The sequence below is a fragment of the Nocardia harenae NBRC 108248 genome (assembly GCF_001612885.1).
Taxonomy (GTDB): Bacteria; Actinomycetota; Actinomycetes; order Mycobacteriales; family Mycobacteriaceae; genus Nocardia; species Nocardia harenae.
On the sequence record NZ_BDBH01000010.1, the window covers coordinates 57488 to 114431 of the forward strand.

Genomic DNA, 56944 nt, shown 5'->3' on the forward strand with positions numbered 1-56944 from the left:
GCACGCCGCGCAGACGCTCTCGGCCGCCGGGTACGAGACGGTGATGGTCAACTGCAACCCGGAGACCGTCTCCACCGACTACGACACCGCCGACCGGCTCTACTTCGAGCCGCTCACCTTCGAGGACGTGCTCGAGGTGTACGCCTCGGAGGCCGAGTCCGGCACCGTGGCCGGGGTGATCGTGCAGCTCGGCGGGCAGACCCCGCTCGGGCTGGCGCAGCGCCTCACCGACGCCGGGGTGCCGGTGGTCGGCACCAGCGCCGCCGCCATCGACCTGGCCGAGGATCGCGGCGAGTTCGGCGACGTGCTGGTCGCGGCCGGGCTGCCCGCGCCCAAGTACGGCACCGCCACCACCGTCGAGCAGGCCAAGAAGATCGCCGCCGGGATCGGCTACCCGGTGCTGGTGCGCCCCTCCTACGTGCTCGGCGGGCGCGGCATGGAGATCGTCTACGACGAGCAGGCGCTGGAGGGGTACATCTCCCGCGCCACCGAGCTGAACCCGGACCACCCGGTGCTCGTCGACCGCTTCCTCGAGGACGCCATCGAGATCGACGTGGACGCGCTCTGCGACGGCGAGGAGGTCTACCTCGGCGGCGTCATGGAGCACATCGAGGAGGCAGGCATCCACTCCGGCGACTCGGCCTGCGCGCTGCCCCCGATCACGCTCGGTCGCAGCGATATCGAGGCGGTGCGGCGCTCGACGGTCGCGCTGGCCAAGGGCATCGGGGTGCGCGGCCTGCTGAACGTGCAGTACGCGCTCAAGGACGACGTGCTCTACGTGCTGGAGGCCAATCCGCGCGCCAGCCGCACGGTGCCCTTCGTCTCCAAGGCCACCGCGGTGCCGCTGGCCAAGGCGGCGGCCAGGATCACCATGGGCGCCACCATCGCCGGGCTGCGCAAGGAGGGCATGCTGCCGCCGGAGGGCGACGGCGGGCACGTTCCGCTGGACGCGCCGGTCGCGGTGAAGGAGGCTGTACTGCCCTTCAACCGCTTCCGCCGCGCCGACGGCACCGGGGTGGACTCGCTGCTCTCGCCGGAGATGAAGTCCACCGGCGAGGTGATGGGGATCGACGCCGACTTCGGCACCGCCTTCGCCAAGAGCCAGACCGCCGCTTACGGCTCGCTGCCCACCGCGGGCACGGTCTTCGTCTCCATCGCCAACCGGGACAAGCGGGCCATGGTCTTCCCGGTCAAGCGGCTGCACGACCTGGGGTTCCGCATCCTCGCCACCGAGGGCACCGCGGAGATGCTGCGCCGCAACGGGATTCCCTGCGACCGGGTGCGCAAGCACTCGGAGAACACCGCCGACGCCACCGATTCGAGCCCCTCGGTCGTGGACCTGATCCGGGACGGCGAGGTCGACATGGTGTTCAACACCCCGTACGGCAATTCCGGGCCGCGGGTGGACGGCTACGAGATCCGCAGCGCGGCGGTCGGGGTGAACATCCCGTGCATCACCACCGTGCAGGGGGCCGCCGCGGCGGTGCAGGGCATCGAGGCCGCCATCAACGGCGGCATCGGGGTGCGCTCGCTGCAGGAGCTGCACTCGGTGCTGCGCGGATGACGGCGTTCGGCGAACGGCTCCGGCAGGCCACGCGGAAGTACGGCCCGGTCTGCGCGGGCATCGACCCGCACCCCGGCCTGCTCGGGGCGTGGGGGCTGACGCCGGACCCGGCCGGGCTCGCCGCCTTCACCGAGACCTGCGTCGAGGTGTACCGCGGGAACGTCGCGCTGGTGAAGCCGCAGGTCGCCTTCTTCGAGACCTACGGCTCGGCCGGGCTCGCGGTGCTGGAGCGCGCGATCGCCGAGCTCAGGGCGGCGGGCACGCTGGTGCTCGCCGACGCCAAGCGCGGCGACATCGGCTCCACCATGGCGGCCTACGCGCAGGCCTGGCTGGCCGACGGCCCGCTCGGCAGTGACGCGGTGACCCTCTCGCCCTACCTCGGCTTCGGCTCGCTGGAGCCCGCACTGGAGCTGGCGCTGGCCAACGATCGCGGCGTCTTCGTGCTGGCGGCCACCTCCAACCCGGAGGGGCCGCAGGTGCAGCGGGCCGTGACGGGGGAGCGGGCGGTCGCGCAGGCCATGGTGGACGAGGCGGCGGCGCGCAACGCAGGCGCCGCGGCGGGGTCGGTCGGTGTCGTCGTCGGCGCCACGCTGGAGCGCGCGCCCGATCTCACCGCGCTCGGCGGCCCGATCCTGATGCCGGGGATCGGCGCGCAGGGCGGCGGCCCCGAGTCGGTGCGCGCGCTGCTGGCCGCCGCCGTGCTGCCCGACGTCGTCCCCGCGGTCTCCAGGGAGCTGCTGCGCGCGGGGCCGTCGCCGCGGGCGCTGCGCAGCCGCCTGGCCGAGCTGCAGGACGCCTTCGGCTTCCTCGGCTGAGCCCCGCTGATCACCTCCCTCTCGCTGCCCGGGCGCGGATTCTCCGCGTCCGGGCACCACTTTTTCCACCGGCGGGTACGCGGTTCGCGGCCGGGAAGACCCGCGACACGCCGGAGTTCTTTGCTGGACACGCCGATATTTCTGAGAAAATTGCAGGTCGCGCGGGTGCCGTTTGCCCACTGCCGCGCTCCGGGTGTCGCTACCTCCACGCAAATTCCGGACATCGCCGCAAAGTCCCAGGTCGACGCGGGTTCGGCGAGGTCACGGCGGTGGCGGCGTACCCTCGGGGAGCGGCGCGCGACATTCTCCCGCGTCCGTTGGCGGACCCGCGGAATCATGCGCTGACCTGGGGGGCGGGTTCGCAATCGGCGGGCGTCGTGGGTACGGTCGCTTGGACTGTCGGGTTACCGGCAGTCGTTGTTGCAATGAACGATGAGACGGAGGAACCGTGGCCCTTCCCCAGCTGACCGATGAGCAGCGCGCCGCTGCTCTGGAGAAGGCGGCTGCCGCTCGCCGCGCTCGGGCAGAGCTCAAGGAGCGCCTGAAGCGTGGTGGGACCGACCTCAAGAAGGTCCTCGCGGACGCCGAGAACGACGAGATTCTCGGCAAGATGAAGGTGTCGGCGCTGCTGGAGGCCCTGCCCAAGGTCGGCAAGGTCAAGGCGGCGGAGATCATGAGCGAGCTGGAGATCGCCCCCACCCGCAGGCTCCGGGGTCTCGGCGACCGGCAGCGCAAGGCGCTGCTCGCTCGCTTCGACTTCGACGCCTGACGACGAGGGTGGTCGGACACACGCGGAAGGGTCGGCTGGTAGTACTGGTCGGCCCCTCGGCCGTCGGGAAGTCGACGGTCGTACGGTGCGTGCGGGAGCAGCTGCCGGAGCTGGTGTTCAGCGTCTCGGCGACGACCCGGGCCCCGCGGCCCGGTGAGGTCGACGGGCGCGACTACCGGTTCGTCGCCAGGGCGGAGTTCGACGCGATGATCGCGGCGGGCGACCTGCTCGAGTGGGCGGAGATCCACGGCGGGCTCCAACGTTCGGGCACCCCGGCCGGACCGGTGCGGGACGCACTGGCCGCCGGCCACCCGGTCCTGGTCGAGGTCGACCTGGAGGGCGCCCGCTCGGTGCGCCGGGCCATTCCGGACGCACTACTGGTGTTCCTCGCCCCGCCGAGCTGGGACGAGCTGGTCGCCCGGCTGCGGTCGCGCGGTACGGAATCCCCCGAGGTGATCGAGCGCAGGCTCGAGACCGCGCGGATCGAGCTCGCCGCTTGTGACGAGTTCGACATCGTGATCGTGAACGACGACCTGACCAGTGCTTGTGAGCAGTTGGTATCGTTGTTCGTCAGCACGAATTCCAGTTCGTGACCCGAGCCGGTCGGTGACCCGGTTCTCGCGCCGTACGGCGCGAGAACCCCGGTGGCCCGCCGACCCGCCGCTCCCCGTCCGGTTCCCGCGAATCGGACGCTTCCGCCCACCGAGAACGCAGGAGTCACCCGAGTGACCGACACCACCGCCGCGCCCGCCTACGACACCCCGGTCGGGCTGACCAACCCCCCCATCGACGAGCTGCTCGAGCGCACCTCGTCGAAGTACGCGCTGGTCATCTACGCGGCGAAGCGCGCGCGCCAGATCAACGACTACTACAACCAGCTCGGCGACGGCATCCTCGAGTACGTCGGCCCGCTGGTCGAGCCCGGGCTGCAGGAGAAGCCGCTCTCCGTGGCCATGCGCGAGATCCACTCCGACCTGCTCGAGCACTCCGAAGGCGAGTGAACCCGGCGGGAGCGGAGTAACCATGCGGATCGTCGTCGGCGTCGGCGGGGGAATCGCGGCCTACAAGGCCTGCGCACTCGTCCGGCGGTTCACCGAGACCGGCCATTCGGTGCGGGTCATCCCCACCGATTCGGCGCTGCAGTTCGTCGGGAAGGCCACCTTCGAGGCGCTCTCCGGCAACCCGGTGCACACCGGCGTCTTCGCCGACGTGCCCGAGGTGCCGCACGTCCGGCTCGGCCAAGAGGCCGAGCTGGTGGTGATCGCTCCCGCCACCGCCGACCTGATGGCGCGCACCGCCTCCGGCCGCGCCGACGACCTGCTCACCGCGACCCTGCTCACCGCCCGATGTCCGGTGCTGTTCGCGCCCGCCATGCACACCGAGATGTGGCAGCACCCGGCCACCGTCGCCAACGTGGCGACGCTGCGCAGCCGCGGCGCCGTCGTGATGGAGCCCGCCGCCGGTCGGCTCACCGGCACCGACACCGGCCCGGGCAGGCTGCCCGAGCCGGAGGAGATCTTCGGCCTCGCGACGCTGCTGCTGGAGCGCACCGACGCCGTCCCGCGCGACCTGGAGGGCCGCCGCCTGGTGATCACGGCGGGCGGCACGAGGGAGCCGCTGGACCCGGTGCGCTTCCTCGGCAACCGCAGCTCCGGCAAGCAGGGCTACGCGCTGGCCCGAGTCGCCGCGCAGCGCGGCGCGCAGGTCACGCTGATCGCGGGCAACACCATCGAGATGGCCCCGCCCGCCGCCGTCGACCTGGTCCACATCACCACCGCCGACCAGCTGAAGACCGCCGTCGAGAAGCACTCGGTCGGCGCCGACGCGGTGATCATGGCCGCCGCGGTCGCCGACTTCCGGCCGACCAGCGTCGCCACCGCGAAGATCAAGAAGGGCGCGGGCGAGCCGGACGTCATCCCGCTGACCAAGAACGAGGACATCCTGGCCGGGCTGGTGCAGTCCCGCCGCGACGGCCAGCTGGCGGGCACCGCGATCGTCGGCTTCGCCGCCGAGACCGGTGACGAGCACGGCGACGTGCTCACCCACGCCCGCGCCAAGCTCGCGCGCAAGGGCTGCGATCTGCTGGTCGTGAACGCCGTCGGCGAGGGTAAGGCCTTCGAGGTCGACACCAACGACGGCTGGCTGCTCGGCGCCGACGGTACCGAGCAGTCGCTCGACCACGGCTCCAAGGCGCTGCTGGCCAGCCGGGTGCTGGACGCGCTCGGCCCGCTGCTGCGCTGATCACGCACCGGAACGACTGCGGGCGCGGGAGCGGAACTCCGGGAAGTTTCCTGGCCGTTCCCGCCCCCGGTGGAGTGGTGCCGGTGCGGGGCCGGGCCGCCCCGCGGTGTCACCCCTTTGGAATAGTCTGAGTACAAGGCTTGCGCACCGGCGGGACACCGCTACTGTCGCAGACCGACCGAGCAACCCGCGAGGGGAAGGGAAGAACTGTGCCGACGTCTGGCAGCCGCCTGTTCACCAGTGAGTCCGTCACCGAGGGTCATCCGGACAAGATCTGTGACGCCATCAGCGATTCCATCCTCGACGCGCTGCTCACCGAGGATCCGCGCAGCCGGGTCGCCGTGGAGACCCTGGTCACCACCGGCCAGGTGCACGTGGCCGGTGAGGTGACCACCTCCGCGTACGCGGACATCCCGAAGATCGTGCGGGAGAAGGTCCTGGAGATCGGATACGACTCCTCCGCAAAGGGTTTCGACGGCAACTCGTGCGGCGTGAACATCGCCATCGGCGCGCAGTCGCCGGAGATCGCGCAGGGCGTCGACACCTCGCACGAGGTGCGCACCGGCGGCGGCGCGCAGGCCACCGAGGACGAGATCGCCAGGCAGGGCGCGGGTGACCAGGGGCTGATGTTCGGGTACGCGAACACCGACACCCCCGAGCTGCTGCCGCTTCCGATCGCGCTGGCGCACCGGCTCTCGCGCCGGCTCACCGAGGTCCGCAAGACCGGCGTGCTGCCCTACCTGCGCCCGGACGGCAAGACCCAGGTCACCATCGAGTACGAGGGCGACCGCGCGGTCCGGCTCGACACCGTGGTGGTCTCCACCCAGCACGCCGCCGACATCGACCTGGACAACCTGCTCGCACCGGATATCAGGGAGAAGGTCGTCGACACCGTGCTCGCCGACCTGGCGCTGCCCACGCTGGACATCTCCGATGTCCGGCTGCTGGTCAACCCCACCGGGCGCTTCGTGCTCGGCGGCCCGATGGGCGATGCCGGGCTCACCGGCCGCAAGATCATCGTCGATACCTACGGCGGCTTCGCCAGGCACGGCGGCGGCGCCTTCTCCGGCAAGGACCCGTCGAAGGTGGACCGCTCGGCCGCGTACGCCATGCGCTGGGTCGCCAAGAACGTCGTCGCCGCCGGGCTCGCCGACAAGGTCGAGGTCCAGGTCGCGTACGCGATCGGCAAGGCGGCCCCCGTCGGGCTCTTCGTGGAGACCTTCGGCACCGAGAAGACCGACCCGGCGAAGATCGCCTCGGCCATCACCGAGACCTTCGACCTGCGGCCGGGCGCCATCATCCGCGACCTCGACCTGCTGCGCCCGATCTACGCGCAGACCGCCGCGTACGGCCACTTCGGCCGCACCGACATCGATCTGCCCTGGGAGCACACCGACCGCGCGGACAAGCTGCGCTCCGCCGCCGGGCTGTAGGCCCGCCGAGCCGGCGTGGACGAACCCGACGCGGACCGTGCCGCCGCCACGGCGGACGGTCCGCGCCGGGGTCACCCCGGCGCGGGCCCGGTCGCGCGGGTGCTGCCCCTGCTCACCCCCGCCCACCTGGACCGCGACTTCGATTACCTGATCCCGCCCGAGCACGACGCCGCCGCGCGCCCCGGCGTCCGGGTGCGCATCCGCTTCGCCGGACGCCTGGTCGACGGTTACCTGCTCGCCCGCCTCGACCGCAGCGAGCACGAGGGAACCCTGCGCCCGCTCGAGCGCGTCGTCTCCCCCGAGCAGGTGCTCACCCCCGAGATCGAGCGCCTGGTCCGCGCCGTCGCCGCGCGCTACGCAGGTACCCGAGCCGACGTCCTCCGCCTCGCCATCCCGCCCCGGCACGCCCGCACCGAAGCGAAATCGGCTGCGCCCAAATCCGTTTCCGCCGTAGCCGTCCCCGACGAGGGCGATTCGCCTGCCGCACAAGGGGACTCCACGACGCAGGCGGGCTCCGCCACGGAGGCGACGGAATCCACCGAAATCACCTCGCCACCGCATGATTCGTCGCGAACCGCGCAATTCGCCGAGCGGGAACCGGGCGAGGCAGGCGGCGACGCCACCGGGACCGCACCCCGGAAACCACCGCCGATCGAGGAGGCGGCGTGGTCCAGGTACACCCACGGCCCCACCTTCCTCACCGCGATAACCGCGCACCGCAACCCCCGCGCCGCCTGGCAAGCCCTCCCGGGCGAGAACTGGCCGCGCCGCCTGGCGGAGCTCGCCGCACTCACGGATGCGCAGCACCGCGGCGCCCTCCTGCTGGTCCCCGACCAACGCGACCTCGACCGCGTCCTGGGAGAGTGCACGAAACTGGTCGGCGACCGAGTGGTCGGCCTGGCAGCCGGCCTCGGCCCCTCGGCCAGATACCGCCGCTGGCTGGCGGCCCTGCGCGGCACCGCGACGGTGGTGGTCGGCACCAGAAGCGCCGTCTTCGCCCCGGTCCGAAACCTCGGCCTGATAGCGATCTGGGACGACGGCGACGACACCTTCGCCGAGCCCCGCGCCCCCTACCCGCACGCCCGCGAGGTCGCCCTGCTCCGGGCCCACGAAACCGGCGCCGCCTTCGTCGCCGCCGGTTACGCGCGCACCGCGGAGATCCAGTCCGTCGTCGACTCCGGCTGGGCCCACGACCTGGTCGCCGACCGCACCGTGCTCCGTGCGCACACCCCGCACATCAGCGCACCCGGCGACAGCGATATCGCCCTGGAGCGCGACCCCGTGGCCAGGGCCGTCCGCATTCCCGGCGTCGCCTTCGCGGCCGCCCGCGCGGCGCTGAAGGAGGGCGCGCCGGTGCTGGTGCAGGTCCCGCGCCGCGGCTACGTCCCGGCGCTGGCCTGCGCCCGCTGCCGCACCCCGGCCCGCTGCCGCCGCTGCAACGGCCCGCTCGCGCTCCCCGAGCACGCGGGCGACGGCGCGCACAGCCCGGCCTGCCGCTGGTGCGGCGTCACCGAGGCGGCCTTCCGCTGCCCGGTCTGCGCCGCCCGCGCGCTGCGCGCGGTGGTGATCGGCGCGCAGCGCACCGCCGAGGAGCTGGGCCGTGCCTTCCCCGGCGTGCCGATCCGCGGCTCCGGCGGCGGAACGGTGCTGGACACCGTCGAGCCGGGCCCGCAGGTCGTGGTCGCCACGGTGGGCGCCGAGCCGCGGGTGCACGGCGGCTACGGCGTCGGGCTGCTGCTCGACGGCTGGGCCCTGCTCACCCGCGCCGACCTGCGCGCCACCGAGGACGCGCTGCGCCGCTGGACCGCCGCGGCCGCGCTGGTCCGCCCGCACGGCCGGGTGATCGTCATGGCCGACCCGGCCGTGCCGACGGTGCAGGCGCTGGTGCGCTGGGACCCGGTCGGGCACGCCCGCGCCGAGCTCGCGGCCCGCGCCGAGGTCGGCTTCCCGCCCGCCGTCCGGCTCGCCGCCGTCGACGGCACCGGCCCCTCGGTCGCCGAATTGCTCGCCGCGGCAACGCTTCCCGACGATGTCCAGGTACTCGGCCCGGTTCCGCTGCCGGAGAGCGCCCGCGCCCCGTTCGCCGCCGACGGCACCGCGCCGGTCGAGCGGCTGCTGCTCCGGGTGCCGCGCTCCGGCGGCGCCGCGCTGGCCCGCGCGCTCACCGCCGCCCAGGCCGTGCGCAGCACGCAGCGCTCGGACGCCCCGCTGCGCGTCCAGATCGACCCCGTCGACATCGGCTGACAGCCCCGGCGGACCCTGCCCGCGCGTCGCCCGCGCTACCGAGCCGATCCGTCGATTGCGCGCCACACCCCCGCCACCGTTCCGGGAAGAACCGGCTACTTCCTTGCGTTCGATCTATTGTCGATATATCGTCGATACTGTGAAACGAACACGAGATGCCGAGGAGGCAATCATGGAACACCCACAGCACGGAGAATTCGGCCCGCGTGGCCCCCGGCCCCCGTTCGAGCGGGGGCGCGGGCACTTCCGCCGCGGCGGCAGGCACGGCTTCGGCCCAGGGCCGGAGTTCGGCCCCGGCGGCCCCGGCGGTTTCGGCCCCGGCTTCGGCCCCGGTTTCGGCCGGGGTCGCGGCCGCGGCGGGCGGGGCAGGCGCGGTGACGTGCGCGCCGCGGTCCTGCTGCTGCTCACCGAGCGGCCCATGCACGGCTACGAGCTGATCCAGCGGATCCGCGAGCGCAGCGAGGACGTCTGGCGTCCCAGCCCCGGCTCGATCTACCCGGCGCTGGCGCAGCTCGAGGACGAGGGGCTGATCGTGATCGAGAAGGTCTCCGGCCGCAAGACCGCGAAGCTCTCCGAGGAGGGCGTGCGCTACGTCGAGGAGCACCGGGACGAGCTCGGCGACCCCTGGGCTGATGTCAGCGGCGACGTCGGGCCGCACGCGCGGGATCTGCGCGAGCTGATCGGCGCGCTCATGGGCGCGGTCGGCCAGGTCGCCGCCGCCGGCACCCCCGCGCAGGCGGCGAAGGCGGCCGACGTGCTCACCGAGGCCCGTCGCGCGCTGTACCGGATCCTCGCCGAGGACGACGAGCCCGGAGCGGCCGAGAGCGCGAAGTGACCGCGCGGGCGGGGCCGGACACGCTCCGGTATACCCGGGCCGCGGCCCCGCTCCCGGCACCCGAATTCGGGGCATGACAAACCGTCGGTGACCGGCGTCCCCGCCGCTGCGCAACGGTGCGGCGACCGCGCGGTAACGAAGGTGTGAAAGCGTACCGCTGCGCCCGCCAAAAGCGCTGAGGGGCGCGAGAATTGTTGCATGGAACAACCGTCATGGGTGTGGGGTAGGGGAGTATCACAATTGCGGCGCGGGGCCGCGGTGCTGGCGGTGGTCGCGAGCGCGGTGCTCGGGCTCGGCGGGGTGCACGGGGTGGCGTCGGCGCAGCCGGGCGATTTCCGGGCCGCCGAGGTGCCGATCGAGCAGGGCCCGCCGCAACCGGACCACCTGGCCGCGGCCTGGTACCAGAAGCAGCATCCGCGCGTCGTGCCGACCGGCACCAACGACTTCGGCTGCCGCCCGGACGCCGAGCGCCCGCGTCCGGTGATCCTGGCGCACGGCACCGACTCCTCCGCCTACTCCGACTACTCCGCCATCGCGCCCCGGCTCGCCGCCGCCGGCTTCTGCGTCTTCGCGCTGAACTACGGCGGCGCGCCGGGCGCGCTCAGCTACGGCACCGAGGACCTGCGCGCCAGCGGGTGGCAGCTCGCCGCCTTCGTGGACCAGGTGCTCGCCGCCACCGGCGCCGCGCAGGTCGACCTGGTCGGTTTCTCGCAGGGCGCCAACGTGACCCGCTACTACACCAACAAGCTCGGCGGCGCGCCGTACGTCGGGCGCTGGGTGGGGCTGGCCTCGCCCAGCTACGGCGGGGTCATGTACGGGCTGGTGCCGATCGCGCAGGCGATCCCCGGCGTGCTGCAGATCTTCGAGCGGGTCACCTCGGTGGCCGCGGTGCAGCAGGCGCAGGGCTCGCCGGTGATGACCGAGCTCAATGCGGGCGGCGACACCGTGCCCGGCCCGGAGTACATCACCATCGGCAGCCGGGTGGACGAGATGATCCAGCCCTTCGGCAATATCGCGCTGCACGGGCCGAACGCCCGCAATATCGCGCTGCAGGATCTCTGCCCGGCCGATCTGACCGGGCACTTCCACATGGTCTACGACCCGTTCGTGCAGGATCTGCTGATCGGGGTGCTCGATCCGGAGCACGCGCCGGAGCCGGTGTGCGCGCCGGTGCCGCTCGGCACCGGCATTCCACAGGTGCTGATCGCGGGCAACTCCTGACCGTCCCGGCGGGCTCTCTAGAATGGGACGACCGTTGTCTCGTCTTCCCGGGAGCCCGCCGTGACCGTCCAGCCCGTTCGCCTCTTCGGCGACCCGATCCTGCGCTCGCGGGCCGCCGAGGTGGCGGCCTTCGACGCCGAATTGCGCAGGCTGGTGGACGATCTCACCGACACCATGCACGACGACGGCGGGGTCGGAATGGCGGCGCCGCAGATCGGGGTCGGGCTGCGGGTCTTCGTCTACGACACCGGGGACGCGGCCGGGCACCTGGTCAACCCGAGCTACGAGGTGCTCGGCGAGGAGGAGCAGGTCGGGCCGGAGGGGTGTCTCTCCATTCCCGGCGTGCGCTACGACGTGCGGCGCGCGCTGCGGCTGCGGGCCACCGGGGTGGACCGCACCGGCGCGCCCGTGACCTTCGAGGCGGACGGGCTGCTCGCGCGGTGCGTGCAGCACGAGACCGATCACCTGGACGGGGTGCTCTTCCTGGACCGGCTGGACCCGGCCTCGCGCAAGGAGGCCATGCGGACCATCCGCGAGTCGGACTGGTTCGGGGCCGGGATCACGGTGCGGGAATCGCGCGGGCTGGGCACCGGGGGCGGTCGCTGATGCGGGTGCTCTTCGCGGGGACTCCCGACCCCGCCGTCCCGGCGCTGCGCGCGCTGCTCGAGTCGCCGCGGCACACCGTGATCGGGGTTCTGACCAGGCCAGATGCTGTGGCCGGGCGCGGGCGCAAGGTGAGCAGGTCGCCGGTGGCGCTGCTCGCCGACGAGCACGGGATCCCGGTCTTCACCCCGCGTAAGCCGGGGGAGCCCGAGTTCGTCGAGCAGCTCACCGAGCTCGCGCCGGAGTGCTGCCCGGTGGTCGCCTACGGTGCGCTGCTGCCGGAGCGGATTCTCGGCATTCCGCGGCACGGGTGGATCAATCTGCACTTCTCGCTGCTGCCCGCCTGGCGCGGGGCGGCGCCGGTGCAGGCCGCCGTCGACGCCGGGGACGAGATCACCGGCGCCTCCACCTTCCGCATCGAGGCCGGGCTGGACACCGGGCCGGTGTTCGGGGTGATCACCGAGAAGATCGAGGTCAGCGATACCGCGGGGACACTGCTGGAGAAGCTCGCGGTGAGCGGGGCGCATCTGCTCGCCACCACGCTCGACGGGATCGAGGACGGGACGCTGACGGCGGTGCCGCAGAGCGCCGACGGGGTCTCCTACGCGCCCAAGCTCGCGCCCGAGGCGGGGCGGGTGCGCTGGGATCAGCCCGCGCTCAATGTCGGGCGCCGGATCCGCGCCGTCACCCCCGCGCCAGGGGCCTGGACCCTGGTCGGCTCGGCCCGGGTGAAGCTCGGGCCGGTCGAGCTGGTCGAGGACGAGCTGCCGGTCGGCGCCGTCGAGGTCCGCAAGGACGGGGTCTACGTCGGTACCGCCACCACCGCCGTCCGCCTCGGCCAGGTGCAGCCCCAGGGCAAGCGCATGATGCCCGCCATCGACTGGGCCCGCGGAGCGCGTCTCGGCGCCGGAACGGTCGTCGAATGAGCGGCGACGATCGCCGCGCCGCCGGACGCGATCGCTCCGCCGGGGACTCCCGCCCGACCGGCGGCACCCGCCGGACCGCGCGCAGCTCGGCCGCACCTTCCGGCGATGACCGTCGCCGTCAGCGTCCCGACGACGGAGCTGCCGATCACCGCCGGGACGCGAGCGGTCGCCGCCTCCCCGAGCGCGACCGGCGGGGCGACGTTCGTCGCCCGAAGGCCGAGCGGGGCCGCGGGGATGAACGGCAGCCCGCTGCCAGGGGGAGCGGGAAACGTGCCGCCGCGGCGGAAGACGCTCCGCGCCGGGCCGCCAGAGACCTCCTGCGCGACGTCCGCGAACGCGACGCCTACGCGAACCTCGCGCTCCCGGCACTCCTGCGCCGCTACCGGCTCACCGGAAGGGACGCCGCCCTCGCGACCGAACTCGCGTACGGCGCGAGCCGCGCCCGCGGCCAGCTCGACGCGGTGATCGAGGCGGCGGCGGCCCGCCGGGTCGACGAGATCGACGGCGACCTGCTCGACGTCCTCCGTCTCGGCGTCTACCAGCTGCTGCGCACCAGGATCGGCGCGCACGCCGCCGTCGACACCTCGGTCGCCCTGGTCCGCGCCGAGCACGGCGCGGGCAAGGCGGGCTTCGTGAACGCGGTGCTGCGCAAGGCCGCGAGCCGCACCCTGGCGGAGTGGGTCGCGGAGCTGGCCCCGGCCGACCCGGTCGCCCACCTCGCCTTCGAACACGCCCACCCGCGCTGGATCGCCCAGTCCTTCGCCGACGCGCTCGGCGCCCGCGCGGGCGAGCTGGCCGCCGCGCTGGCGGCCGACGACGCCCGTCCGGCGGTGCACCTGGTGGCCCGCCCCGGCGATATCACCGCGGAGGAACTCGCCCTCGTCACCGGCGGCACCGAGGGCCGCTGGTCCCCGTACGCCGTCTACCTGGACGAGGGCGGCGACCCCGGCGACCTGGAGCCGATCCGCGCGGGCATGGCCGCGGTGCAGGACGAGGGCAGCCAGCTGGTGGCGCTCGCCCTCACCCGCGCCGAACTCGACGGCCCGGACACCGGCCGCTGGCTCGACCTGTGCGCGGGCCCCGGCGGCAAGGCGAACCTGCTCGGTGCGCTCGCCGCCATCGACGGCTACACCGTGGACGCGGTCGAGCGTTCCGAGCACCGCGCCGAACTGGTCCGCCGCGCCACTCACGACCTCCCGGTCCGGGTGCACGTCGCGGACGGCAGGGACAGCGGCCTCGCCCCCGGCTACGACCGCATCCTGGTCGACGCCCCCTGCACCGGCCTCGGCGCGCTGCGCCGCCGCCCCGAGGCCCGCTGGCGCCGCCGCCCGGACGACCTCGCCGAGCTCACCGCCCTGCAGCGCGAGCTGCTCACCGCCGCCTGCGAGCTGCTGCGCCCCGGCGGCGTCGTGCTCTACTCCACCTGCTCACCGCACCTGGCCGAGACCGTGGCCGTGGTCGGCGACGTGGTGCGCCGCACCGGCGCGCTGGAACTGGACACCCCCGCGCTGCTCCCCGGCGTCACCGACGTCGGCGGCGGCCCGGCCGCCCAGCTCTGGCCGCACCGGCACGGCACCGACGCCATGTTCCTCGCCGCACTGCGCAAACCCGCCTGACCCGCCGCGCAGGCGAGTCACCGCCCGGCAGCCCCGGCGCCGCCGGACGCGGGATTCCGGCCGGCGCGACGGCGTCCGGCCCGCGTTCCATTCGTCCAATCCGGCGCGCGCGGCACCGGGCACACTGAACCGCATGACCTGCACCTGGGAGGACGTCGTCGCGCTCGCCCGCGAGTTGCCCGGCGTCGAGGAGAGCACCTGGTACCGCACCCCCGCGCTGAAGGCGGGCGGCAAGGGCTTCGCGCGGCTGCGCACCGAGGCGGAGGGCGCGGTCATGCTGCGCTGCCCGATGGCGGAGAAGGAGGCGCTGCTCGCCTCGGGCGACCCGGCCTTCTTCACCACGCCGCACTACGACGGCTACGCGAGCATCCTGGTCGACCTGGCGAAGGTCGAGCGCACCCAGCTCGCGGAGCTGGTCGACGGCGCCTGGTGGCAGGCCGCCCCGCCGAAGCTGCGCACCCAGCGCGAGGCGTAGCTACTCCCGCGCGGTCTGCTCGCGCAGCCGGGCCAGCGTCTTGGCCAGGATCCGGGAGACGTGCATCTGCGAGATCCCCATGCGCTGCGCGATCTGGGTCTGCGTCATGGACTCGAAGAACCGCATGGTGAGGATGCGCCGCTCGCGCTCCGGCAGCCCGGCCAGCAGCGGCCGGATCGCCACGTACTCCTCGACCCGGTCGAACTGCGACTCCTCCTCGCCGAGTGTGTCCAGCAGCGAGGCGTCGGTGTCCCGGCCCAGCGAGGCGGCGTCGATCGAGCTCGGCTGGTAGGCATTGCCCGCGATCACCGCCTGGGTGACCTCGTCCGGGTCGACGCCGAGCTCTGCGGCGATCTCCTTGGCGGTGGGGGAGCGGCCCAGCGTCTGCGAGAGCGAGTCGATCGCCGCGCCGATCCGCAGGTGCGTCTCCTTGACCCGGCGCGGCACCCGCATGGCCCAGGTGTTGTCCCGGAAGTAGCGGCGGACCTCGCCCATGATGGTCGGCACCGCGAAGGAGAGGAAGTTCGAGCCGCGGGAGACGTCGAAGCGATCCACCGCGTGCACCAGCCCGACCCTGGCCACCTGGGTGAGGTCGTCGAAGGGCTCGCCGCGCCCGCTGAACTTGCGCGCGATGTGGTCGGCGAGCGGAATGCAGCGGTTGATCAGCTCCTCGCGCACCGCGGCGTGCCGCGCGGTGCCGGGCTCGGTCTCCGCCAGTTCGCCGAAGAGCGCGGCGACGTCGTCGTAGCCGGGGACCGAACCCTTGGCGCCGTACTCCTCGACGGCGTCGTCCTCGCCGCCGAGCTCGTCCTCCTCCGGATCGTCGACGGCGGCCTCGCCCGCGGTCGAGGCGGCCGGGGCCGGATCGGGCTGCCGCAGCGTGCCCCGATCCGGCTCGGCGTCCGCGCCGGACCCGTCGCGCGGCTCCAACCCGGGCCTTCCGTCCGTCACGCCTTGCCCCGGACCCGACGGAATTCCACCCACGTCGGGTATCCGGAGGCGGTCGCGTCGAACGGGCCCTGGTGTGCTTCCACGGAGTCGGCGAGGGTGCGCAGCACGTGCCAGCCGAAGCTGCGCTGATCGGGAAGCCCCTCGGTCGCCGCCAGCCCGCTCACGTGCACGAGCAGGTCGGTCTCGCCGACCACGAAGCGGCAGTTGAGGTAGCTGTCCGGCGCCGCGACCTCGATCAGGTTCGAGCACACCTCGTCCACCGCCAGCCGGACGTCGGCCACCTCGTCCAGCGTGAATTCGCTGAGCAGCACCAGGGTTTCGGCGAGCCCGCGCACGATGGGCAGCTGCGAGACCGCGGCTGCCACCCTGATCTCCACCGGGGTGCTGTATATCCCCTTCTCCGCCGAAATGTTGATCACGCCCAGAGGTTACCCACCCGCGGCGCGGCACAACCGCGCGGACCGCCGCCGCGCGCGGCCGATACACTCCGCGCTGTGTCCACTCCGACCTTCTCCCGCCCCGACCGGCCGATGATCGCGCCGTCCATCCTCTCCGCCGACTTCGCCAATCTGGCCGCCGAGACCAGGGCGGTGGCCGGCGCGGACTGGCTGCACGTGGACGTGATGGACGCGCACTTCGTCCCGAACCTGACGCTCGGCCTGCCGATCGTGCAGAGCCTGCTCAAGGCCACCGCCATCCCGCTCGACTGCCACCTGATGATCGAGGACCCGGGCCGCTGGGCGCCGCCGTACGCGGAGGCGGGGGCGCACAACGTCACCTTCCACGCCGAGGCCACCGACGACCCGATCGCGGTCGCCAGGGATATCCGCGCGGCGGGCGCCAAGGCCGGGCTCTCGGTCAAGCCGGGCACCCCGATCGAGCCGTACCTGGAGATCCTGCGCGATTTCGACACGCTGCTGGTGATGAGCGTCGAGCCCGGCTTCGGCGGCCAGTCCTTCATCCCCGAGGTGCTGGCCAAGGCGAAGGCGGTGCGGCGGCTGGTCGACTCCGGCGAGCTGCGGCTGCTGGTGGAGATCGACGGCGGGATCAACGCCGACACCATCGAGGCCGCCGCCGAGGCGGGCGTCGACTGCTTCGTCGCGGGCTCGGCGGTCTACGGCACCGCCGACCCGGCCGCCACCGTGGCCGCGCTGCGCGCCCGCGCGGCCACGGCGGCGGCCGCCGCCGCGAGCTGAGCGGCGGGAATGCGTACCCCGGTGCGGGACGTTCGCACCGGATGAACGCCGAGGAGGGGCGGCCCGCGATACTTGCCGCAGGCCGCTCGTCGCTCCGATCGGGTGCCGGTGTCCCGCAGGGACAGAGAGGGAGACACATGTTCACAGGGATCGTGGAGGAGCTCGGCGAGATCGTCGCGGTCGAGCGGCTCAGCGACGCCGCCCGGCTCACCATCCGCGGCAAGCTGGTGACCTCGGACGCCGCGCACGGCGATTCCATCGCGGTGAACGGCGTCTGCCTGACCGTCGTGGACGACGTGGTGATCGGCGACTCCTTCACCGTGGACGTGATGGCCGAGACGCTGAGCCGCTCCAGCATCGGTGCGCTGGATGTCGGCTCCCGGGTGAACCTGGAGCGCGCCGCCGCGCTGAACAGCAGGCTCGGCGGGCACCTGGTGCAGGGCCACGTGGACGGCACCGGCACCGTGCTCGCCCGCACCCCGTCGGAGAACTGGGAGGTCGTGCGGGTCTCGCTGCCCGCCGAGATCGCGAAGTACGTGGTGGAGAAGGGGTCGATCACCGTCGACGGCACCTCGCTCACCGTCTCCGCCCTCGGCGGCTCGGCCGCCGAGGGCGACTGGTTCGAGGTTTCGCTCATCCCCACCACGCTCGCGCTCACCACGCTCGGCGCCGCGCCCGCGGGCACCACCGTGAACCTCGAGGTGGATGTCATCGCCAAGTACGTCGAGCGGTTGCAGCAGCGCGGCTGAGCGGGCGGCGCGGAACGCCTCCCCGCGCAGGCCGTAGGGTGGTGAGGCAACGAGGCCCCGCGGGGCGAACACGATGGAGCGCAAAGACGTGACCAGGTTCGACACTATCGAGCGCGCCGTCGCCGACATGGCGGCGGGCAAGGCCGTCGTCGTGGTCGACGACGAGGACCGCGAGAACGAGGGCGACCTCATCTTCGCCGCGGAGAAGGCGACGCCCGAGCTGGTGGCGTTCATGATCCGCTACACCTCCGGCTACATCTGCGTCCCGCTCACCGGCGAGGACTGCGACCGGCTCGGGCTGCCGCCGATGTACGCGATGAACCAGGACAAGCACGGCACCGCCTACACCGTCTCGGTGGACGCCCGCGAGGGCATCACCACCGGCATCTCCGGCGCCGACCGGGCCACCACCATCCGGCTGCTCGCCGACCCGAACGCCAAGGCCGACGACCTGACCAGGCCCGGCCACGTGGTCCCGCTGCGCGCCAAGGAGGGCGGCGTGCTGCGCCGCCCCGGGCACACCGAGGCCGCGGTCGACCTGGCCCGGATGGCCGGGCTCCGCCCCGCGGGCGTGATCTGCGAGATCGTCAGCCAGAAGGACGAGGGCCACATGGCCCGCACCGAGGAGCTGCGGGTCTTCGCCGACGACCACGACCTCGCGCTGATCTCCATCGCCGAGATGATCGCCTGGCGGCGGCGGCACGAGCAGCAGGTCGTCCGGGTGGCCGAGGCGCGCATCCCGACCGCGCACGGGCCGTTCCAGGCCGTCGGCTACCAGAGCATCTACGACGAGGTCGAGCACGTCGCGCTGGTCCGCGGCGAGGTCGGCGACGGTGACGACGTGCTGGTGCGGGTGCACTCGGAGTGCCTCACCGGCGACGTCTTCGGCTCGCTGCGCTGCGACTGCGGCCCGCAGCTGGACGCCGCGCTGGAGATCGTCGCCACCGAGGGCCGCGGCGTCGTGCTCTACATGCGCGGCCACGAGGGCCGCGGCATCGGCCTCATGCACAAGCTGCAGGCCTACCAGCTGCAGGACTCCGGCCGCGACACGGTCGACGCCAATATCGAGCTCGGGCTGCCCGCCGACGCCCGCGACTACGGCATCGGCGCGCAGATCCTGGTCGACCTCGGGGTGCGCTCCATGCGGCTGCTCACCAACAACCCGGCCAAGCGGGTCGGGCTGGACGGCTACGGCCTGACCGTGAGCGAGCGGGTGCCGATGCCGGTGCGCGCGAACGCGGAGAACCTGCGGTACCTGCGCACCAAGCGCGACCGCATGGGGCACGACCTGGTCGGGCTGGACGACCTGGATCTCGGCGAGACCGCGCAGTAGGAAGGACACCCGCATGAGTGGCTCCGGCGTTCCGAGCTTCGAGCTGTCCGACTCCGCCGACCTCCGGCTCGGCATCGTGGCCTCGCGCTGGCACACGACCATCTGCGACACCCTGGTGGCGAATGCCGAGCAGGTGGCGAAGGAGGCCGGGGTGCGGCAGGTGACCGTGGTCCGCTGCGCGGGCGCCATGGAGCTGCCGGTGGTGGCGCAGGAGCTGGCCCGCACGCACGACGCGGTGGTCGCGCTCGGCGTGGTCATCCGCGGCGGCACCCCGCACTTCGAGTACGTCTGCGACGCGGTGACCGCCGGGCTCACCCGGGTCTCGCTGGACGCGGGCACCCCGGTGGCGAACGGCGTGCTCACCACCGATACCGAGGAGCAGGCGCTGGACCGCGCCGGGCTGCCCGGCTCCGCGGAGAACAAGGGCGAGCAGGCGGCGGCCGCCGCGCTCGACGCCGCGCTCACCCTGCGCACGCTGCGCGGATCGGGGTAGCCGTGCCGGTGGTGCGCATCCGCCGCCGGGCCGCGGCGGCGCCCGAGCCGGACTGGGATTTCGAGGTGCGGCCGCGCAAGGCGGTGCGCACCGCGCGGATCGTCGCGGTGGTGCTGCTGATCCTCTTCGTGATCGCTGGCACCGGCATGCGCAATGCCTTCACCGGGGTGAACTTCCGGGTGATCGATCAGATCGCCATGATCGCCATCGGCGTGCTCGCCGCGCTCACCACGCTGCTGCTCACCCGGCCCCGGGTGCGGGTCGGGCCGCACGGCGTGACCGTGCGGAACGTGCTCGGCGACAACCGCTTCGGCTGGGAGCACATTCGCGGCGTCTCCTTCCCCGACCGCAAGGCCTGGGCCCGGCTGGAACTCGAGCACGACGAGTACGTGCCCCTGCTCGCGGTACGCGCCAACGACGGGCAACACGCGGTGGAGGCGCTCGATCGCATCCGCGCGCTCGGCGCGAAGTACGCCGCCACCTGAGTCCGGCGCAGCGCAGACCGGCTCGGCGCCCCTTGGCCGCCCGACCCCGGCGCGGCCGCTCCCGGGCTCGGCGCCCCGGGCTCAGCGGGTGTCGCCGAGCACCACGCCCTCGCGGCGCGGGTCGGCGCCACCGGCCAGCCCATCCCCGTCCCGCACGATGGCGCTGAGCCCGCTGGTCTGCGGCGCCACCGACACCTGGTGCCCGAGCTCGCGCAGCCGGAGCACCAGCGGGTCGCGGTTCCCGTCGTCGGCGGCGTCGATCGCCGGATGCTCGCCGCCCACCCCGGTACTCGGGGTATTGGCCGCGCCGAACGAGACCGCGGAGACCGCCTGCTGCGGCTCCAGCCGCCAGTCCAGCACCCCGACGAGAGTCTTCACCACGAACTGAATGATCACCGAGCCGCCGGGCGAGCCGGTGACCAGCCGCAGGTCACCGAGCGCGCCTGCCGCGCCCGGCGCGAAGACCAGGGTCGGGCTCATGGAACTGCGCGGCCGCTTGCCCGGCTGCAGCCGGTTCGCCACCGGGGCGCCGTCGGTGCCGAGCGGGTCGGCGGCGAAGTCGGTGAGCTGGTTGTTCAGCAGGTAGCCGTCGACCATGTGGAACGAGCCGAAGGCCGACTCCACCGTCGTGGTCATGGCGGCGGCATTGCCGTCCCGGTCCACCACCGAGATGTGGCTGGTGCCGTGCTCGGCCGGCTGCGGGCCGGTGCCGAGCGGCACCGGGCCGAAATCGCCGGGCTGCGCGGTGCCCATGCTGCGCCCCGGGTCGATCAGCGCGGCGCGCTGCCGCAGGTACTCCGGGTTCAGCAGCGCTTGCGGCGAATTGCCGGGCAGCGGAATGAAATCGGTGTCGGCCACGTACTTGTTGCGGTCGGCGTAGGCGAGCCGCTCGGCCTCCGAGATGAGGTGCACCGCCTCCGCGCGGGGTTTGCCGCCGTTCGCGTCGCGGTTCTCCGGGCCGAGCGCCGCGAGATCGAAATTGGCCAGGATGCCGAGCGTGGCGGCGACCGCGATCCCGCCCGACGACGGCGCGGGCATGCCGCAGAGCCGGTGCCCGCGGTAGTCGGTGCAGAGCGGGTCGCGCTCGACGGCCCTGTAGTTCGCCAGGTCCTCGGTGCTGATCAGGCTCGGGGTGCGGCCGCCGGAGCCCGCGCGCGCCGCGTCGACCAGGTTCGCCGCGAGCGCGCCGGTGTAGAAGGCGTCGGCGCCGTCGGTGGCGACGGTGTTCAGCGTCTTGCTGTAGGCGGGGTTGGTGAGCACCGTTCCCTCGCGCTTGGGGGTGCCGTCCGGCTCCAGGAAGTAGCCGCGGGCGTTCGCGTCCCTGGCCAGCTGCGGCGCCGACTCGGCGATCTGCCCGGCCAGCCGGGCGCTGATCGGGAAGCCGCTGTCGGCCAGCGTGATCGCCGGGCCGAAGAGCTCGCGCCAGCCGGTGCTGCCGTGCGCCGCGTGCACCTGATCGAGCATGCGCAGCACGCCCGGGACACCGATCGAGCGGCCGCTCGCCCTCGCGTCCGGCGCGGGCTCGGTGCGCTCGGTGTCGCTGACCCAGCGCAGGTAGTTCTCGGTGGCCGCGGCGGGCGCCGTCTCCCTGCCGTCGTAGGCGCGCAGGCTGTTGCTCGCCCTGTCGTAGTAGAGCAGGAAGGCGCCGCCGCCGATGCCGGAGGCCTGCGGCTCCACCAGCCCGAGCACCGCCTGCGCCGCCACCAGGGCGTCGGCCGCGGTGCCGCCGTCGCGCAGCACCTCGCAGGCGGCCTCGGTGGCGACCGGGTTGGCGGTGGAGACGGCGTAGGTCGCGGTCCGCACCGTGCTCATACCGGAGCGGTAGCCGCTCGCGATCTCCGGGTTGATGGCGATATCGCCGCCGCCTCCGGCCGGCCCCGCCGCAGGCACCGGCGTCCCGTTCGGTCCCGCCACGCAGGTGCCGCCCGCGGCGTCGTCGCCGGACGAGCACCCGGCGGCCAGCCCCGCCGTGAGCAGCAGCGCCGCCGTGGCGCCGGACCAGGTTCCCCACACGCGCCTCATGCCTGGACTTTAGCCCGGAGCGGGTGCGCGCGGGCATCTTCCCGGTATCGGGAGGGGCGGCCCGATTCACTCCGCCAGGGGCCGATATCGCCGATCCGGTCCCCAACGCCGGACGGGCGCGATCATTCCCGATCGGTAACCTCGGGAGGGTGGCGATCGAGGCGGTGATGATCGACTTCTCCGGCACGCTGTTCCGGCTGGAGGAGGACGAATCCTGGTACGCGGACCTGGTGCACCCGGACGGTGCGCGATTCGACGTGCACGAGACGGCGGAGCTCATGCGCCGGATGACGGCCCCGGTGGGCCGCACGGTCGAGCTGGACGAGGCGGGCAGGCACGCCTGGGCGCACCGCGACCTCGATCCGGCGCTGCACCGCGCGGCGTACCTGGCGGTGCTGCTCGCCGGCGGCGTGCCCGACACCGAGCAGGCCACCCGGCTCTACGAGCGGCTCGTCGACCCGGCCGAGTGGGAGCCGTACCCCGACACCGGCGCCGCCCTCGAGCTGCTCGCGGCCCGTGCCGTCCCGGTCGCCGTGGTCAGCAATATCGCCTTCGACCTGCGCCCCGCCTTCGCCGCGCGGGGCTGGGACCGGCTGGTGCGCGCCTTCACGCTCTCCTACGAGGTCGGCGCGGTGAAGCCGGAGCCAGGCATCTTCGAGGCGGCGCTGAAGGAGCTCGGCGCGGCCCCGGAGCGCACGCTCATGATCGGCGACAGCGCCGAGGCGGACGGCGGCGCCACCGCGCTCGGCTGCGCCTTCGCCGAGGTGCCGCCGCTGCCGACGGCCGAGCGGCCGGACGCGCTGCTGGCCGCGCTCGCGGCGCACGGACTGCGGCACCCCTGAGCGGCGGTTCGACCTGTCGGGGGCCGTGGATAGGCTGGTTCCGTGGCAGATCCCGCGACGTACCGGCCCGCGCCGGGCACCATTCCGGTGGAACCCGGTGTCTACCGGTTCCGTGACGCGCACGGCCGGGTCGTCTACGTCGGCAAGGCCAAGAGCCTGCGCTCCCGGCTGAACTCGTATTTCGCCGATATCGCCTCGCTGCACCCGCGCACCAGGCAGCTGGTCACCACCGCCGCGAGCGTGGAGTGGACCGTCGTCTCCACCGAGGTGGAGGCGCTGCAGCTGGAGTACAACTGGATCAAGGAGTTCGACCCGCGCTTCAATGTCCGGTACCGGGACGACAAGTCCTACCCCGTGCTCGCGGTGACGCTGAACGAGGAGTTCCCCCGGCTCTTCGTCTACCGCGGCGCCCGGCGCCGGGGCGTCCGCTACTTCGGCCCGTACGCGCACGCCTGGGCCATCCGGGAAACGCTCGACCTGCTGCTCCGGGTCTTCCCGGCGCGCACCTGCTCGAACGGGGTCTTCAAGCGGCACAACCAGATCGGCCGCCCCTGTCTGCTCGGCTACATCGACAAGTGCTCCGCGCCCTGCGTCGGCCGGGTCACCCCCGGCAGGCACCGGGACATCGTGAACGATTTCTGCGACTTCCTGGCCGGCCGCACCGACAAGATGGTCAAGCAGCTCGAGCGCCGCATGCACGACGCCTCCGACGACCTGGACTTCGAGCTGGCGGCCCGGCTCCGCGACGACGTGCAGGCGCTGCGCCGGGCCATGGAGAAGCAGGCGGTGGTGCTCGGCAGCGGCACCGACGCCGACGTGATCGCCTTCGCCACCGACGAACTCGAGGTCGCGGTACAGATCTTCCACGTGCGCGACGGCCGGGTGCGCGGCCAGCGCGGCTGGGTGGTGGACAAGTCCGGCGACGCGGTGGATGTCGCGGGCGAGGGCGGCGAGCTGGCCGCCCTGGTCGAGCAGTTCCTCACCCAGTTCTATGGCGAGGAGGCCGCCGTCGCCGGGCAGACCGCGGCCGAGCAGTCCGGCTCCGCGGTGCCGCGCGAGGTGCTGGTCCCCGAGCTGCCCACCGACGTGGCCGAGGTCCAGGAGTGGCTCGGGCGGCTGCGCGGCGCCGCGGTGCGGGTCAGGGTGCCGCAGCGCGGCGACAAGAAGGCGCTGGCCGAGACGGTGCGGCGGAACGCCGCCGAGGCGCTGGCCCAGCACAAGCTCAAGCGCGCGGGCGACCTCACCTCCCGCTCGGCCGCGCTGCAGGACATCCAGGACGCGCTGGAGCTGGACTCCGCGCCGCTGCGCATCGAGTGCGTCGACATCAGCCACGTGCAGGGCACCGACGTGGTGGCCTCGCTGGTGGTGTTCGAGGACGGGCTGGCGCGCAAGTCCGAGTATCGGCACTTCGCGATCAAGGAGGCGGCGGGCGAGGGCCGCTCCGACGATGTCGGCAGTATCGCCGAGGTCACCCGCCGCCGCTTCTACCGGCTCCGCAAGGACCGCGAGGAGGCCAGGGAGTTCGACGGCGAGCCGGTGCCGGACGCCGACGCGCCGGATGCCGGAGCCTTCGACCGGAACAGCCTGCCCGCCGACGAGACGCCCAGCTCGCGGCCCGGGATCGACCCGAACACCGGCAAGCCGCGCCGCTTCGCGTACCCGCCCAACCTGTACGTCGTCGACGGCGGCGCCCCGCAGGTGGCGGCCGCCGCCGAGGTCCTCGACGACATGGGCATCACCGATGTCGCGGTGATCGGGCTGGCCAAGCGGCTGGAAGAGGTCTGGGTCCCGGGCGAGCCGGACCCGGTGATCCTGCCGCGCAACAGCGAGGCGCTCTTCCTGCTGCAGCGGGTGCGTGACGAGGCCCACCGCTTCGCCATCACCTTCCACCGGAGCAAGCGCTCCCGGCGGATGACGGCATCGGCGCTGGACTCGGTCCGCGGCCTCGGTGACGCCAGGCGCACCGCGCTGGTCACCCATTTCGGCTCGGTGGCCAAGCTCAGGGAGGCGACGGTGGAGCAGATCACCGAGGTGCCCGGCATCGGCGTCGCCACCGCGAAGGCGGTGCTCGCGGTGCTCAACGAGCAGGACGCGCGGTGACGGCCGTGCGCGGCGGGCGGCAATAGGTGCCCGCTTTCGCGTACGTTGTCCCTGTGCCCCTGGCCGGCTGCGGCCCGGGCGGATCGGAGAGGCCAAGCGAACCCGACCTCGCGCAGGTCGCGTCGGACACGAACCGGTAGGACATGACACGCGTCGACAACACCAATGCCGAGAATCCAGCGCCGGAGCGCGGCTCCGGCGCCACCCGTCCGCAGGTCGAGGTCGTGGTGGTGACCGGGCTCTCCGGCGCCGGCCGCGGCACCGCGGCCCGGGTCCTGGAGGACCTGGGGTGGTACGTCACCGACAACCTGCCGCCCGAGCTGATCGGCCGGATGGTGGAGCTCGGCGCCTCGGCCGAGCCGCCGATCCGCAAGCTGGCGCTGGTGATGGATGTGCGCAGCCGGTTCTTCACCGGCGACCTCGGCGTCGTCACCGAGCCGTTGCACGCCCTCGGCGTGCCCACCGGCGTGCTGTTCCTGGAGGCCTCGGACGACGTGCTGATCCGCCGCTTCGGCTTCGCCCGGCGCAGGCACCCGCTGCAGAGCGAGAGCGCCGACGGCACGCTCTCGGCCGGGATCGCCGCCGAGCGGGTCCGGCTCGCCGCCGTGCGCGACGCCGCCGACCTGGTCATCGACACCACCGAGCTCTCGATCCACCAGCTGCACCGCAAGCTGGAGGAGGCATACGGCGGCGGCACCCCCGCGGCGCTGCAGCTCACCGTGCAGTCCTTCGGCTTCAAGCACGGCGTCCCGCTCGACGCCGACATGGTCCTCGACGTGCGGTTCCTGCCGAATCCGCACTGGATCCCCGAGCTGCGCGAGCACACCGGCCAGGAGCGGATGGTGCGCGACTACGTGCTCGGGCGCCCCGGCGCCGAGGACTACCTGCGCACCTGTCACCACCTGGTGAACCTGACCGCGAACGGCTACCGCCAGGAGGGGAAGCGATACATGACGGTCGCAGTCGGCTGCACCGGAGGCAGGCATCGGAGCGTGGCGATCGCGGAGGCCCTGGCCGCGCTGACCAGCAGCGCGGAGGAGTCCGGCGCGGTCGACACGGTGCGCGTCGTGCACCGGGATCTGGGGCGCGAGTGACGGCGGGCGGCGATCCGGCGGCCACCGGCGACTTCGCGGTGGCGGCGCTCGGCGGCGGGCACGGGCTGTTCGCGACGCTCTCCGCGGTGCGCAGGCTGACCGACCGGGTGACCGCGGTCGTCACCGTCGCCGACGACGGCGGCTCGTCGGGCCGGCTGCGCTCCGAGCTCGGCATGCTGCCCCCCGGCGACCTGCGCATGGCGCTGGCCGCGCTCGCCGCCGACGCGGGCGGCACGCTGACCAGGGTGGTGCAGCACCGCTTCGGCGGCACCGGCGCGCTGGCCGGGCACTCGGTCGGCAACCTGATCCTGGCGGGCCTCACCGAGGTGCTCGGCGACCCGGTGGCCGCGCTGGACGAGGTGGCCGGGCTGCTCGGCGTCGTCGGCCGGGTACTGCCGATGGCGCCGATCGCGCTGGACATCGAGGCCGACGTTTCCGGCCTGGAGGCCGACCCGCGGGTCAGCCGCTGCATCCGCGGCCAGGTCGCCGTCGCCACCACCCCCGGCACGGTGCGCCGGGTGCGGCTCATCCCCTCCGACCCGCCCGCCGCGCCCGCCGCCGTCTCGGCCATCGAGCACGCCGACATGGTGGTGCTCGGCCCCGGCTCCTGGTTCACCAGCGTCATCCCGCACGTGCTGGTCCCGCAGCTGCGCGAGGCCCTGTTGCACACCAGGGCGCGCAAGGTGCTCGTGCTCAACCTCGCCGCCGAGCCGGGCGAGACGGCGGGCTTCTCCGCCGAGCGCCACCTGCACGTATTGTCGCAGCACGCACCGGAATTCGGGGTCGACGACGTACTCGTCGACTCCGGCTCGGTCCCGGAGGGGCGTGAGCGCGAGCACCTGGCCAGGGCCGCCGGGCAATTGCGCGCCCGGGTAACCTTCTCCGATGTCGCCGAGGCGGGGACCGACCGGCATCACCCCGGGAAGCTCGCCGCCGTACTGGATCAGCTGATCCGGCAACCTCGGCCGCAACTGGCGGGGCTTCGAGTCGAGGGACGGCACATGGGCGCGGATGTGCGGTCCGGGTTGGGTGGAAAGGAGCGCGTCTCGTGGCGATGACAGCCGAGGTGAAGGACGAGCTGAGCCGGCTCAGCGTGGCGCAGGTGAGCGCCAGGAAGGCGGAGCTCTCGGCGCTGCTCCGGTTCGCGGGCGGGCTGCACATCGTCGGTGGCCGGGTGATCGTCGAGGCCGAGGTGGACATGGGGTCGATCGCGCGCAGGCTGCGCAGGGAGATCTTCGAGCTGTACGGCTACGGCTCCGATGTGCACGTGCTCGGGGCGGGCGGGCTGCGCAAGACCAGCCGCTACGTGGTGCGGGTCTCCAAGGAGGGCGAGGCGCTGGCCAGGCAGACCGGGCTGCTCGATGTGCGCGGCCGGCCGGTGCGCGGGCTGCCCGCGCAGGTCGTCGGCGGCAGCGTCGGGGACGCGGAGGCCGCCTGGCGCGGTGCGTTCCTCGCGCACGGCTCGCTCACCGAGCCGGGGCGCTCCTCGGCGCTCGAGGTCAGCTGCCCGGGGCCGGAGGCGGCGCTGGCGCTGGTCGGCGCGGCCCGCAGGCTCGGCATCGCGGCCAAGGCCCGCGAGGTGCGCGGCACCGACCGGGTGGTGGTGCGCGACGGCGAGGCGATCGGCGCGCTGCTCACCAGGATGGGCGCCCAGGACACCAGGCTCACCTGGGAGGAGCGCCGGATGCGGCGCGAGGTACGGGCCACCGCCAACCGGCTGGCCAACTTCGACGACGCCAACCTGCGCCGCTCGGCGCGCGCGGCGGTGGCCGCGGCCGCCAGGGTGGAGCGGGCGCTGGAGATCCTCGCCGACGAGGTGCCCGACCATCTCGCCGCGGCAGGCAAGCTGCGGGTGCAGCACCGCCAGGCCTCGCTGGAGGAGCTCGGCCAGCTCGCCGAGCCGCCGATGACGAAGGACGCGGTGGCGGGCCGGATCCGGCGGCTGCTCTCGATGGCCGACCGGCGGGCGAAGGAACTCGGCATCCCGGACACCGAGTCGGCGGTGACCGCCGAACTGCTGGACGATGCGTGACGTCCCGCGGTCGGGTGCCGGGTTCGGCTCGATCGCGGTTCGTGGTCGCGGGAGCACGCGGCCCGACCGGCGGCAGGTGCATGTCGGTGAGGTCACGGCCTGCTACTAGGGTGAGTAGGGCATCGGAGTATCCGCCTGAAAGCTGAGGAGCGATAACGTGACTGTCCGGGTAGGCATCAACGGCTTCGGCCGTATCGGACGTAACTTCTTCCGTGCGGTGGAGGCGCAGAAGGCGCTGGGTACCACCGACATCGAGATCGTCGCGGTCAACGACCTCACCGACAACGCGACCCTGGCCACGCTGCTGAAGTACGACTCGATCCTCGGCCGGCTGCCGAAGGACGTGTCGCTCGACGGTGAGGACACCATCGTCGTCGGTGACCAGCGGATCAAGGCCCTCGCCATCAAAGAGGGCCCGGCGGCCCTGCCGTGGGGCGACCTCGGCGTGGACGTGGTGGTCGAGTCCACCGGCATCTTCACCGATGCCACCAAGGCCAAGGGCCACCTGGCCGCAGGCGCCAAGAAGGTCATCATCTCGGCCCCGGCCAAGGGCGAGGACATCACCATCGTGCTCGGCGTCAACGACGACAAGTACGACGGCAGCCAGAACATCATCTCCAACGCCTCCTGCACCACCAACTGCCTCGGCCCGCTGGCCAAGGTGCTGAACGACGAGTTCGGCATCGTCAAGGGGCTGATGACCACCATCCACGCCTACACCCAGGACCAGAACCTGCAGGACGGCCCGCACTCCGACCTGCGCCGCGCCCGCGCCGCCGCGCTGAACATCGTGCCGACCGGCACCGGCGCCGCCAAGGCCATCGGGCTGGTGCTGCCCGAGCTGCAGGGCAAGCTGGACGGCTACGCGCTGCGCGTCCCGGTCCCGACCGGCTCGGTCACCGACCTGACCGCGAACCTGGCCAAGCAGGCCACCGCGGAGGAGGTCAACGCCGCGCTGAAGGCCGCCGCCGATGGCCCGCTCAAGGGCATCCTGAAGTACAACACCGATCCGATCGTCTCCAGCGACATCGTGACCGACCCGCACTCCTCGATCTTCGACGCGCCGCTCACCAAGGCGATCGACGATCAGGTCAAGGTCGTCTCCTGGTACGACAACGAGTGGGGCTACTCCAACCGCCTCGCCGACCTCATCGGCCTCGTCGGCAAGTCGCTCTGACCCGCATGGCTGTCAGGACACTGCAGGATCTCCTCGCCGACGGCGTCGATGGCAGGGGCGTGCTGGTGCGCTCCGACCTCAATGTGCCGCTCGGCGACGACGGGCAGATCACCGATCCCGGCCGGATCACCGCCTCGGTGCCGACCCTGAAGGCGCTGGTCGAGGCGGGCGCCAAGGTGGTCGTCACCGCGCACCTCGGCCGGCCCAAGGGCGAGCCGGACCCGAAGCTCTCGCTGGCGCCGGTCGCCGCGAAGCTCGCCGAGGAGCTGGGCCGCAACGTCCAGCTCGCCGGTGACGTGGTCGGCCAGGACGCGCTGGCCCGCTCCGAGGGGCTCACCGACGGCGACGTGCTGCTGCTGGAGAACATCCGCTTCGACAAGCGGGAGACCAGCAAGGACGCCGCCGAGCGCGGCAGGCTGGCCGCCGCGCTGGTGGAGCTGGTCGGCGAGGACGGCGCCTTCGTCTCCGACGGCTTCGGCGTCGTGCACCGCGAGCAGGCGTCGGTCTACGACGTGGCGAAGCTGCTGCCGCACTACGCGGGCACGCTGGTGGCCGCCGAGGTCGAGGTGCTGCGCAAGCTCGCAGGCGCGGGCTCCGAGGAGGGCGCCGACCGGCCGTACGCGGTGGTGCTCGGCGGCTCCAAGGTCTCGGACAAGCTGGCCGTGATCGAGGCGCTCGCCCCCAAGGTGGACACCCTGGTCATCGGCGGCGGCATGTGCTTCACCTTCCTCGCCGCGCAGGGCTTCGCGGTCGGCTCCTCGCTGCTGCAGCAGGAGATGATCGAGACCTGCCGGGAGCTGCTCGACCGGTACGCCGACGTGATCCACCTGCCGCGCGACATCGTGGTGGCGGATCGCTTCGCGGCCGACGCCGAGACGAAGGTCGTTCCGGCGGAGCAGATCCCGGACGGCTGGAGCGGCCTCGACATCGGCCCCGAGTCGGCGCGGCGCTTCGCGGCGCTGCTCACCGAGGCGCGGACGATCTTCTGGAACGGCCCGATGGGCGTCTTCGAGTTCGAGGCGTTCGAGGCGGGCACCCGCGGCGTCGCCGAGGCGATCAGCACCGCCACCGGCAAGGGCGCCTTCACGGTGGTCGGCGGTGGCGACTCGGCCGCGGCCGTGCGCGCGCTCGGGCTGCCCGAGGACGGCTTCTCGCACATCTCCACCGGTGGCGGGGCCTCGCTGGAGTACCTGGAGGGCAAGGAACTCCCGGGTATCGCGGTGCTGGACGAGGAGGCGTGACGTGGCGCGCAAACCGCTGATCGCGGGCAACTGGAAGCTGAACCTCAACCACCTCGAGGCCATCACCCTGGTGCAGAAGATCGCCTTCGCGCTGCCGGAGAAGTACTTCGACCGGGTGGACGTGGCGGTCATCCCGCCCTTCACCGACCTGCGCAGCGTGCAGAATTTGGTGGAGGGCGACAAGCTGCTCATCACCTACGGCGCCCAGGACGTGTCGACGCACGACTCCGGCGCCTACACCGGGGAGATCAGCGCGGGCATGCTCGCCAAGCTGGGCTGCACCTACGCGGTGGTCGGGCACTCGGAGCGGCGGCAGTACCACAGCGAGGACGACGCCACCGTGCTCGCCAAGGCCAAGCAGGCGCTGAAGCACGGGATCACCCCGATCGTGTGCATCGGCGAGGGGCTCGGCGTGCGCGAGGCGCAGACCCACGTCGAGTACAACCTGGAGCAGCTGCGTGGCTCGCTGCGGGGGCTGACGGCCGAGGAGATCGCGAAGGTGGTGATCGCCTACGAACCGGTGTGGGCCATCGGCACCGGCAAGGTCGCCACCCCGGCCGACGCGCAGGAGGTCTGCGGCGCCATTCGCGCGGAGCTGCACACACTGGCCTCGCCGGAGATCGCCGGGCAGGTGCGCATCCTGTACGGCGGCTCGGTGAACGCCAAGAACGTCGGCGAGCTGGTCGCGCAGCCGGATGTCGACGGCGCGCTGGTGGGCGGGGCGTCGCTCAAGGGCGACGAGTTCGCCCAGCTCTCGGCGATCGCCGCGGGCGGTCCGCTGCTCTGAGCGGAGGTTCGTGCGGCCCGGTTCGTCTCGGCGGACCGGGCCGTTCCGCGTCCGGGGTCAGGTGGCGCGCAGGGAGAGCCCGCTGCCGTTGTCGTTGCGCAGGGTGAGCAGGTCGGCGTCGACGGTGAGGGTGGCGTGGCCGTCCAGGGCGCGCAGCACCGACTGCTCGATCTCCATCACCGCGGGCGGGCAGAGCATGCGGGTGGTCGCCACCCGGAAGGTGGCCGCGCCGTCGCTCACCTCCGCGGTGCCGGTGAGCTGGTTGCAGCCGGCCGAGCCGGTGACGGCGCCGTCCTGTGCGATGCGCAGGGTCGGGGCGGCCTGGTCGATGGCCTCGGCGCGGATCCTGGCCTCCGGGGTGAGCAGTTCGGTCACCGTCCAGAGGGTGTCGCGCACCGGTTTGTCCGGCTGGGCGATCTTCTTGTCCAGCAGCTCGACGGTCTGGCCATCGGCGCGCAGGGTGAGCGTGCCGTCGGCGAGCTGCCAGGTCGGGGTGGCGTTGAGCAGCCTGGCCACCCACTGGTCGGCGTCGGCGCGCTCGCCGGGGCAGCCCATGAGCGTGCCCGCCAGCTCGCCGACCCGCAGCACGTCGCCGTCGAAGGTGACCGGGCCGGTGGTGGTGTTGCACCCGGCGTTCGCCGAGACCCGGCCGTCCGCGAAGCGCAGCGTCAGCGGGCCGCCGCCCGGAATCGGGGTGCCGTCGACGGAGGTGGACAGGAAGGTACGGCCCATCGGGGTGTCACCGGGGGCGGGGGAGTCGGAGCCACCGTCGTCGGCACAGGCGACGGCACACAGAGCGAACAGCACAACCGCGCCGAAACGCAGCAAGGTGGCTGGCATGTGTTGGATTGTCGCACCTCCGGTGCGACGGGGGTTCGCGCCCCCTGATGGCTCGCGGTCCGGCGGCCGCGACTCGCGCCTGCGGCGCATGCGCTGCGGCCACCGGACCGCGAGCCGGGCGCGAACCCGTGGTGGTCGGGTTCGAGGCGATTGCGCTGGATATTGTCGTTCGGTGAGTACTGCTGATGCCACTGGTCCGGTGTCCACCTGGGCGCCCCTGCGCTCCCCGCTGTATCGGGCGCTGTGGATCGCGCAGCTGGTGTCGAACCTGGGTACCTGGATGCAGACGGTGGGCGCACAGTGGCTGCTGGTGTCCGAGCCGAACGCGGCGACCCTGGTGTCGCTGGTGCAGACCGCGATCACGCTGCCGGTGATGCTGCTCTCCATCCCCTCCGGCGTCCTGGCCGACCTGCTGGACCGGCGCAACCTGCTGCTGGCGGCGCAATCGGCGATGGCGCTGCTGGCGGCGGTGCTCACCGTCGCGACCGCGACCGGCCACACCAGCCCCGGCGTGCTGCTCACCCTGCTCTTCCTGCTCGGCTGCGGCCAGGCCGTGACGATACCGGCCTGGCAGGCCATCCAGCCGGAGCTGGTGCCGCGCGAGCAGATCCCCTCGGCGGCGGCGCTCGGCAGCATGAGCGTGAACATCGGCCGCGCGGTCGGCCCCGCGGTGGCGGGCGTGCTGGTCGCCGCCTCCGGCCCGACCCTGGTGTTCGCGCTGAACGCCGCCTCGTTCGCTGGCATCGTCGCGGTGCTCGTCCGGTGGCGCCGCCCGCGCGCCGACCGGCGGCTGCCCACCGAGCGCCCGCTGGCCGCGCTGCAGGCGGGCACCCGCTTCATCCGCGCCGCCCCCGCCATTCGCCGGGTGCTCGTGCGCTCGCTGCTCTTCGTGGCTCCGGCCAGCGCGCTCTGGGCGCTGCTGCCGGTCGTGGCCGCCGATCAGCTCGGGCTCTCCTCCTCCGGCTACGGCCTGATGCTCGGCGCGCTCGGGCTCGGTGCGGTCGGCGGCGCGGTGGGGCTGGGCAGGCTGCGCCGCCGGCTCGACCCCACCGCCCGGCTCGGGGTCGCCGCCGTGCTGTTCGGCGTCGCCACGGCCGGGACCGCGGTGCTCCCGGTGCTCTGGCCGGTGCTGGTGCTGCTGGTCTTCGGCGGCCTGGCCTGGCTGCTCGCCATGTCCACGCTGAACGCCACCATGCAGCTGCTGCTCCCGGCCTGGGTGCGGGCCCGCGGGCTCGCCGTCTACATGCTGGTGTTCATGGGTGGGCAGGCCGTCGGCTCGCTGGTGTGGGGGCTGGTCGCCGGGGCGATCGGGGTGGTCGCCACGCTGCTCGTGGTGGCGGCGCTGCTCGGGCTCTGCGCCATCAGCACGCTGTGGCTGCCCATCCGGCACGACCCGGAGGCGCTCGACCTCACCCCGGCCAGCTTCTGGCCGGAGCCGCAGCTGGTGGTGGAGCCGGACCCCGACGACGGCCCGGTCCTGGTGCTGAGCAGCTACGACGTCGACCCGGGTGACCGCGAGGCATTCCTCGCCGCCATGGCCTTCGTCGGCCGCTCCCGGCAGCGCACCGGCGCCATGGAGTGGCGGCTCTACCGCGACGTCGGCGTGCTCGACCGCTACGTGGAGGCGTTCGTGGTGCGATCGTGGGCCGAGCACATGCATCAGCACCGGGTGCGGCTCACCGCGCAGGACCGGCTGCGCGAACAGGAGGTGCGGCGCTTCGCCACCGGCGACGAAGAGATCACCCACCTGGTCGCGGTGCAGCCACGCTGACCCGGTGCGGAGCATGCCGCGCGTTCCCATAGACTGACCGGCATGCGGATGTTCCTGGATATCCTCCTGATCGTCACCAGCGTGCTGCTGGTGCTGCTGGTGCTGCTGCACCGCGCCAAGGGTGGAGGCCTGTCCAGCCTGTTCGGCGGCGGTATGCAGTCGAGCCTCTCGGGCTCGACCGTCGCCGAGAAGAACCTCGACCGCATCACCATCTTCACCGGCATCATCTGGCTCATCGCCATCCTCGGCATCGGCCTGGAGATCAAGTTCTCCTGACCGCGCTCACCCGGTGCGCGGCACCCGCCCGTCCACGTCGGTGAAGCCGTAGCGCTCGGCCAGATCGGCCACCCGCCACGCCTTTCCGGTGAGTTCGGCGCGCGCCGGATCGCGCGCCAGCGCGGCGACGGCGCGGCCGGCGAACCGCGGCGTCTCCGCCTCCGCCAGATCCACCGTCGCCTCGCCGGGCAGCGTCACCAGCCGCCTGCCGGAGCCGTCGGCCGGAACCAGCTGCAGCAGTTCGGTGTCGACGATGCCCGGCCACAGCGACACCACCGTCACCCCGGAGCCGGCGAGGTCGTGCGCCAGATCCGCGGTGAGCCGGTCCACCGCCGTCTTGCCGACCCCGTAGACGGCATTGTGCATGTACCGGATCGAGCCAGGCGAGGAGATCTGCGCGATCAGCCCGCCCGCGGCCCGCAGCAGATCGGCGGCGTAGTAGGCGGCCGCGTAGTGCGAGCGCACCCCGACGTCGAAGGTCTCGTCCCAGGCCGCGGGCGGCACCTCCCAGAACGGCTTGCCCAGGTGCCTGGCGGCGGCCGGTGAGTTGTAGACATTGTTGACCAGCACGTCGAGCCTGCCGTGCGCGGAGCGGACCCGCTCGAAGAGCGCGGCCACCGCCGCGTCGTCGCGGTGATCGCAGACCACCGGCACCCCGGTGCCGCCCAGTGCCCCCACCTCCGCCGCGGTCTCCTCGAGCGTGCCGGGCAACCTGCCCTTCCCGCCGCCGCGCCCGGTCAGGTAGACGGTCGCGCCCGCCGCGCCCAGCTCCAGTGCCACGCCCTTGCCGATGCCACGGCTCGCGCCGGTCACCACGGCGATCACCTCGGGTGTTCCGCTCATGGTTGCAGCACACTACCGTCGAATGAGAACACGTTCTAGTAGAGGGGAGTGGGCAGTGGCGCTCACCCGACGGGAGTTCAGGGCAGGCGAGGTCACCATGCGGGTCACCGAGGCGGGCTGCGGCCCGCCGGTGGTCTTCTGCCACGGCTTCCCGCACACCGGCTACATCTGGCACCGGCAGCTGACGGCGCTGGCGGCGGCCGGGTACCACGCGCTCGCCCCCGACCTGCGCGGCGTGGGCGGCACCGCCTGCCCGCCGTCCGGCTGCGCGAACCGCGAGGTGATCGGCGACCTGCTGGCGCTGCTCGACGATATCGGCGCCGAGCGCGCGGTCTTCGCCGGGCTGGACTTCGGCGCCGCGCTGGTCTGGGAGCTGGCCTGGCGGGCGCCGGAGCGGATCAGCGGGCTGATCGTGCTGAACAACGTCTTCCAGCCGCGCCCGCCGAAGCCGCCGAGCGAGCTGTGGGCCGCGGCCGCCCGCAAGCACTTCCTGCACCTGGACTACTTCCAGCGCGAGGGCCCCGCCGACGCCGAGCTGAACCGCGCGCCCCGCGACTTCCTGGCCCGGGTCTACTTCGCGCTCGGCGCCGACTACCACTACTTCGACACCTGGCGCTACCCGCCGGAGAACACCGGCTACCTGGATGTACTGCCCGAGGCGCCGCCGCTGCCCTGGCGCTGGCTCTCGACCGGGGAACTGGACACGCTGGCCGCCGAGTTCACCCGCACCGGCTTCACCGGCGGCCTCGGCTGGTACCGGGCGCTGGACCGGAACTGGGAGCTCACCGCGGAGTTCGCCGGGCAGCCGATCACCGTGCCCACGTACTTCCTGTACGGGGACAGGGACCCGGATATCGAGGGATTCAGCGGGCGCGACCCGTTCGGCACCATGCGGAAACACGTGCCGGGGCTGCGCCGGACCGACGAGATCGCCGGGGCCGGGCACCTGGTGCAGCTGGAGCGCACCGCCGAGGTGAACGCGCTGCTGCTGCGCTACCTGGCCGAGCTCTAGCGGTACTCGTCGGCGAGCGCGGCGTACGACTCCCAGCGCGGGAGTTCGCGCTCCTCCAGGTGCGCGCAGAGCCGGTCCAGCAGGAACTGCCAGCGCGGGCCGAGCTCGCGCGCCTCGTCGTGGCCCACGTGCCTGCGGCTCAGCTCGACGGTGGTGACCACGCCGACGTGCCGCAGCCGGACCTCGAGCGCGGAGCCGTCGAGCAGCACGGTCAGCGTGTGCGGAGCCTCCCGGTGCTCGACCGATACCGCGATCGGGCCGGGCACCGGTCCGTCGAAGGGGGTCAGGTACCCGTCCTCGACGGTGCCGAGCCAGCTCGCCACCCGCGGCGGCTCGGTGATGGCCGCCCACACGGCGAGCACCGGCTGCGCGAACGAGCGCTGGTAGTGCAGCTCCACCAGGTCGCGCGCGGGGACGCCGTGCTCGGGCCGGACCTCGCCGAGTACCGAGTTCGCGGTGTCTGCCGGTGCGCCTGCCATGTCGGGGTTCCCTTCGCCGGTCGTGGAGTTTCCCCCACTGTATTGCCGGGAGGTCGCCGCCCAATCGCATTCCGGGTTGTCGATCACGGTGCGTCGTGCCGGGCGGCGTTCACCGCCGCAGCAGGTCGCGGGCCGCCCGCTCGATCGTTCCCGCGTCGAGCAGCACGTGCGCGGCAGCCGGGCCGAGCGGGACGAAGCTGTCCGCACTGGTGACCCGGGCCATGCTCCCCGCGAAGCCGCCGTCGAGCAGCGCGGTGAGCACCGATTCGGAGACGCCGCCGCTGCGCCTGGTCTCGTCGGCGACCAGCACCCGGCCGGTGGCGCGGGCGGCGCGCAGCAGGTCGTCCGCCGGGAGCGGGGTGAGCCAGCGAAGATCGAGCACCAGGGCGCCGATTCCGTCGGCGGCGAGGCGGCGGGCGACCCGCAGGCACATCGGGACGGTATTGGCGAAGCAGACCAGGGTGAGGTCGGTTCCGGTGCCGTACCGGCGCGCGCTGCCGATCGGCACGTGCTCGGCACCCGGGGCGCCGAGCCAGCCCTCGTCGCCGGGTTCGTGCAGGTCGCGGGTGTGATAGAGCGCGATGGGCTCCAGGAACACGCAGACCCGGCCGTCCACCCTCGCCGCCGCCAGGCAGGTGCGCAGGAGCGCGGCGGCATCGTCGGCGCGGGCGGGGGAGGCGAGGACGAGGCCGGGGATGTCGCGCAGCGCGGCCACCGCGTTGTCGTTGTGGAAGTGGCCGCCGAACCCCTTCTGGTAGCCGTACCCGGCGATGCGCACCACCGTGCCGTTGCGGTAGCGGCCGCGGGAGAAGAAGGGGAGCGTGGCGGCCTCGCCGCGCAGCTGGTCGGCGGCATTGTGCAGGTACGCCAGGTACTGGATCTCCGGGACCGGGAGAAAACCGGCCAGTGCCGCGCCGAGCGCGGTGCCGAGGATGCTCTGCTCGTCCAGCAGGGTGTCGAAGACGCGGCGCGGGCCGAAGCGGGCGCGCAGGTTCTTGGTGACGCCGTAGACGCCGCCCTTGCGGGCCACGTCCTCGCCGAAGACCAGGACGGCGGGGTCGGCGGTGAGCGCCTCGGCGAGGGTGTGGTTGATCGCCGCCGCGAGGGTCAGGGGGGTTTCGTCCGCTGTTGCCGTGCGTTCGGCGTCCGCGCGGACGGAGTCCGGGTGGGCCGCGGCGAGCGGGGCCACGACCTCGGCGGCCGAGCCGAGCCGCGGTTCGGCGAGCACCGCTGTGGCCGCCTCGGTGACGGCGGCGTGCACGCGGTCGTGCAGGGCGAGGACGTCGACGCCGCGGGCGGCGAGGAGCCGGGCGGTAGCGAGGAGCGGGTCGCGGGCGGCGTCGGCGGCGAGCTCGGCGGGGGAGCGGTAACCGGACTCGACATCGGAGCCCGCGTGGCCGAGCAGCCGGACCGTGCGCAGCCGGAGGAACGCGGGTTCGCGGTGCTCGCGCACCCATTCGGTGGCGGCGTTCGCGGTAGCGAGGGTTTCCTCGAGGTCGGTGCCGTCCGCCTCGAACCAGCGCAGGCCGGGGCGGGTGGCGTAGGCGGTGCGGATCCAGCCGGGCGGGGTGGGGACGCTGAGGCCGATGCCGTTGTCCTCGCAGGCAAAGAGGATCGGCACGGGGATGCCCTGGTGGGCGGTGTGGATGGCGGTATTGATCGCGCCGGTCGCGGTGGAGTGGTTGGCCGAGGCGTCGCCGAAGGTGCACAGCACCACCGCGTCGGCGGGCCACTCCGATCGCGCGCCGGGGCGATTCAGGGCGAAGGCGAGGCCGACCGCGCGCGGGAGGTGCGAGGCGATGGTCGAGGTCTGCGGGATGATGGCGGCCTCCGCGCGGCCGAAGACCTTGTGCCTGCCGCCCGCGATCGGCTCGGTCTTCGCCGCCACCACGCCGAGCAGGACGTCACGGACGGGGTCCAGATCCGGGACCTTCCGGCAGCGGTGCACGTAGAACGCGCCCGAACGGTAGTGCAGGAGCGCGGGATCGGTCGTCCGCGTCGCCTCCGCCAGCGCGGCATTGCCCTCGTGCCCCGCCGAGCCGATGCTGTAGAACCCTCGCTTCTCCGCCGCCAGCCGCCGCGCCGCGAAGTCGAGATGCCTGCTCGTGAGCTGAGACTCGAACAGCTCCGTCAGCACGCCGCCTGGATCGGGGCCGCAGGCGGCCGCCGCGACTTGTCGCGGTGCAGGCGGATGCCCGGGCGGCTGCTCGGCCGACGGATCGTCGGCGGGTGCGCTGTCGCCGCGGCCCCGCGGTGGCCGGTGCGCAGCACCCACGGAAAGAACCACCCTCGCGAGTTCGTCGCGAAGCCGGTCGGCGAGGGTGGGCACCGGACCCCTCAGCCGAGTTTCGCGGCCGCGTCCCGGTCGAGGAGCCAGAGCGTCGATTCGGCGCCGAGCGCACCCGCGGCGGGAATGTCCTCCGGCTCGGCGCCGGCGAGAGCGGCGGCGACGGCATCGGCCTTGGCGGCGCCGCCGACGACCAGCACCACGTTCCTGGCGCGGCGGATGGCGGGCAGGGTGAGGGTGACGCGGACCGGCGGCGGCTTGGGCGAGGCCGTCACCGCCACCACCAGCTCGCGCTGCTCGCGCACCGCGTCGGTGTGCGGGAAGAGCGAGTTGATGTGCCCCTCCCCGCCCATGCCGAGCAGGTGCAGGTCGAAGCCGCCGTGCTCGGCCAGGTGCGCGTGCACCGCGGCCGCGTACTCGGCGGCCGCCTCGACCGGGTCCGGGTACTCGCCGTCCGGGGTCGCCACCGGGTGCACCCGCGCCGGATTCACCGGCACGTGGTCCAGCAGCGCCTCCCGCGCCTGCAGCTCGTTGCGCTCCGGATCCCCGGCAGGCACGAACCGCTCGTCGCCCCAGAACACGTCGAGCCGCGCCCAGTCGATCTCGCCGGGCGTTTCGCGGACCAGCTTCAGCAGCCCGATCCCGGCTCCGCCCCCGGTGAGCACCACCGACGCCGACCCGCGCGCACGCTGCGCGGCGACCACGATCCGGACGAAGTGCTCGGCGGCCGCCGCGACCAGCGCGTCGGCGTCGAGCACCACCTGGACGCTATCCGTCATAGCTCACCCTCTCGATTCCGGCCAGCGCCTCGGCATAGATCTCGTCCGGGTCCAGCCTGCGCAGCTCCTCGGCCAGGCAGTCCCTGGTCTCGCGGCGCGCCAGCGCGATCCGCTGCTCCGGGTCGCCGGTGCGGGAGAGCGTGGCGGTGACCCCGGTCTGCGGCCGCGCGATGGTGACCGACGCGGTCGGGCGGTGCAGCTCCACCCGCAGCTCGCCGGTGCGCCGCTGCACCGGGCAGCCCAGCTTGGCGGCGAGCCAGCCGGCCAGGATGTCCAGCGCGGGTTCCTCGCGCAGCCCGGAGACCACCACCGAATCCACCGGCTCGTGCGGTGGTTCGTCCAGCTCGGCGGCGAGCAGCGCCCGCCAGTAGGTGATCCGGCTCCAGGCCAGGTCGGTGTCGCCGCTGGCATAGGAGGCGCGGCGGCGCCGGATGGCCGCGAGCGGGTCGGGGGCGAAGGTGGCGTCGGTGATCCGCCTGGCCGCGAGCCGCCCGACGGAGTCCCTGGACGGGAACTCCGGCGCGCCGCGCGGCCACCAGGCCACCACCGGGGTGTCCGGCAGCAGGAACGGGATCACCACGCTGCTCTCGTGATTCACCAGATCGCCCTGCAGCCGCAGCACGATCACCTCGGCGGCCCCCGCGTCGCCGCCGACCCGGATCTGCGCGTCCAGCCTGGTCGGCGCCGCGCGGTCGCCGCGGGCGAGCACCACCACCCGGCAGGGGTGCTCCCGGCTGGCGTCGTTGGCGGCGCCGATGGCGTCCTCGGCCTCGGAGCTGTCCAGGGTGCAGACCACCAGCGTCAGCACCCGGCCCTGGGTGATGACGCCATTGGACTCGCGCAGCTTGACCAGCCGCTTGGTCACGTCGCCGGTCGTCGTCTCCGGCATGTCGATGATCACGGCCGCCGCCATTCCCGGCCGGTGCGGGCCAGCATCTCGTCCGCCGACACCGGGCCCCAGGTCCCCGACTCGTACGGCTGCGGCCTGCCCTCGGCCGCCCAGTGCTCGATCACCGGATCGAGGATCCGCCAGGACAACTCGACCTCCGCGTTCACCGGGAAGAGCGAGGGCTCGCCGAGCAGCACGTCGAGAATGAGCCGCTCGTAGGCCTCCGGCGAGGACTCGGTGAAGGCGGAGCCGTAGCTGAAGTCCATGTTCACGTCGCGCACCTCCATGCTGGAGCCCGGCACCTTGGAGCCGAACCGCATGGTGATCCCCTCGTCCGGCTGCACCCGGATGACCAGCGCGTTCTGCCCGAGCTCCTCGGTCATGGTCTGGTCGAAGGGCAGGTGCGGGGCGCGCTTGAAGACCACCGCGATCTCGGTGACCCGGCGCCCGAGCCGCTTGCCGGTGCGGAGGTAGAACGGCACGCCCGCCCAGCGGCGGGTGTCCACCTCCAGCGTGATAGCGGCGTAGGTCTCGGTGCGCGATTCCGGGTCGAACCCCTCCTCGTCGAGCAGCCCGACCACGTGCTCGCCGCCCTGCCAGCCCTCGGCGTACTGGCCGCGCGCGGTGGTGGCGTCCAGCGGCTCGACCAGCTTGGTCGCCGAGAGCACCTTGATCTTCTCGGTCTGCAGCTGCCTGGGCTGGAAGCTGATCGGCTCCTCCATGGCGGTGAGCGCGAGCAGCTGCAGCAGGTGGTTCTGGATGACGTCGCGGGCCGCGCCGATGCCGTCGTAGTACCCGGCCCGGCCGCCGAGCCCGATGTCCTCGGCCATGGTGATCTGGACGTGGTCGACGTAGTTGGCGTTCCAGATCGGGTCGAAGAGCTGGTTGGCGAAGCGCAGCGCCAGCAGGTTCTGCACCGTCTCCTTGCCCAGGTAGTGGTCGATCCGGAACACCGTCTCCTCCGGGAAGACCCGGTTCACCAGGGCATTCAGCTCGACGGCGCTCTCCAGGTCGTGGCCGAAGGGTTTCTCGATCACCACCCGGCGCCACGGCTTGCGGCCCTCGGCGTCGGTCTTCTGCGGCTGCGCCAGATCGTGCGCGGAGAGCTTGTCCAGCACCACCGGGAACATGTTCGGCGGGATGGAGAGGTAGAAGGCGTGGTTGCCGCCGGTGCCCCGGTCCTTGTCCAGCCTGGCCAGGGTATCGGCGAGCTGGGCGAAGGCGGCGTCGTCCTCGAAGGTGCCCTGCACGAAGCGGATGCCCTCGGCCAGATGGTCCCAGACCTCCTGGCGGAACGGCGTGCGGGCGTGCGCCCTGACCGCCTCCAGCACCACCTGGGCGAAATCCTCGTCGGCGTAGTCGCGCCGGGCGAACCCGACCAGGGCGAAGCCGGGGGGAAGCAGCCCCCGGTTCGCCAGGTCGTAGATGGCCGGCATCAGCTTCTTCCGGGAGAGATCTCCGGTCACGCCGAAGATCACCATGCTGCACGGCCCGGCGATCCGGGGTACGCGCTTGTCCCGCTCGTCACGCAGCGGGTTCGTCCACTCGTGCACTGTGCCGGCCATCGGGTCAGCGGTCCCCGTGCTCCGCCGCGCCGAGCTCGGCGGCGGTCGCGGAGAGCAGCTCCTCCCACGATTTCTCGAACTTGTCCACGCCCTCGCGCTCCAGCACCGCGAAGACGTCGTCCAGGTCGACCCCGGCCGCGCTCAGCTGCTCGAACACCGCGGCGGCGTCGGCGGCGGTGCCGCTGACCGTGTCGCCGCGCACCTCGCCGTGGTCCGCGACCGCCTGCAGGGTGGCCTCGGGCAGCGTGTTCACGGTGTTCGGCGCCACCAGCTCGGTGACGTAGAGGGTGTCCGGGTAGTCCTTGTTCTTCACCCCGGTGGAGGCCCAGAGCGGGCGCTGCCGGTTGGCGCCCGCCGAGGCCAGCTGGTCGTAGGTGGAGCCGTGGCTGCCGCCGTTGAAGACCGACTCGTACTCGGCGTAGGCCAGCCGCGCGTTCGCGATGGCGGCCTTGCCGCGCAGCGCCAGCGCCGCGTCGGTGCCGATCGCGTCGAGCCGCTTGTCGATCTCGGAGTCCACCCTGGACACGAAGAACGAGGCCACCGAGTGGATCTTCGCCAGGTCGTGCCCGGCGGTGCGGGCCCGGCGCAGCCCGTCCAGGTACGCGCCCATGACAGCCCGGTACCGCTCCACCGAGAAGATCAGCGTCACATTGACGCTGATGCCCTCGCCGATCACCGCGGTGATGGCGGGCAGCCCCGCCTCGGTGGCCGGGATCTTGATGAACAGGTTGGGCCGGTCCACGATTTTCCACAGCTCGACGGCCTGCGCGGCGGTCTTCTCCGCATCGAAGGCGAGCCGCGGGTCGACCTCGATCGAGACCCGGCCGTCCACCCCGCCGGACTGCTCGAAGACCGGGGCGAAGACGTCGCACGCGGCGCGCACGTCGTCGGTGGTGATGGTGCGGACGGCGGCGTCCGCGTCGGCGCGCTGCTCGGTGAGCTCGCGCACCTGCTCGTCGTAGGCTTCGCCCTTGCTGAGCGCCTGCTGGAAGATGGTCGGGTTGGTGGTCACCCCGACCACGCTGCGGGTCGCGATCAGCTCGGCCAGGTTGCCGGACCGGATGCGGTCCCGCGAGAGGTCGTCGAGCCAGACCGAGACACCCGCCTCGCTCAGCGCGGTGAGATTCTGGTTCTGTGCCATGAGCGCTTTATCCCTTCACGTTCTCGAGCGTGCGTCGTGCGGCGTCGACGACGGCCTCTGCGGTAAAGCCGAATTCGCGGAACAGGGTCTTGTAGTCGGCGGAGGCGCCGAAGTGCTCGATCGACACGATCTCGCCCGCGTCACCGGCGAACCGGTGCCACGGCATCGCGATACCGGCCTCCACGACCACCCTGGCGGTGGCGCCGGGGGGCAGCACCTCGTCACGGTAGGCCTTGTCCTGTGCGTCGAACCACTCCACACACGGCATCGAGACCACCCGGGTCGCGATGCCCTGCTCCTCCAGCGTAGTGCGGGCGGCGACGGCGAGCTGGAGCTCGGAACCGGTCGCGATCAGGATCACCTGCGGGGTGCCGCCGGACGCCTCGGCCAGGATGTACCCGCCCTTGCGCACGCCCTCGTAGCTGGTGCCCTCGAGCACCGGCAGGTCCTGCCTGGTCAGCGCCAGTGCGGCGGGGCCGCCGAGCCCGGCCCGCTCGTGCGAGACGAAGGGCGAGTTGTGCTTGCCGCTGTGCTTCTCCAGCACCGAGCGCCAGGCGTGCGCGGTCTCGTTGGCGTCGCCGGGGCGCACCACGCTCAGCCCGGGGATGGCGCGCAGCACCGCGAGGTGCTCGATCGGCTGGTGCGTCGGGCCGTCCTCGCCGAGGCCGATGGAGTCGTGCGTCCACACGTAGGTGGTGGGCGCCCGCATGATGGCGGCGAGCCGCACGGCGGGGCGCATGTAGTCGCTGAACACCAGGAAGGTGCCGCCGTACGGACGGGTCGGGCCGTGCAGCACGATGCCGTTCAGGATCGCGCCCATGGCGTGCTCGCGGACGCCGAAGTGCAGCGTGCGGCCGTACGGATTCGCCTTCCACATCCCGGTGCTGATCTCCTCCGGGCCGAAGCTGGCCGAGTCCGGGATGGTGGTGTTGTTGGATTCCGCCAGGTCGGCCGAGCCGCCCCAGAGCTCGGGCAGCACCGGGCCGAGCGCGGCCAGCACCTTGGCCGAGGCCTTGCGGGTGGCGAGCCCCTTGGCGTCCGGCTCCCAGCTGGGCAGCCCGTCGGCCCAGCCGTCCGGCAGCTCGCCGTTGAAGAGCCGGTCGAAGAGCTGCTTGCCCGCGGGCACGCGCTGCGCCCACGCGTCGAACTCGATGGTCCAGTCGGCGTGCGCCCGCGCGCCGCGCTCGGCGGCCCTGCGGGTGTGCGCGATGACCTCGGGGGCCACCTCGAAGCTCTGCTCGGGGTCGAAGCCGAGCGCGCGCTTGGTGCCCGCGACCTCGTCCGCGCCGAGCGCCGCGCCGTGCGAGGCGCCGGTGTTCTGCTTGGTGGGGGCGGGGAAGCCGATGATGGTGCGCAGCACGATCAGCGACGGCCTGCCGGTCTCCGCCTTGGCGGCGGCCAGCGCCGCCTCGATGGCCACCACGTCCTCGCCGCCGTTCACCTCCTGCACGTGCCAGCCGTACGCCTCGTAGCGCCCGGCGACGTCCTCGGTGAAGGCGATGGTGGTGTCGTCCTCGATGGAGATCTTGTTGTCGTCGTAGATCACCGTCAGGTTCCCCAGCTGCTGGGTGCCCGCGAGCGACGACGCCTCCGCGGTGACGCCCTCCTCCATGTCGCCGTCCGAGGCGATCACGTAGATCTGGTGGTCGAACGGGCTCGCTCCCGGCGCGGCCTCCGGGTCGAAGAGGCCGCGCTCGCGGCGGGCGGCCATGGCCATGCCGACGGCGGAGGCCAGCCCTTGGCCCAGCGGGCCGGTGGTGATCTCGACGCCCCTGGTGTGCCGGTACTCCGGGTGGCCGGGGGTGAGCGAACCCCACTTGCGCAGATTCTTCAGGTCCTCCAGCTCCAGGCCGAACCCGGCCAGGTAGAGCTGGATGTAGAGGGTCAGGCTGGAGTGCCCGCAGGAAAGCACGAAGCGGTCGCGCCCCACCCACTCGGGGTCGGACGGGTCGTGCCGCATGGTGCGCTGGAAGAGGGTGTAGGCGAGCGGCGCCAGGCTCATGGCGGTGCCCGGGTGACCGTTGCCCGCGTTCTGCACCGCGTCGGCCGCGAGCACGCGAACGGTGTCGACGGCCTTGGTGTCCAGGTCCGTCCAGTCGTCAGGGTGGTTCGGCTGAGTGAGCGCGCGGATGTCGTCTGTGACTGACACGACCGAGGTTCTCCTGTAATGGTTTCGTCGACGGCGGGGTGTGCTGTCCACCCTAGAGGTGCCGGGGCCACCGCCCCCGTCAGGCCTGGGGTGTCGGGGGTCTACCATCCTCTGTAGTAGTAGCCGACCGGAGGCGATGCGCAGCGTGCGAGGAGAAACAGTGCCGATCGATCCACGACAGGACGACCTTGGTGCGCACGGCTCCTCCGGCACCACGCTGGTCGACCGCTTCTCCGGTGCCGGCCTCCCCTCGCGCACGATGCGCCGGGTGCTCGCCTACATCGCGCTGACCAAACCGCGGGTGATCGAGCTGCTGCTGGTCGCGACGATCCCGACCATGCTGCTCGCCGATCGCGGCACCGTCGACATCCGGCTCATCCTGGTCACGCTCTTCGGCGGCTGGATGGGCGCGGCCAGCGCCAACACCCTGAACTGCGTCGCCGACGCCGATATCGACAAGGTCATGAAGCGCACCGCGCGGCGCCCGCTGGCCAGGGACGCGGTGCCGACTCCGAACGCCTTCGTCTTCGGGGTGCTGCTCGGCATCGGCTCCTTCGCCTGGCTCTGGTGGCAGGCCAACCTGCTCAGCGGCGCGCTGGTGGTGGCGACGATCCTGTTCTACGTCTTCGTCTATACCCTCGGGCTCAAGCGGCGCACCTCGCAGAACGTGGTCTGGGGCGGCGCGGCGGGCTGCATGCCCGCGCTGGTCGGCTGGTCCGCCGTCACCGGGAGCATCGGCTGGCCCGCGGTGGCGCTCTTCGGCGTGATCTTCTTCTGGACGCCGCCGCACACCTGGGCGCTGGCCATGCGCTACAAGGAGGACTACCGCGCGGCCGGGGTGCCGATGCTGCCGGTCGTCGCCACCGAACGGGTGGTCACCAAGCAGATCGTGATCTACACCTGGCTCACCGTGCTCACCACGCTGGCGCTGGTCCCGGCCACCGGCGTGATCTACGCGGCGGTGGCGCTGGTGGCCGGTGCCTGGTTCCTGCTCATGGCGCACCAGCTGTACGCCGGGGTGCGGCGCGGCGAGTCGGTCAAGCCGCTGCGGCTCTTCCTGCAGTCGAACAACTACCTCGCCGTGGTGTTCTGCGGCCTCGCGGTGGACTCCGTGCTCGGCTGGGACACCATCGGCAGCCTCTTCTAGGGCGTCAGCACGATCGAGCCGGTGGTCCTGCGGCCCTCCAGGTCGCGGTGCGCGCGCTCGGCCTCGGCCAGCGGGTAGCTCGCGCCGATCCGGACAGCGAGCGAGCCGTCGGCGATCGCCTCCAGGATGTCGCCCGCCCGCCACATCAGCTCGGAGCGGTCGCGGGTGTAGTGCGCCAGCGTCGGGCGGGTGACGAAGAGCGAACCCGCCGGGTTCAGCCGCTGCAGGTCGAACGGCGGGACCGGACCGCTCGCCGCGCCGAAGAGCGCCAGCGTGCCGCGGATGCGCAGCGCGGCCAGGCTCGCCTCGAAGGTGTCGGCGCCGACGCCGTCGTACACCGCGGCCACGCCATCGCCGCCGGTCAGCCCGCGCACCTGGTCGGCCAGGTCGGCGGCGTAGCGCAGCACGTCGGTGGCGCCCGCCTCGCGGGAGAGCGCCTCCTTGGCGTCGGTGGAGACGGTGGTGATCACCCGGACGCCGCGCGCCACCGCGAGCTGGGTCAGGATCAGCCCGACGCCGCCCGCACCCGCGTGCACCAGCACGGTCTCGCCGATCTTCGGCTCGTAGACCGAGGTCAGCAAGTAGTGCGCGGTCATGCCCTGGAGCAGCGCGGAGGCGGCCACCGCCGGCTCGACCCCGGCCGGGACGCCGATCGCCCTCGCGGCCGGGACCAGCGCCAGCTCGGCGTAGCTGCCCGGCGCATCGGCCCAGGCCACGATGTCGCCCTCGGCGAACTCGGTGACGTCGGCGCCCACCGCGACCACCTCGCCGGTGCCCTCGGCGCCGGGCACGTACGGCAGCGTGCCGGGGTAGCGGCCGGTGCGGATGTAGGTGTCGATGAAGTTGATCCCGATCGCCGCGGTCCGCACCAGCAGCTCGCCGGGGCCCGGCTCCGGATCGGGGAGGTCGACGTGGCGCAGGACTTCGGGACCGCCGTTCTCGACTACCTGGATGGCACGCATGTGTTCCAGTTCTACACCGGCGCGCGGTCGGCACCGGGCTACCCGCGGGTAAGATCTCGGGCATGAGTACGCAAGCGACCGAGGCTCCGGCGAAGGTGCCGGACGAGATCGTCAAGTCGGTACGGGCGTTCGTCGCCGGGCACGGGGGTTCGGCCACCGCGGTGCTGCAGTCGCTGGGGACCGAGGGCGTCCGGGTGACGCTGGTCGGCGGCGACGGGGTGCTCGGCGACCGGGTCGTCGGCAGCCACGCCGTCGCCGCGGCCCTGGTCGAGCGGGTGGACGGGCTGACCGCCGCCGAGGAGTGGGATCGCGAGCTGAGCTCGGCGGCCACCCCACGGCGGGGCCACTACGCCAAGATGGCGGGCTGGGTCGCCAAGCAGACGAAGTTTCCCAGGGCGCGCAACGAGCGCTGAGCCCGCGGCCGGGTCAGGCGGGGAGGCGGCACAGGACCACCGGGCAGGGTGCGTGGTGCAGCAGGTTCTGGCTGGTGGAGCCGATCATGGTGCGCACCAGGCGGTTTCGGCCGTGGGTACCGGCGACGACCAGGCTCGCCGCCTCGGCCTCGGCGAGCAGGGCGAAGGGGGCCGGGGATTTCCGCACGACCCGGGTGACGGCGACGTCGGGGTACTTCTCCGGCCAGCCGGCCAGACGCTGGCCGAGTAGCTCCGCCTCGCGCGCGGCGAGCGCCTGCTCGTCGTCCGGGGCGGGGGACCAGCGCAGCAGGTCGGGGTCGTTCCACGCGTGCAGCGCGACCAGGTCGGTGCCGAGCAGCGAGGCGAGGTCGAAGGCGTGCTCCAGGGCGACGTCGCCGCACGGGCTGCCGTCCACCCCCGCCAGCACCGCCCCCTGGCCGGGGAGCGGGGCGTTCGGGTCGCCGCGCCAGACCGCGACCGGGCAGAGCGCCTTGTCCGCCACCCGCAGCGCGGTCGAGCCGAGCAGCAGGGTGCGCAGCGGGCTCGCACCGCCCGCCGCGACCACGAGCAGCCGCGCCGATTCGGCGGCGACCAGCAGTTCGGCCGCGGGATCGCCGTCCAGCACGAGCTGGGTCGGCTCGACGCCGGGGCGGTCGGCCTGGACCACGGCGGCGGCCTGCCGCACCGCGCGCCGCCCCTCGGCGCGGAGTAGGTCGCGGAGGTCGGCATCGGCCCAGCGCGGTGCCACGATCCTGGTGTCCGGCACCGCGATCACGCTCACCAGGATCAGCGGTGCCCCGCGCCGCGCCGCCAGCGCCGCGGCCCAGCGGGCCGCCGCGAGCGCCGGTGCGGTGCCGTCGATCCCGACGACGATCGACTGCCGGGCCTGCTGCATGGTTGTCCTCCCCAGGGACGTCCGAACTGGTCGCTCCACCTTGGCAGCGTGGGGTCCCGGCGTCATCGGGTCGAGGGACCCCGAAGCAGGGCCGAAAGTCCCTGGTGCGCCCGGTGGTTGCCCGACTCCGGGCGCGAACGGTACCGCGCAGGTCGCGGCGGTGCGCTCCCGGCAGCCCGCCGGTCGCCGGAGCCCGCGGGCTGCCGTGGCGGAGCCCGCGGTCAGGCGGGGGCGAGCTGCTCGGCCGGGACCCGCTCGCGCCGGTGCAGCGCGGCCCAGAGCGCGGCGGTGGCGGCGGTGCAGGCGGCGGCGCCTGCGACGTGCACGGCGACCAGCGCCGCAGGCACATCGGTGAGGTACTGCACCAGCCCGACCAGCGCCTGCGCGCAGACCAGCCCGATCAGCACGAAGAGCCGGGTCCGCACCGCGCGGCTGCTGCCGACCGCGAACAGCCCGAAGCCGAGCCCCACCAGCAGCGCCAGGTACGCCACGAGCAGCTGCGCGTGCAGGTGCACCAGCGTCACGATCTCCACCTGCAACCGCTGCACCGGCCGCTCGACGCTCTTGTCGCCCGCGTGCGGCCCGGCCCCGGTCACCAGCGTGCCCGCGACCAGCACCCCGGCCAGCGCGACCCCGCTCAGAAGGGTGAGCAGCCGCAGCGGTTTCGGCGCCTGCGCCACCCGCACCCCGTCGTCCGGTTCGCCGATCTCGGCGTACAGCACCACCGCGAGCCACACCATCACCATGGAGACCAGCAGGTGCACCGCCACGGTCCACCAGAGCAGCCCGGTGAGCACGGTGACGCCGCCGATGATCGCCTGCAGTACCGTCCCGCCCGGCATGAGCCAGGCGTAGACCAGCACCGAACGCCTGCGCCGCGCCCGGATCACGGCCAGCACCACCAGCGCGGCGCAGAGCGTCACCGCGAAGGTGAGCAGCCGATTGCCGAACTCCACCGCCTGGTGCACCACCGGCACCTCGGAGACGCCGACCGGGGTGAAGCTGCCGGGGAAGCACTGCGGCCAGGTCGGGCAGCCGAGCCCGGAGGCGGTGACCCGGACGACCGCGCCGGTCACCGAGATCCCGGCCTGGGTGAGGATCACCGCGAACGCGATCAGCCGCTGCGTGCGCAGCGAGGGGAGCGGAAGCCGGTCGACGAGTCGCAGGAAGGCGCGGTACACCACGCGACGATGGTAGCGCCCGTACTACACCGCGTCGTTGAGGGCTACTGGAACCGGAACCAGCGCACCGCGGCGGCCCCGCCCGCCAGCCCCCACACCGCAAGCACCACCAGCCCGAACCAGTCCACCGCGCCGCGCATGCTCTCCTCCAGCGCCACCGCGAGCGCACCGGACGGCACCAGCCGCACCAGGGTGTGCACGGCATCCGGCACCGACCCGGCGGCGAAGTGCACGCTGGCGATGCCGAGCATGACGAACCAGAGGATATTGGCCAGCGCCAGCACGATCTCCGCGCGCAATGTGCCGCCGAGCAGCAGCCCGAGCGCGGCGAAGGTGGCGGTGCCGAGCGCGATCACCGCGGCCCCGAGCAGCAGCCCGCCCGGCTCCGGCCGCCAGCCCAGCGTCAGCCCGATCGCGCCGAGCAGCAGTGCCTGCACGATCACCACGAGCACCACAGCGCCGCTCTTGCCCGCGATGATGCCCCAGCGCGGCAGCGCCGTCGCGCCGAGCCGCTTGAGCGCGCCGTAGCGCCGGTCGAAGCCGACCGCGATGGCCTGCCCGGTGAAGGCGGTGGACATCACCGCCACCATCATCACCGCGGGCACGATGGTGTCCACCCGCTCGCTGCCGAGGTCGCCGAAGGGCAGCAGGGTGAGCCCGACCAGCAGGGTGATCGGGATGAACATGGTGAGCAGCAGCTGCTCGCCGTTGCGCAGCAGCAGCACCAGCTCCAGCCGGGTCTGCGCGGCGAGCATGGCGGCCCGGCCCGCCGGGCGCGGGTCGGGGGCGAAGGTGCCCGGGGTGAACCGATTCTCCGGGGCGGTGGTCATCCGCGCAGCTCCCGTCCGGTGAGTTCGAGGAAGACGTCCTCGAGGCGGCGCTGGTCGATCCGGATATCGGTGGCGAGCACGTTCTGCCTGGCGCACCAGGCGGTGACGGTGGCCAGCACCTGCGGGTCGATCTCGCCCTCGATGAGGTAGGCACCCGGCGCGGTCTCGCGCGGCGCGAACCCCTCCGGCAGCGCCCTGGCCAGCAGCTCCAGGTCGAGCTTGGGCGGCGCGGCGAAGCGCAGCTGACCCGCCGCGCCGTGCGCGGTCACCTCGGCGGGGGTGCCCTGCGCGACGATCCGGCCGTGGTCGATGATGACCAGCCGGTCGGCCAGTTGCTCGGCCTCGTCCATGAGGTGGGTGGTGAGGACGACGGTCACGCCGTCCCGGCGCAGCGCCGCCACCAGCTCCCAGACGATCAGCCTGGCCTGGGCGTCCAGCCCAGCGGTCGGCTCGTCGAGGAAGACGATCTCCGGCCGCCCGACCAGTGCGCAGGCCAGCGCCAGCCGCTGCTGCTGCCCGCCGGAGAGCCTGCGGTAGGGGGTGCGCCGGTGGTCACGCAGGCCCAGCGTGTCGAGCAGCCACTGCGGGTCCAGCGGGTGCGCCGAGTAGGCCGCGACCAGCTCCAGCATCTCGCCCGCGCGTGAGCCGGGGTAGGCGCCGCCGCCCTGCAGCATGACGCCGATCCGCGGGCGCAGCGCCTCGGAGTCGGCGATCGGGTCCAGCCCGAGCACCCGCACGCGGCCCGCGTCCGGGCGCAGGAAGCCCTCGCACATCTCCACCGTGCTGGTCTTGCCCGCGCCGTTCGGCCCGAGCAGCGCCAGTACCTCCGCGCGCCGCACGTCGAAGGTCAGCTCGTCGACCGCGACGGTCTCGCCGTAGCGCTTGACGACACCGTCGACGCGGAGCGCGAGATCGGGGTCAGCGGTCACGATGACACACCGTAGGCAGTCGCCGGCTGTGACGGAGCCGACACCCCCGCCTGACGCCAGGGCAGCCGGTTCCTCGTCACCACCACGAACAGCACCACCACGATGACCCCGGCCACGGCCGCGCCCACGATCTGGAACACCTCGAACTCCGCGCCGCGCGGCATGGCGATCACGCTCACGATCGCCGGGACCAGCACCGCGGGGCCGCGGAAGGCGGGCCTGGTGGCCCAGGCCGCCAGCGGAACGATGGCCCAGAGCAGGTACCAGGGCTGCACCACCGGGAAGAGCAGCACGATGGCGCCGAGCGCGACCCCGAGCGCCCCCACCGGGTGCAGCCGCCCGGTATTGGTCGCCACCAGCATGCGCAGCGCGATGACGGCGGCGCCGAGCGCGGCGATCGGCCGGGTGATGCTGAGCAGCGCGGTGGTGTGGTCGCCGAGCCCGAGCAGCACCCCGCCGAAGCCGGTGATCACGCCGAGCGCGGTCGGCAGCGACATCCAGCTGCGCACCGCGCTCGCGGTGTTCAGCGTGTAGAGCCAGCCGAAGCCGAGCCCGCTGGCGGTGCTGATGGCGACGGTCGTCACCCCCGCCACCAGGGCGAGGAGCAGCGCCGCCTTGAGGATCGACCACGGCCCCGCACCCCAGCGCCGCGCCAGCGCCATGCCGACGAAGCCGAGCGCGATGATCGAGGTGAACTTGACGGTGGAGGAGAGCGTGATCGTCACCGCGCCGCCGATCAGCAGCGCGTAGGCGCGGGCGTCGAAGACCGGTGCGTCCTCGATGGCGCGCAGGCAGAACTCCAGCCCGGCCAGCATGAGCCCGAGCATGAGCGCGTCGTTGTGCACCCCGCCCACCAGGTGGAAGAGGACGAGCGGGTTGCAGGCGCCGAGCCAGAGCGCGCTCACCGGCGCCACCCCGCAGCGCACCGAGAGCCGCGGCAGCGCCCACACGATGAGCGCGACCCCGGCCAGCGCCAGCGCGCGGTGCGCCCACACCCCGGCGATGATGTTCTCCCCGGTCAGCTCGGCGATCCCACGGCCGACCCAGAGGAAGAGCGGGCCGTACGGCGCGGGGGTGTCGCGCCAGATGGTCGGCACGTTGTTGGTGAGGACGTTGTCGATCCCGAGCCCGGCGACCGGGCCCTCGGAGTACGGGTCGATCCCGCGCCCGGCGATCTCGCTCTGCGCCAGGTACGAGTAGACGTCATTGCTGAACAGCGGCGGCGCCACGCTCAGCGGCAGGATCCAGAGCAGCAGCGTGCGGTCCAGCTGGGAGCGGGAGAGCCGGTGCCGCGGCGAGCCGCCCAGGCTGCCGATGGCGAAGCGGCCGAGCAGCAGCCACGCCAGCACCACGATGGCCGAGCCGACCATGCACATGGCCAGCGAGCCGGTGTGCGCGCGGGCGAAGATGCCGAGTACCCGCACGCCGGAGACGGGGTTCTGGTGCACGGGTTGCGCGCCGATGCCGAGGGCGGCGATGGCCATGAGGACGGTGCCGGTGGCGCCGAGCAGGCGGATGCGGTCGAGCTGGCGCAGCTCGTCGCGGTCGAGGCCGGGGACTTCTTTCTCGTCGGTGTGCAGCACCGCGATGGTGTGGTCGGCGGGGACGTCGAGGCCGAGCGCTCGGCGTCCGAATGCCACCAATCGACGCCGAGCGCATATGAGTACCGACACGGGGTCAGCGTAGTCAAAAGATTACTTTTCAACGGCTTCGCCTTCGCGTCGGGTCGGCTACACGTCGGCCGCGCGACGGAGGAGGACCTCTCGTTCGCGGGCATTGCCGGTCAGGGCGGCGGCTGATTCGAGGGCGGCTCGGGCTTCGGCCGAGCGGCCCAGCTGGGCGAGGAGTTCGCCGCGGGTGGCGGGGAGCAGGTGGTAGCGGTCGAGCTTGCCGCCGGATTCGAGGGCGTCCAGGATGGGGAGCGCGGCTTCGGGTCCCGTTGCCATGGCCACGGCGGCGGCGCGGTTGAGTTCGACGACCGGGTTGGGGGCGATGCGGCCGAGGGCCTCGTAGAGCAGGACTATGCGCTCCCAGTCGGTGTCGTCGATCGTGGGGGCGATGGCGTGGCACTCGGCTATCCCCGCCTGCAGGGCGTACTTCCCGCGGCCGCGGCGCAGGGCGTCGCAGCGGGCGAGAGCGGCCCGGCCGCGGGTGATGCGGTCGCGCTCCCAGCGGGTGCGGTCCTGGTCGGCCAGCAGGATCGGGTCGCCGTCGCGGTCGAGGCGGGCGGGGAAGCGGGCGGCGGTGAGCTCCATGAGGGCCACCAGGCCGTGTGCCTCCGGCTCGGCCGGGACGAGTTCGGCGAGCACCCTGGCCAGGCGCAGTGCCTCGCGGCTCAGCTCGGGGCGCATCCAGTCGGTGCCGCGGCTGGCCGTGTAGCCCTCGTTGAACATGAGGTACAGCACGGCGAGGACGCCGGTCAGCCGCCGGCCGAACTCGCCGCGCGGGGGGAGCTCGAAGGGGACGTTCGCCGCGGCCAGGGTCTTCTTGGCGCGCACGATGCGCTGCTGCACGGCGGGGGTGGAGATCAGGCAGGCGCGGGCGATCTCCTCGCCGGTGAGGCCGCCGACCACGCGCAGCGTCAGCGCCACCTGCGCCTGCCTGGCCAGCATCGGGTGGCAGGAGATGAAGATCAGGCCGAGCACGTCGTCGTCGATCCGGTCCGGATCCCACGGCGCGCCGGTCCAGTGCTCCTCGTCCGGCTCGCCTTCGCGCAGCTCCGCGCCGAGCACCGTGACCCGTTCGTCGTGCCGCTCGGCGCGGCGCAACACATCGATCGCCTTGCGCCTGGCCACGGTGGTGAGCCAGGCGCCGGGGTTGTCCGGCACGCCGCGCTCCGGCCACTGCGCGAGCGCGTCGGCGAGCGCCTCCTGGGCGGCGTCCTCGGCGATGCCGAAATCGCCGAGCGAGCGGGTCAGGGCCGCCACGATGCGCGCGGATTCCATCCGCCACACCGCGGCGACCCGGCCCTGAACTGTCCCGGTCATCTCAGGAGTTCTTGGCCTCGTACTCGGCCTTCCAGGCCATCTCCTTCTTGATCCACTCGTTGTCGGCCGGGAAGTCCTCGACCCCGTGGATGCGGCGCACCTCGAGCTTGTTGCCCTTGCCGAGCGGCGCCTTGCGCGCCCACTCCGCGGCCTCCTCGGCCGAGGCGACATCGAGGATCCAGAAGCCGTTGAACAGCTCCTTGGTCTCGCCGTACGGGCCGTCGGTGACGAGCGGCTCCTCGTCGGTGAACTCGACGACGAAGCCTTCGGCGGCGTCGGTCAGGCCGTCGCCGCCGGCCAGCACCCCGGCCTTCACCATGGACTCGTTGTAGGCGCCCATCTCGGCGATGATCTGTTCGAAATCCACCTCGGCGGATGCGGCGAGCGCCTCGTCGGTGGTCCGCATGATCAGCATGTACTTCATGGTTCTCTGCCTCTCGGTATCCGGTCGCGTCTCGACCCTTTCACCCACTGCGTCGAACGGGAACCGGGGAGATCGACACCCGCCGCAGATTTTTTCGAAATGTGGTGTTCGTCGCACCCCCGATCCGAAAAATCGGGCGAATCGGGCGATTGACCACCTTAATGGCGGGTCCGCCCGCAGCGGCGATGCGGCAGCTCAGGGCACCCTTATTAGATTTCGGGACGTAATTCCGCCACACTTGTGTTGTGAAAACCGTGGATTTGCGGAACGACGACGACGGAACCGGCCGCCCGGCCGGCGCCGCGCCCGCCGCTGTCCCGGTCGAGGGGCAGACTCGCGCGGCCATCGTGCAGCTGCTGCTGGAGGAGGGGCCGATCACGGCCACCGCCGTCGGCACCCGGCTCGGCCTGACCCCCGCGGGGGTGCGCAGGCACCTGGACGCGCTGATCGAGTCCGGGCAGGCGCGGGCCAGCCGCTCGGCTCCGTGGCAGCAGAAGGGCCGCGGCCGCCCGGCCAAGCAGTTCCAGCTCACCGCGGCGGGCCGCGGCCGGATGGGGCACGCCTACGACGACCTGGCCGGCGCCGCCATGCGGCGGCTGCGTACGCTCGGCGGCGAGCAGGCCATCCGGGATTTCGCCCGGGATCGGGTCGAGGCCATCGTGGGCGAGGTCGAGCCGCTGGCGCCCGACGACCGGCGCGATGCCGGTGAGATCGCGGAGAAGGCCGGCGAGATCGCGGGCGCCTTCGCGGGGGCCGGCTTCGCGGCCACCACCAGGAAGGTCGGCGCGGGGGTGCAGATCTGCCAGCACCACTGCCCGGTCGCGCACGTCGCCGAGGAGTTCCCCGAGCTGTGCGAGGCCGAGCTGACCGCCTTCCGGGAGCTGCTCGGCACCCACGTGCAGCGCCTGGCGACCATCGCCAACGGCGACTGCGCCTGCACCACCCACGTTCCGCTGCTCGTACGCGCACCGAAAGCCACCGCCGCCCAGCCCGCGGCGGTCACTACCGAGAACTCCGGAAGGAGTGCCGAATGACGACGACCCCCGCGGCCAGCCGCGAATTCGACGCTGTGCAGGTCCCCCTGACGCAGGAGGAGACCATCGCGTCCCTGGGGAATTACGGCTACGGCTGGGCCGATTCGGACGCGGCGGGCGCCGCCGCGCGGCGCGGCCTCTCCGAAGCCGTCGTGCGCGACATCTCGGACAAGAAGAGCGAGCCGGAGTGGATGCTGGAGACCCGCCTCAAGGCGCTCCGCATCTTCGACCGCAAGCCCATGCCGAACTGGGGCTCGCAGCTCGACGGCATCGACTTCGACAACATCAAGTACTTCGTGCGCTCCACCGAGAAGCAGGCCGCTTCCTGGGAGGACCTGCCGGAGGACATCAAGAACACCTACGACAAGCTCGGCATCCCGGAGGCGGAGAAGCAGCGGCTGGTCGCCGGCGTCGCCGCGCAGTACGAGTCCGAGGTCGTCTACCACCAGATCCGCGAGGACCTGGAGCAGCAGGGCGTCATCTTCCTGGACACCGACACCGGCCTCAGGGAGCACCCGGAGATCTTCCAGGAGTACTTCGGCTCGGTCATCCCGGCGGGCGACAACAAGTTCTCCGCGCTGAACACCGCGGTGTGGTCCGGCGGGTCCTTCATCTACGTGCCGCCCGGCGTGCACGTGGACATCCCGCTGCAGGCCTACTTCCGGATCAACACCGAGAACATGGGGCAGTTCGAGCGCACCCTGATCATCGTCGACGAGGGCGCCTACGTGCACTACGTCGAGGGCTGCACCGCGCCGATCTACAAGTCCGACTCGCTGCACTCCGCGGTGGTCGAGATCGTGGTGAAGAAGGGCGGCCGCTGCCGCTACACCACCATCCAGAACTGGTCGAACAACGTCTACAACC

At 72.9% G+C, this 56944-nt stretch carries 54 protein-coding genes (2 of these 54 cut by a window edge); 34 read left to right on the forward strand and 20 right to left on the reverse strand.

The annotated features are described in order from the left end of the window. The 14 genes from carB to NH2_RS21020 form a co-directional block, all read left to right on the forward strand. Window positions 1–1564, forward strand: the final stretch of a protein-coding gene (gene carB / locus NH2_RS20955; RefSeq protein ID WP_067656998.1) for a carbamoyl-phosphate synthase large subunit. It extends 1805 nt beyond the left edge of the window; the window shows 1564 of its 3369 coding nt (coding positions 1806–3369); its start codon lies beyond the left edge, outside the window; the stop codon is at window positions 1562–1564. Beyond that, window positions 1561–2379 carry an orotidine-5'-phosphate decarboxylase gene (pyrF, locus tag NH2_RS20960; protein ID WP_067657001.1) on the forward strand — a complete coding sequence of 273 codons (819 nt, stop codon included), beginning with the start codon at window positions 1561–1563 and terminating at the stop codon, window positions 2377–2379. The genes carB and pyrF overlap by 4 nt, the downstream gene beginning before the upstream one ends. A gap of 448 nt (window positions 2380–2827) precedes the next feature. Further along, window positions 2828–3148 (forward strand): integration host factor, actinobacterial type, encoded by a 321-nt coding sequence (mihF, locus tag NH2_RS20965; protein WP_067657004.1) that lies wholly within the window; start codon window positions 2828–2830, stop codon window positions 3146–3148. Window positions 3149–3156: 8 nt separating this feature from the next. Further along, window positions 3157–3741 (forward strand): guanylate kinase, encoded by a 585-nt coding sequence (gene gmk / locus NH2_RS20970; RefSeq protein WP_067657006.1) that lies wholly within the window; start codon window positions 3157–3159, stop codon window positions 3739–3741. 132 nt (window positions 3742–3873) lie between these two features. After that, window positions 3874–4149: a DNA-directed RNA polymerase subunit omega gene (gene rpoZ, locus NH2_RS20975; protein WP_067657009.1), complete on the forward strand. Its 276-nt coding sequence runs from the start codon at window positions 3874–3876 to the stop codon at window positions 4147–4149. A 22-nt stretch (window positions 4150–4171) separates the two neighbouring features. Next, window positions 4172–5389: a bifunctional phosphopantothenoylcysteine decarboxylase/phosphopantothenate--cysteine ligase CoaBC gene (gene coaBC / locus NH2_RS20980; protein WP_067657012.1), complete on the forward strand. Its 1218-nt coding sequence runs from the start codon at window positions 4172–4174 to the stop codon at window positions 5387–5389. Window positions 5390–5598: 209 nt separating this feature from the next. Further along, entirely contained in the window at window positions 5599–6822 is a 1224-nt protein-coding gene (metK, locus tag NH2_RS20985; RefSeq protein ID WP_067657015.1) for a methionine adenosyltransferase, read from the forward strand. Between the two features lie 15 nt (window positions 6823–6837). Next, complete coding sequence (locus NH2_RS20990) at window positions 6838–9066, forward strand: primosomal protein N' (RefSeq protein WP_439951773.1); 2229 nt, start codon at window positions 6838–6840, stop codon at window positions 9064–9066. A gap of 172 nt (window positions 9067–9238) precedes the next feature. After that, window positions 9239–9901, forward strand: a complete 663-nt coding sequence (locus tag NH2_RS20995) for a PadR family transcriptional regulator (protein WP_084505747.1) — start codon at window positions 9239–9241, stop codon at window positions 9899–9901. 198 nt (window positions 9902–10099) lie between these two features. Further along, the gene (locus tag NH2_RS21000) at window positions 10100–11122 is read left to right on the forward strand and encodes an esterase/lipase family protein (protein WP_174552858.1); all 1023 of its coding nucleotides are present in this window, start codon (window positions 10100–10102) and stop codon (window positions 11120–11122) included. A 60-nt stretch (window positions 11123–11182) separates the two neighbouring features. Further along, on the forward strand, window positions 11183–11728 hold the full coding sequence (def, locus tag NH2_RS21005) for a peptide deformylase (RefSeq protein ID WP_067657021.1): 546 nt from the start codon (window positions 11183–11185) through the stop codon (window positions 11726–11728). Then, the gene (gene fmt / locus NH2_RS21010) at window positions 11728–12651 is read left to right on the forward strand and encodes a methionyl-tRNA formyltransferase (protein WP_067657024.1); all 924 of its coding nucleotides are present in this window, start codon (window positions 11728–11730) and stop codon (window positions 12649–12651) included. The genes def and fmt overlap by 1 nt, the downstream gene beginning before the upstream one ends. Then, on the forward strand, window positions 12648–14267 hold the full coding sequence (locus NH2_RS21015; RefSeq protein WP_084505748.1) for an RsmB/NOP family class I SAM-dependent RNA methyltransferase: 1620 nt from the start codon (window positions 12648–12650) through the stop codon (window positions 14265–14267). The genes fmt and NH2_RS21015 overlap by 4 nt, the downstream gene beginning before the upstream one ends. 133 nt (window positions 14268–14400) lie before the next feature. Then, entirely contained in the window at window positions 14401–14742 is a 342-nt protein-coding gene (locus tag NH2_RS21020) for an MmcQ/YjbR family DNA-binding protein (protein WP_067657027.1), read from the forward strand. On the opposite strand, the gene NH2_RS21025 is transcribed toward NH2_RS21020, so the two are convergent. Next, window positions 14743–15693 (reverse strand): RNA polymerase sigma factor SigF, encoded by a 951-nt coding sequence (locus NH2_RS21025; protein ID WP_245650693.1) that lies wholly within the window; start codon window positions 15691–15693, stop codon window positions 14743–14745. Further along, the gene (locus tag NH2_RS21030) at window positions 15690–16112 is read right to left on the reverse strand and encodes an ATP-binding protein (protein WP_067657030.1); all 423 of its coding nucleotides are present in this window, start codon (window positions 16110–16112) and stop codon (window positions 15690–15692) included. Before NH2_RS21030 ends, NH2_RS21025 begins: the two co-directional genes overlap by 4 nt. Window positions 16113–16223: 111 nt before the next feature. Here NH2_RS21030 and rpe point away from each other — a divergent pair, with 111 nt between their 5' ends. From rpe to NH2_RS21055, 5 genes are all read left to right on the forward strand, one after another. Continuing rightward, window positions 16224–16889 carry a ribulose-phosphate 3-epimerase gene (gene rpe / locus NH2_RS21035; RefSeq protein WP_067657185.1) on the forward strand — a complete coding sequence of 222 codons (666 nt, stop codon included), beginning with the start codon at window positions 16224–16226 and terminating at the stop codon, window positions 16887–16889. Window positions 16890–17026: 137 nt separating this feature from the next. Then, the gene (locus NH2_RS21040; protein WP_067657033.1) at window positions 17027–17638 is read left to right on the forward strand and encodes a riboflavin synthase; all 612 of its coding nucleotides are present in this window, start codon (window positions 17027–17029) and stop codon (window positions 17636–17638) included. Between the two features lie 88 nt (window positions 17639–17726). Next, complete coding sequence (locus tag NH2_RS21045; protein ID WP_067657188.1) at window positions 17727–18971, forward strand: bifunctional 3,4-dihydroxy-2-butanone-4-phosphate synthase/GTP cyclohydrolase II; 1245 nt, start codon at window positions 17727–17729, stop codon at window positions 18969–18971. A gap of 13 nt (window positions 18972–18984) precedes the next feature. After that, complete coding sequence (gene ribH / locus NH2_RS21050; RefSeq protein WP_067657036.1) at window positions 18985–19464, forward strand: 6,7-dimethyl-8-ribityllumazine synthase; 480 nt, start codon at window positions 18985–18987, stop codon at window positions 19462–19464. Between the two features lie 2 nt (window positions 19465–19466). Beyond that, entirely contained in the window at window positions 19467–19949 is a 483-nt protein-coding gene (locus tag NH2_RS21055; protein ID WP_067657039.1) for a PH domain-containing protein, read from the forward strand. Window positions 19950–20030: 81 nt separating this feature from the next. Here NH2_RS21055 and NH2_RS21060 read toward each other — a convergent pair whose 3' ends face one another. Beyond that, window positions 20031–21971 carry a gamma-glutamyltransferase family protein gene (locus tag NH2_RS21060; RefSeq protein ID WP_067657042.1) on the reverse strand — a complete coding sequence of 647 codons (1941 nt, stop codon included), beginning with the start codon at window positions 21969–21971 and terminating at the stop codon, window positions 20031–20033. A gap of 167 nt (window positions 21972–22138) precedes the next feature. Here NH2_RS21060 and NH2_RS21065 point away from each other — a divergent pair, with 167 nt between their 5' ends. The 8 genes from NH2_RS21065 (at window position 22139) to tpiA (ending at window position 31244) form a co-directional block, all read left to right on the forward strand. Beyond that, window positions 22139–22813 (forward strand): HAD family hydrolase, encoded by a 675-nt coding sequence (locus tag NH2_RS21065; protein WP_084505757.1) that lies wholly within the window; start codon window positions 22139–22141, stop codon window positions 22811–22813. A gap of 42 nt (window positions 22814–22855) precedes the next feature. Next, entirely contained in the window at window positions 22856–24913 is a 2058-nt protein-coding gene (uvrC, locus tag NH2_RS21070; RefSeq protein WP_067657048.1) for an excinuclease ABC subunit UvrC, read from the forward strand. A gap of 143 nt (window positions 24914–25056) precedes the next feature. After that, window positions 25057–26007, forward strand: a complete 951-nt coding sequence (gene rapZ / locus NH2_RS21075) for an RNase adapter RapZ (protein ID WP_067657051.1) — start codon at window positions 25057–25059, stop codon at window positions 26005–26007. Next, a complete protein-coding gene (locus NH2_RS21080) occupies window positions 26004–27065 on the forward strand; it encodes a gluconeogenesis factor YvcK family protein (protein WP_067657054.1) in 1062 nt (353 codons plus the stop codon). The genes rapZ and NH2_RS21080 overlap by 4 nt, the downstream gene beginning before the upstream one ends. After that, window positions 27056–28039 (forward strand): DNA-binding protein WhiA, encoded by a 984-nt coding sequence (whiA, locus tag NH2_RS21085; RefSeq protein WP_067657057.1) that lies wholly within the window; start codon window positions 27056–27058, stop codon window positions 28037–28039. The genes NH2_RS21080 and whiA overlap by 10 nt, the downstream gene beginning before the upstream one ends. 157 nt (window positions 28040–28196) lie before the next feature. Further along, window positions 28197–29216, forward strand: a complete 1020-nt coding sequence (gene gap / locus NH2_RS21090; RefSeq protein ID WP_067657060.1) for a type I glyceraldehyde-3-phosphate dehydrogenase — start codon at window positions 28197–28199, stop codon at window positions 29214–29216. Between the two features lie 5 nt (window positions 29217–29221). Continuing rightward, window positions 29222–30457: a phosphoglycerate kinase gene (locus tag NH2_RS21095; protein WP_067657063.1), complete on the forward strand. Its 1236-nt coding sequence runs from the start codon at window positions 29222–29224 to the stop codon at window positions 30455–30457. Between the two features lies 1 nt (window position 30458). Next, window positions 30459–31244 (forward strand): triose-phosphate isomerase, encoded by a 786-nt coding sequence (tpiA, locus tag NH2_RS21100; RefSeq protein ID WP_067657067.1) that lies wholly within the window; start codon window positions 30459–30461, stop codon window positions 31242–31244. Window positions 31245–31301: 57 nt separating this feature from the next. Here the strand turns inward: tpiA and NH2_RS21105 are convergent, their stop codons facing one another. Further along, on the reverse strand, window positions 31302–32084 hold the full coding sequence (locus NH2_RS21105) for an META domain-containing protein (RefSeq protein ID WP_084505749.1): 783 nt from the start codon (window positions 32082–32084) through the stop codon (window positions 31302–31304). 172 nt (window positions 32085–32256) lie between these two features. Here NH2_RS21105 and NH2_RS21110 point away from each other — a divergent pair, with 172 nt between their 5' ends. Together NH2_RS21110 and secG are read left to right on the forward strand one after the other, a co-directional pair. Continuing rightward, the gene (locus NH2_RS21110; protein WP_067657071.1) at window positions 32257–33855 is read left to right on the forward strand and encodes an MFS transporter; all 1599 of its coding nucleotides are present in this window, start codon (window positions 32257–32259) and stop codon (window positions 33853–33855) included. A gap of 42 nt (window positions 33856–33897) precedes the next feature. Then, entirely contained in the window at window positions 33898–34131 is a 234-nt protein-coding gene (gene secG / locus NH2_RS21115; RefSeq protein ID WP_067657074.1) for a preprotein translocase subunit SecG, read from the forward strand. Window positions 34132–34137: 6 nt separating this feature from the next. Here secG and NH2_RS21120 read toward each other — a convergent pair whose 3' ends face one another. Further along, window positions 34138–34974: an SDR family NAD(P)-dependent oxidoreductase gene (locus NH2_RS21120; protein ID WP_067657077.1), complete on the reverse strand. Its 837-nt coding sequence runs from the start codon at window positions 34972–34974 to the stop codon at window positions 34138–34140. A gap of 55 nt (window positions 34975–35029) precedes the next feature. Between NH2_RS21120 and NH2_RS21125 the strand changes: the two genes are divergently transcribed. After that, entirely contained in the window at window positions 35030–35986 is a 957-nt protein-coding gene (locus NH2_RS21125) for an alpha/beta fold hydrolase (RefSeq protein WP_369690056.1), read from the forward strand. Here NH2_RS21125 and NH2_RS21130 read toward each other — a convergent pair. The 7 genes from NH2_RS21130 to tkt form a co-directional block, all read right to left on the reverse strand. Next, window positions 35983–36465, reverse strand: coding sequence for an SRPBCC family protein (locus NH2_RS21130; RefSeq protein ID WP_067657080.1), 483 nt, complete (start codon window positions 36463–36465; stop codon window positions 35983–35985). The two genes, NH2_RS21125 and NH2_RS21130, sit on opposite strands and share 4 nt — an antisense overlap. A 109-nt stretch (window positions 36466–36574) precedes the next feature. Next, entirely contained in the window at window positions 36575–38602 is a 2028-nt protein-coding gene (locus NH2_RS21135) for a thiamine pyrophosphate-dependent enzyme (protein ID WP_067657083.1), read from the reverse strand. 200 nt (window positions 38603–38802) lie between these two features. Beyond that, on the reverse strand, window positions 38803–39531 hold the full coding sequence (gene pgl, locus NH2_RS21140) for a 6-phosphogluconolactonase (protein WP_067657086.1): 729 nt from the start codon (window positions 39529–39531) through the stop codon (window positions 38803–38805). Further along, window positions 39521–40432, reverse strand: a complete 912-nt coding sequence (gene opcA / locus NH2_RS21145) for a glucose-6-phosphate dehydrogenase assembly protein OpcA (RefSeq protein WP_174552860.1) — start codon at window positions 40430–40432, stop codon at window positions 39521–39523. The genes pgl and opcA overlap by 11 nt, the downstream gene beginning before the upstream one ends. After that, entirely contained in the window at window positions 40429–41985 is a 1557-nt protein-coding gene (gene zwf / locus NH2_RS21150) for a glucose-6-phosphate dehydrogenase (RefSeq protein ID WP_067657093.1), read from the reverse strand. Before zwf ends, opcA begins: the two co-directional genes overlap by 4 nt. Before the next feature lie 4 nt (window positions 41986–41989). Further along, window positions 41990–43126 (reverse strand): transaldolase, encoded by a 1137-nt coding sequence (gene tal, locus NH2_RS21155; protein WP_067657095.1) that lies wholly within the window; start codon window positions 43124–43126, stop codon window positions 41990–41992. Window positions 43127–43133: 7 nt separating this feature from the next. Beyond that, complete coding sequence (tkt, locus tag NH2_RS21160) at window positions 43134–45275, reverse strand: transketolase (RefSeq protein ID WP_067657098.1); 2142 nt, start codon at window positions 45273–45275, stop codon at window positions 43134–43136. A gap of 259 nt (window positions 45276–45534) precedes the next feature. On the opposite strand from tkt, the gene NH2_RS21165 reads away from it, so the two are divergent. Continuing rightward, window positions 45535–46422: a heme o synthase gene (locus tag NH2_RS21165; protein ID WP_157103899.1), complete on the forward strand. Its 888-nt coding sequence runs from the start codon at window positions 45535–45537 to the stop codon at window positions 46420–46422. Here NH2_RS21165 and NH2_RS21170 read toward each other — a convergent pair. Further along, a complete protein-coding gene (locus NH2_RS21170; protein WP_067657100.1) occupies window positions 46419–47384 on the reverse strand; it encodes a quinone oxidoreductase family protein in 966 nt (321 codons plus the stop codon). The two genes, NH2_RS21165 and NH2_RS21170, sit on opposite strands and share 4 nt — an antisense overlap. A 62-nt stretch (window positions 47385–47446) precedes the next feature. Between NH2_RS21170 and NH2_RS21175 the strand changes: the two genes are divergently transcribed. Continuing rightward, window positions 47447–47797, forward strand: a complete 351-nt coding sequence (locus NH2_RS21175) for a hypothetical protein (protein ID WP_067657103.1) — start codon at window positions 47447–47449, stop codon at window positions 47795–47797. A 13-nt stretch (window positions 47798–47810) separates the two neighbouring features. Here the strand turns inward: NH2_RS21175 and NH2_RS21180 are convergent, their stop codons facing one another. The 7 genes from NH2_RS21180 to NH2_RS21210 form a co-directional block, all read right to left on the reverse strand. Continuing rightward, complete coding sequence (locus tag NH2_RS21180) at window positions 47811–48692, reverse strand: universal stress protein (protein WP_067657107.1); 882 nt, start codon at window positions 48690–48692, stop codon at window positions 47811–47813. A gap of 221 nt (window positions 48693–48913) precedes the next feature. Next, window positions 48914–49876, reverse strand: a complete 963-nt coding sequence (locus tag NH2_RS21185; RefSeq protein ID WP_067657110.1) for a COX15/CtaA family protein — start codon at window positions 49874–49876, stop codon at window positions 48914–48916. Between the two features lie 41 nt (window positions 49877–49917). Next, window positions 49918–50703 carry an ABC transporter permease gene (locus NH2_RS21190; protein WP_067657112.1) on the reverse strand — a complete coding sequence of 262 codons (786 nt, stop codon included), beginning with the start codon at window positions 50701–50703 and terminating at the stop codon, window positions 49918–49920. Further along, the gene (locus tag NH2_RS21195; RefSeq protein ID WP_067657115.1) at window positions 50700–51632 is read right to left on the reverse strand and encodes an ABC transporter ATP-binding protein; all 933 of its coding nucleotides are present in this window, start codon (window positions 51630–51632) and stop codon (window positions 50700–50702) included. Before NH2_RS21195 ends, NH2_RS21190 begins: the two co-directional genes overlap by 4 nt. After that, window positions 51629–53305, reverse strand: coding sequence for a polyprenol phosphomannose-dependent alpha 1,6 mannosyltransferase MptB (mptB, locus tag NH2_RS21200; protein ID WP_067657118.1), 1677 nt, complete (start codon window positions 53303–53305; stop codon window positions 51629–51631). Before mptB ends, NH2_RS21195 begins: the two co-directional genes overlap by 4 nt. 57 nt (window positions 53306–53362) lie before the next feature. Then, window positions 53363–54619: an RNA polymerase sigma factor gene (locus tag NH2_RS21205; protein ID WP_067657121.1), complete on the reverse strand. Its 1257-nt coding sequence runs from the start codon at window positions 54617–54619 to the stop codon at window positions 53363–53365. Between the two features lies 1 nt (window position 54620). Then, on the reverse strand, window positions 54621–55043 hold the full coding sequence (locus NH2_RS21210; RefSeq protein ID WP_067657124.1) for a YciI family protein: 423 nt from the start codon (window positions 55041–55043) through the stop codon (window positions 54621–54623). Between the two features lie 254 nt (window positions 55044–55297). On the opposite strand from NH2_RS21210, the gene NH2_RS21215 reads away from it, so the two are divergent. Next, window positions 55298–56077 (forward strand): helix-turn-helix transcriptional regulator, encoded by a 780-nt coding sequence (locus NH2_RS21215; protein ID WP_067657200.1) that lies wholly within the window; start codon window positions 55298–55300, stop codon window positions 56075–56077. Then, on the forward strand, window positions 56074–56944 hold the 5' portion of the coding sequence (sufB, locus tag NH2_RS21220) for a Fe-S cluster assembly protein SufB (protein ID WP_067657127.1). The gene runs 587 nt beyond the window's last position; the window shows 871 of its 1458 coding nt (coding positions 1–871); the start codon lies at window positions 56074–56076; its stop codon lies beyond the right edge, outside the window. Before NH2_RS21215 ends, sufB begins: the two co-directional genes overlap by 4 nt.

What these genes read in the sequence shown, in the direction of transcription:
- secG (WP_067657074.1), top strand. Translation starts at nt 33,898, where the DNA reads ATGCGGATGTTCCTGGATATCCTCCTGATCGTCACCAGCGTGCTGCTG.
- NH2_RS21170 (WP_067657100.1), bottom strand. Translation starts at nt 47,384, where the DNA reads ATGCGTGCCATCCAGGTAGTCGAGAACGGCGGTCCCGAAGTCCTGCGC.
- fmt (WP_067657024.1), top strand. Translation starts at nt 11,728, where the DNA reads ATGCGGGTGCTCTTCGCGGGGACTCCCGACCCCGCCGTCCCGGCGCTG.
- NH2_RS21000 (WP_174552858.1), top strand. Translation starts at nt 10,100, where the DNA reads ATGGAACAACCGTCATGGGTGTGGGGTAGGGGAGTATCACAATTGCGG.
- NH2_RS21205 (WP_067657121.1), bottom strand. Translation starts at nt 54,619, where the DNA reads ATGACCGGGACAGTTCAGGGCCGGGTCGCCGCGGTGTGGCGGATGGAA.
- NH2_RS21180 (WP_067657107.1), bottom strand. Translation starts at nt 48,692, where the DNA reads ATGCAGCAGGCCCGGCAGTCGATCGTCGTCGGGATCGACGGCACCGCA.
- pyrF (WP_067657001.1), top strand. Translation starts at nt 1,561, where the DNA reads ATGACGGCGTTCGGCGAACGGCTCCGGCAGGCCACGCGGAAGTACGGC.
- tal (WP_067657095.1), bottom strand. Translation starts at nt 43,126, where the DNA reads ATGGCACAGAACCAGAATCTCACCGCGCTGAGCGAGGCGGGTGTCTCG.
- rapZ (WP_067657051.1), top strand. Translation starts at nt 25,057, where the DNA reads ATGACACGCGTCGACAACACCAATGCCGAGAATCCAGCGCCGGAGCGC.
- NH2_RS21210 (WP_067657124.1), bottom strand. Translation starts at nt 55,043, where the DNA reads ATGAAGTACATGCTGATCATGCGGACCACCGACGAGGCGCTCGCCGCA.
- NH2_RS21120 (WP_067657077.1), bottom strand. Translation starts at nt 34,974, where the DNA reads ATGAGCGGAACACCCGAGGTGATCGCCGTGGTGACCGGCGCGAGCCGT.
- NH2_RS21130 (WP_067657080.1), bottom strand. Translation starts at nt 36,465, where the DNA reads ATGGCAGGCGCACCGGCAGACACCGCGAACTCGGTACTCGGCGAGGTC.
- pgl (WP_067657086.1), bottom strand. Translation starts at nt 39,531, where the DNA reads ATGACGGATAGCGTCCAGGTGGTGCTCGACGCCGACGCGCTGGTCGCG.
- NH2_RS21020 (WP_067657027.1), top strand. Translation starts at nt 14,401, where the DNA reads ATGACCTGCACCTGGGAGGACGTCGTCGCGCTCGCCCGCGAGTTGCCC.
- NH2_RS21165 (WP_157103899.1), top strand. Translation starts at nt 45,535, where the DNA reads ATGCGCCGGGTGCTCGCCTACATCGCGCTGACCAAACCGCGGGTGATC.
- zwf (WP_067657093.1), bottom strand. Translation starts at nt 41,985, where the DNA reads ATGGCCGGCACAGTGCACGAGTGGACGAACCCGCTGCGTGACGAGCGG.
- NH2_RS21190 (WP_067657112.1), bottom strand. Translation starts at nt 50,703, where the DNA reads ATGACCACCGCCCCGGAGAATCGGTTCACCCCGGGCACCTTCGCCCCC.
- NH2_RS20995 (WP_084505747.1), top strand. Translation starts at nt 9,239, where the DNA reads ATGGAACACCCACAGCACGGAGAATTCGGCCCGCGTGGCCCCCGGCCC.
- ribH (WP_067657036.1), top strand. Translation starts at nt 18,985, where the DNA reads ATGAGTGGCTCCGGCGTTCCGAGCTTCGAGCTGTCCGACTCCGCCGAC.
- NH2_RS21040 (WP_067657033.1), top strand. Translation starts at nt 17,027, where the DNA reads ATGTTCACAGGGATCGTGGAGGAGCTCGGCGAGATCGTCGCGGTCGAG.
- NH2_RS21060 (WP_067657042.1), bottom strand. Translation starts at nt 21,971, where the DNA reads ATGAGGCGCGTGTGGGGAACCTGGTCCGGCGCCACGGCGGCGCTGCTG.
- NH2_RS21105 (WP_084505749.1), bottom strand. Translation starts at nt 32,084, where the DNA reads ATGCCAGCCACCTTGCTGCGTTTCGGCGCGGTTGTGCTGTTCGCTCTG.
- NH2_RS21175 (WP_067657103.1), top strand. Translation starts at nt 47,447, where the DNA reads ATGAGTACGCAAGCGACCGAGGCTCCGGCGAAGGTGCCGGACGAGATC.
- NH2_RS21095 (WP_067657063.1), top strand. Translation starts at nt 29,222, where the DNA reads ATGGCTGTCAGGACACTGCAGGATCTCCTCGCCGACGGCGTCGATGGC.
- NH2_RS21065 (WP_084505757.1), top strand. Translation starts at nt 22,139, where the DNA reads ATGATCGACTTCTCCGGCACGCTGTTCCGGCTGGAGGAGGACGAATCC.
- rpe (WP_067657185.1), top strand. Translation starts at nt 16,224, where the DNA reads ATGATCGCGCCGTCCATCCTCTCCGCCGACTTCGCCAATCTGGCCGCC.
- NH2_RS21015 (WP_084505748.1), top strand. Translation starts at nt 12,648, where the DNA reads ATGAGCGGCGACGATCGCCGCGCCGCCGGACGCGATCGCTCCGCCGGG.
- coaBC (WP_067657012.1), top strand. Translation starts at nt 4,172, where the DNA reads ATGCGGATCGTCGTCGGCGTCGGCGGGGGAATCGCGGCCTACAAGGCC.